The sequence below is a fragment of the Pseudomonas guariconensis genome (assembly GCF_040822035.1).
In the GTDB taxonomy this organism is placed as follows: Bacteria; Pseudomonadota; Gammaproteobacteria; order Pseudomonadales; family Pseudomonadaceae; genus Aquipseudomonas; species Aquipseudomonas guariconensis.
Genome location: NZ_CP162012.1, coordinates 2,591,617 through 2,647,921, shown reverse-complemented (window position 1 = coordinate 2,647,921; position 56,305 = coordinate 2,591,617). Strand labels below are relative to the sequence as shown.

Sequence of the window (56,305 nt, the reverse complement as noted above, 5' to 3'; positions counted from 1 at the left end):
TGCAAGGGGCTGTTTTAGAGGGCGATACGAGGGCACAGCATTTGCATTACCGAATCTACGAATTCGGACTGGAATAGACCATGAGTTCTCCACTGCACTGCTGCACCGTTTCGCCAGTCGCGGGCAACCTCGGCGTCCTGTCGGCCGCTGCCAGTGGGCTGGAGGGGTTCGTGACGGAAGTTGGGGGTGACATCGACCTGGTGCTGGGACGTGCCGGCGTCAATCCTGAAAGCCTGCGCCAACCCACACTCAGCCTGCCGCTCACCAATTACTGCCAGGTGCTCGAGGAGGCAGCCCGCCAATCGCACTGCGACAATTTCGGTTTGCATTACGGTCTGCAGTTTCAGCCTCAAGCCTTGGGGCTGCTGGGCTATGTCGGGTTGTTTTCCAGTACGTTGGAGGAGGCCTTGCGCAATTTCGCGGCAGCGTTTCCTTATCATCAGCACGATACCTTGATACGGCTGGCCGACTGCGGCGAGTGCTATCGCTTCGATTATCAGGTACGGCACAGCGCCATCCTGGAGCGCCGGCAGGATGCCGAATTGACCATGGGCATGGTGCTGAACCTGATGCGCCACGTATTGGGCAAGGACTGGGCGCCATTTGCAGTCAGCTTCGAGCACGCGCGCCCACTAGACGGGCAAGCCCATCAGCGGGCGTTCGGCGCGCCTGTCTATTTCGATCGCAATTGTAATTCGATGCTGGTACCCAAGACCGACCTGAAGGACCAGATCATGCCGGAGCGCGATGCCAATCTGCTGTTTCTGGTCCAGGACGTGCTCCGGCGCTTGGGCGCACGCGATCAACGGCGCAACCTGCTGGACGAGGTGGACGCTCAGGTACGCCTTGCCCTGAGCGGCGGAGAGCCGTGCCTGGAAACGATCGCGCAGTCGCTGCAGCTCAGCGGCGCCGGATTGCAGCGCCATCTGCGCGAAGCAGGCGTGAGCTTCAGCCAACTGGTGGAGAAGGTGCGCCGCGAAGTGGCGGTGCATTACCTGCGACAGCCCAAGCGGCCAGTGTCTGACCTGGCAGCGTTGCTTGGGTACTCCGAAACCAGTGCGTTCTCCCGGGCTTTTCGCCGTTGGTTTGGCGTTAGCCCGCGACAATGGCGTAGCCAAAAGCCTTGACGATTTGTCCGCAGGCTCATGCCTTGAATCCAGTCACGCTAAGCCCCGAATTGACTTTGTACGTAGAAACTCACTCGCAGGGTCAATTCTTGGTCTAGACCAGTTGTTAACATCAAGGTCGCAAGCTCCGGATACCTCCCGGCCGGCGCCTTGATAGAGCAGTGCAGGGTGGCAGGCCTACGTTGCGGTAATCACCAGAGGACAACAACATGTACAAAAGTCCTGAGAACGCCCGCTATTACTGGAAATCCCTTCAACGCTGGCGCGTCCAGATATTCATCATCACGTGGCTGGCCTATGCCGCGTTCTATTTCACCCGCAAGGCATTTTCAGTTGCCAAACTGGGCATCGCCGAAGACCCCACTTTCACGCTCGACAAAGCGGCTATGGCCAACCTCGACGCGCTGTACCTGGCTGCCTACGCCGTCGGCCAGTTCGCATGGGGTGTGTTCGCCGACCGCTACGGTACCCGCGTCGTCGTGCTCGGCGGGCTCGTGGTGTCGGCCCTGGCCGCGCTGGCCATGGGCACCTTCGCGACGTTGCCGATCTTCGCCAGCTGCATGGTGATCCAGGGGCTGGCGCAATCCACCGGCTGGTCAGGGTTGTGCAAGAACATCGGCAGCTTCTTCGCCACACGCGAGCGAGGACGTGTGCTGGGCTACTGGAGCACCTGTTATGCCTTTGGCGGCCTGGTCGCCACGCCGTTCGCCGGGTGGTGGGCCTATCAGATCTCCCATGACTGGCGCATGGCGTTCGTATCTTCGGCCGGTGTCGTTATCGTTGTTGCCGTGCTGTTCTTCCTGCTGCAGCGCAATCGCCCGCAGGATGTGGGGTTGCCTGCGGTCGAGGCGCAGGTCCAGCCGACCGGTCGAGACGACGTCCTCCGGGAGAACTACTGGACTGCGCTGCGCAAAGTGCTCGCCAATCGTACGGTCCTGGTACTGGGGATGGCGTACTTCCTGCTCAAGCCTGCTCGTTATGCAATCCTGATGTGGGGGCCGGTGATCGTCTACGAGCGCATGCCAAGCATCGGCAAAGTGGCTTCGGCCATCGTACCGTCCGCATTCGAAGTCGCCGGGTTGGTCGGGCCAATCCTGATCGGCATCGTCTCTGACAAGTTGTTCGGCGCTCGGCGCATGCCGGCTTGCGTCCTCAGCCTGATGGCGCTGACCTTGTGGCTAATACTGTTCGTGCCGACGATGCAAAGCGGCAACATCTATCTGGTCGTTGGCTTGCTGTTCATGATGGGTGTGACCCTGTACGGCCCTGACTCGATGATCAGCGGCGCCGCAGCCATCGATTTTGGCACTAGCGAGTCCGCGGGTACCGCCACAGGCTTCGTCAACGGGTGTGGCTCGGTTGGCGCCATCCTTGGCGGGCTGCTGCCTGGCTATTTCGACACCATTACCGTGTTCTTCGTCTTCACGGGCGCGGCGCTGCTTGCAAGCTTGCTGCTGGTCCCGTTCTGGAACAGTCGCCCGGCAAACCAGGCGGCCGACGCCCAACCCCTGGCAGCGCCTGCCACCGTCGCGTCTCGCTGATGCCGCTGACATTTCACCGGGCGAAGGCTGGAAGAGCCTTCGCACCACGAACCTGTATCTTGGAGGTGGCCAATGGCCCTCGCACTTTTTGACCTGGACGACACCCTTATCGATGGCGACTGCGCCAGTTTGTGGAGCAGCCATATGGCAGCGCTCGGCTGGGTTGACGGGCCCAGCTTCATCGAACGCGATCGCGAACTCATGGCGCTCTATGCGCAGGGCAAGTTGGCGATGGAAGCGTATATGACGTTCAGCCTGTCCCCGCTGGTCGGCCGAACGATAAAGGAGGTGGCCGAAGCGGTGGACCCCTTCGTGGAGGACATCATCACCCCGCGTATCCACGACGACGCCATGGCGTGCCTGGCGAGACATCGAGAGGAGGGTGACCGGGTGTTGATCATTTCAGCATCGGCACACTTCTTGGTGAGTCGTATTGCCAAGCAATTGGGGGTCGAAGAAGTCCTGGCGATTGATCTTGAACAGCAGCAGGGCAGTTATACCGGCAATACCTGCGGGATCTTGACCTATCGAGAAGGCAAAGTGGCGCGGCTGCACAGCTGGCTGCAGGAGCATGGCGAAGGGCTAGAAGGGGCTTATTTTTATTCGGATTCTCGCAATGACCTGCCGTTGCTTTCGCTGGTCGCCAAACCGCATACCGTCAATCCGGATCCAGTGCTGCGAGCGCACGCTGACGCGACGGGATGGCCGGTTTTGCGGTGGCGGTAGTGCAAAGTATGATGGGCGATTTATATAACTCAACAAAATGAATATTTAGTGTAGTTATTCCTTGAGGTTATATTATTAGGGCAGGGTAGCTCATCTGGTGAGCTAGGGGTAGCTCATCGGTGATCGCTAACGCTCAAATCTGCACGCTAGCGTTCAAGAATGAGCTAGGGGTAGTTCACCTGGTGAGCTACCTTCGGCGTCATCGACCATCGAGGATCACCACTCAATGACTCATTTTCCAGGCTGGATGCTTGAAAGCGCCCATAACTACCTCAAGGCCGCTGAGCTTCTACACGCCCAAACCTCCCACATGTCGCCATGGTCAATGCAGCGATCGGTATGGAAATGCTGCTGAAAAGCTTTATTTTCTTGCCAGATCAGCACCAAGGTACGTCTGGCGAAACCTACAAGCTCGACGTCGAAGCTCTCAAAACGGCTCACCAGCACTTGCAGTCAATCGGCAAGATTCCATCCAAACAAAAGCGTGATGCTCACGATCTGCTGACGCTGTTTCACGCGATGCCTGCGGCGATTCGCGAGAGCCTGGCCCTTAACAGGCAGGAACATTCATTCGAGCGGTATCGCGATGTGTTCACCAACAGCCGATATCAGTATGAGTCGGCCAGCTGGAAATTTTCCGATCCAGTGCTGATGAGGTTGCTGCGGTGGAAGTTGGCCAACGTGGTTGGCTACTACAAGGAGCGAGGCTCGCAGGATCCGTTCGTGCTGGGTTACATCGCTGAGGTCCAAGCTCGATCTGCAGCGCAGTGATTTAGGCCAGGGGCCTGGCTTCAAATCTGCCCACTCACGGCCCCGGTAGCTTCATACGAAGGTGCGCATAATGTGTATTATGTTAAATTGTATTTATTCCAGATGGATGCTGCCTCCAATTCATCCCAGCTCTCAGGTAATCGTGAATTTTGCGATAGCCATATATGCCTGCGTTTTCTAATCTTCGGCAGATTGAGGCTCCACCGGCCATGCAAGCTTTTGCAGGCTGCTGGTATTTACTCTTTCTGCCCTACCCTGATTCTTTTTTAAGTTGTGTGTGGCAGCGTGTAAGCAAAGAAGCTCAGTCCATCAAGATATCTATGAGCACATGGGTAGGACTGCTCAGTTCCACGTCGCGTCGTGTGACTACTTCGTAAGGTTCACTTCGCGACATCAGTTGCAATGGCAGCCGTACCAACATGCCATGCTCCACGGCCACTTTCGCCACATCCCACGGCATGACGGCGAGCAGTCCGGCATCCTGCTGCAGCATCGACAATGTGGTGAAGGTCGATGAGGTTTCGATGGGATACTGCGGAAAGCTCAACCCGGCCTCACGAAACTCACGCTCGAGCGTAAGGCGCAGGGGCATGTTCACCGGAAACACCACCCAGCGCGAGTCAGTCAGCTGGGACAAGTTCAGGGACTGGCTGCCAGCCAAGGGGTGTGCCGGGTTGGCCACCAACACGAGTTGTTCCTGGTGCTTGACCCGGCTTTCGTAAGCTGCCGGACGATGGCTGACGCTGGTTCGACAAATCACCACGTCCAGTCGTCCCTGATCGAGCAAGCTGAGCAAGCGGTCGCTGGTGTCCTCTACCACCGTGACCGACAGATCCGGCTGGGCCTCGCGCAAGCGCGCTAAACCCTCCACCATCATCGGCACCGCCCCCATGATAGTACCCACCGAGAGACGCCCCCCGTGCCCCTGGAGGATCCCCAACATCTCTTCGCGCAGGTGGGCGAGATCTGTGTTGATCAAACGTGCGTAGCGCACCACGCAACGACCCAAGTCATTGGCCTCCAACCCTTTGTTGGTCCGCTCGAACAGCACTGCACCCAAGGTCGACTCGATCTCGTTCAGGGCCTTGGTGGCCCCAGGCTGGGTTATGGACATTGCCTCGGCTGCTTTGTGGATCGAGCCAAGTTCATCGAGGCTGATCAGGAGGCGCAACTGACGAAGGCGTAGTCGCGAAGCCATGGAAGTCAAAGATGGGAGCATAGGGGATCACTAAAAGTTATCGCGGTGTCAGCAGCTCTCATTAGGCAGCATCGACAGGGAGAAATAAAGTGGCCAGCAATTGATCCCACAAGAACAACAGGAGTCAGCATGCGTCTGATCCAATTTGAAACTGGCCATGCCCAGCGCCGTGTCGGGGTTGTCGAAGGCGACGTAATTCAGGTCGTACGCAATACCACACACATGCGCGAACTGGCCCTGGCGGCCATCCGCAACCGGCGCAGCCTGGGCGACGAAGTTATTGCGCGAGGCCTTGAGCACAGCGATGAGTGCTACGCCCAGATGCTGGCGGAGTGTCGCGTACTGCCACCGCTGGACCACGAAGATCCCGCCCATTGCCTGGTCAGCGGAACAGGCCTGACCCACCTGGGCAGCGCCTCGACGCGTGACAAGATGCATCAGCAGAAAATCGACGATGCCGCTGCTCTGACCGACACGGCGCGCATTTTCCAGTGGGGCATCGAAGGGGGGCGCCCTACCCCTGGGACTGCTGGCGTGCAGCCGGAATGGTTTTACAAGGGCGACGGTTCGATAGTGGTCCGTCCAGGCCAAGCGTTCCAGAGCCCGGCCTTTGCCGAGGATGCAGGTGAGGAGCCGGAGCTCGCCGGGCTTTATATCATCGGCGACGATGGCCGCCCCTATCGACTGGGCTTCGCCATCGGCAACGAGTTTTCCGATCATGTGATGGAGCGGCGCAACTACCTGTACCTGGCTCACTCCAAACTGCGCAACTGCTCGTTCGGCCCGGAACTGCGGATAGGCGAGTTGCCGCGCCACTTGGACGGTGTCAGCCGAATCCTTCGGGGCAACAGCGTGATCTGGGAAAAGGCGTTCCTCAGTGGCGAGGACAACATGTGTCACTCCCTGGAAAACCTGGAGTACCACCACTTCAAGTATGCGCAGTTCCTGCGCCCTGGCGATGTGCACATTCACTTCTTCGGCACCGCGACCTTGTCGTTCGCCGACCACGTCAGGACAGCTGTCGGTGACGTATTCGAAATCAGCCTGCCGGAATTCGGTGCCCCGCTGCGCAACGGCATTGCCCTGTCGCCAGCGACCTTCGCACCTGGACAGGTGACGGCGCTCTGATTCAGCGGCGCTTAGCTGCGCCGGCATTTCATAAGAACCATAAGAGAGAGATGAGCATGAAGAATAGCCCTTACACGGCGTCACCCTCGTCGTCCCTGGCGAGCGCCGACACTGCCCGCCCGACCAACGTACGTTGGCGGATCTTCCTGATTCTCCTGTTGCTCGCTGCCATCAACTACATCGACCGCGCCTCGCTGTCGGTAGCGTTGCCGTTGATTTCGGCCGAATTCGAACTTACCCCGGCGCTGGAGGGCCTGATACTCAGCGCTTTCTTCTGGTCCTACGCTCTGATGCAGATTCCAGGAGGCATGCTGCTGGACCGCTTCCAGGTGCGCAACATCATCGGCGTGGCCACGGTCGGCTGGGGGGCCTTCCAGGCGCTAGGCGGCTTTGCCCACCACTGGATCACCCTGCTGATCACCCGTGTCGGCCTGGGCGTTGCCGAGTCGCCGATCATGCCGGCAGGCGCCAAGCTCAATGGTGCTTGGTTGACCCCGAACGAACGCGGCCGTGGTGCGACCTTGGTTGATGGCGGCGCACCGTTGGGCACCGCGTTGGGGGCGATCATCATCGCAGGCCTGATCACCTGGTTCGACTCGTGGCGCATCGCATTCATCATCGCGGGTGTCGGCACCATCGTCGTGGGTGTCTGGGCCTGGTGGTACATCCGCAACCATCCAAGCGAACACCCGCAGGTCAACACCGCCGAGTTGTCTTACATCACCCAGGCCAATGAAGCTGCAAGCAAGCACAACGGCAACCGCAAGGCCGTGCTCAAGGAACTGCTCAAGAGCCGGTCGGTGCTGTGCATGTTTGCCGGCTATGCCTGCTACAACAGCGTGTTCTACGGTTTGCTGACCTGGATGCCGAGCTACCTGCACAAGGCTCACAACCTCGACATCAAGGCCATGGGCGGCGCGACTTTCCTGATTTTCATGTGCGGCTTCGTCGGCGAGTTGGTCGGCGGCTGGATCGCCGACAAATGGAAAACCAACGGTGGCCAGCCGAACACCGTGATGCGCAGCATGTTCGCAGGTTCTGCTGCCGTGGCTGCCTTGTGCATCCTGCTGGTCGCCTATACCCCGGATGCCGTGAAGGTCATCGCCCTGCTCTGCGTCGCGCTGTTCTTCATTCGCTGGTGCGGCATGTACTGGTGCCTGCCGGCGATCCTTGGCGGCAAGTCCAAGGCGGGCGTGCTGGGCGGCAGCATGAACTTCTGCGGCAACATGGTCGGTGTTCTGGTGCCGATCCTGATCGGCCTGATCGTGCAGTTCACCGGTTCTTACTTCCTGGCCCTGATCTTCTTCGTGGTCATGGCGTTCGGCCTGATGCTGTTCTCGGGGCTGATCGACTATCGCGAACGCGGCCTGGCCTGAGTGCCGCGTCCCCTTGAGGTAAATGTCATGCAATTGATTACAAAGACGGGCAGTGAAAGTGCTGCCAATGCCGTGATTCGACTCAACCCGCTGGACGACGTGCTGATCGCCCGCCAGGCGCTGCCCAAAGACTTGCAACTGGAAGAAGGCGTGCGGGTGCGCGAACCGATCCCCGCCGGCCACAAGGTGGCCGCTCGCGATCTCGAAGCCGGCCAGCCCCTGCGCCGTTACGGGCAGATCATCGGCTTCGCCAGCCAGGCCATCGAATCTGGAGAACATGTGCATGTGCACAACCTGGCGATGGGCGACTTCGCCCGTGACTATGCCTTCGGTATCGATGCTCGGGGCGTGCAAGCCCCCGTAGAAGACACTTTCATGGGAATCGTGCGCCCGGATGGCCGGGTTGCTACGCGCAATTACATCGGCATCCTGACCTCGGTTAACTGCTCGGCCACGGTAGCCCGAGCGATCGCTGATCATTTCCGCCGTGACATCCATCCCGAAGCTCTGGCGCCCTACCCCAATGTCGATGGCGTGGTCGCCCTGACCCATGGTGTCGGCTGTGCCGTCGACCCCGGTGGTGAAGCGTTGGCGATGCTGCGTCGGACCCTGGGCGGATACGCCGTACATGCCAACTTCTCTGCAGTGCTGCTGATCGGTCTTGGCTGCGAGACCAACCAGATTCCTGACTTGCTCGCTGCCCAAGGCCTCAACAGTTGCAATGCGCTGCGCACCTTCACCATCCAGGGTACCGGAGGCACATCCAAGACCATCGCCAGCGGTATCGCCCAGGTGAAGTCGCTGCTCGAGGAAGCCAACCGCGTCGAGCGTCAACCTGTCAGCGTTCGCCATCTCACTGTAGGGCTGCAATGCGGTGGCTCGGATGGCTATTCGGGCATCACCGCCAACCCGGCACTGGGCAATGCCGTGGATCGCCTGGTGGCCGCTGGCGGCACTGCGATCCTCTCGGAAACTCCGGAAATCTATGGCGCCGAGCATTTGCTAACGCGCCGCGCGGTGAGCCAGCAGGTCGGCGAAAAACTGATCGCCCGCATCCGGTGGTGGGAAGCCTATTGCCAGCGCATGGGCGCCGAGTTGAACAACAACCCTTCGGCCGGCAACAAGGCCGGCGGCCTGACCACCATCTTGGAAAAGTCCCTCGGTGCTGTGGCCAAGGCCGGTTCCAGTGATCTGGTGGATGTCTATGAATATGCCGAGCCGGTACGCGCCCATGGCCTGGTGTTCATGGACACCCCCGGCTACGACCCGATCTCCGCCACCGGCCAGGTCGCAGGTGGTGCCAACCTGATCGCCTTCACCACCGGGCGCGGCTCGGCCTACGGCTGCGCGCCCTCCCCCTCGATCAAGTTGGCCACCAACACACGTCTGTGGGAAACCCAGGAAGAAGACATGGATGTGAACTGCGGCGGCATCGCTGACGGCAGCATGACCATCGAGGGGCGTGGCGAACACATCTATCGTCTGATGCTGCGCATTGCCTCAGGCGAGCGCAGCAAAAGCGAGCAGCACGGCTATGGCCAGAACGAGTTCGTGCCGTGGCAGATCGGCGCTATCACCTGATTTCCTTGTTTACGCTTACAGGAGCCTTTCATGACCCGGATCCTCGGTCACAACTACATCGGCGGCCAACGCTCGGCCCAAGGCAACATCCAGCTCGAGAGCCTGGACGCCACTACTGGCGAACCCTTGCCAGGCCTGTTCAGCCAGGCCACCGAAATGGAGGTGGACGCCGCTGCCAAGGCCGCTGCGGCCGCCTTCCCGGCCTATCGCAGCCTGCCCGCTTGGAAACGTGCGGACTTCCTGGAGACCATTGCCGATGAACTCGACGCCCTGGGGGAAGACTTCATCGCCACGGTGTGCCGCGAAACAGCGCTGCCCAACGGTCGCATCTTGGGTGAGCGTGGTCGTACCAGCATGCAAATGCGCCTGTTCGCCAAGGTCTTGCGCCGTGGCGACTTTTATGGCGCCCGCATCGACCGTGCGCTACCCCAACGCCAGCCTGCAGCTCGCCCGGACCTGCGCCAATACCGCATCGGCATTGGCCCGGTCGCGGTGTTCGGCGCCAGCAACTTCCCATTGGCGTTCTCCACCGCCGGCGGCGACACTGCCTCGGCGCTGGCCGCTGGTTGTCCGGTGGTGTTCAAGGCCCACAGCGGCCACATGGCCACCGCCGAGTGGGTGGCCGATGCCATTCTGCGTGCTGCTGAGCGCACCTCGATGCCAGCGGGCGTGTTCAATATGGTCTATGGAGGCGGCGTCGGTGAATGGCTGGTGAAACATCCGGCGATTCAGGCGGTCGGCTTCACTGGCTCGCTCAAGGGCGGCAACGCCTTGTGCCGGATGGCCGCCGAGCGGCCGCAGCCAATCCCGGTTTTCGCCGAAATGTCCAGCATCAACCCGGTGATCGTTCTGCCCGAGGCGTTGCGCGTACGCGGCGAGGCGATCGCACGCGAGCTGAGCGCCTCGGTCACTCTGGGATGTGGGCAGTTTTGCACCAATCCAGGCCTGATCCTCGGCCTGCGCTCCCCTGCATTCAGCGCTTTCGTCGAGCAGCTCAAAGCCCAGATGGCCGACCAACCAGCGCAGACCATGCTCAATGTCGGTACCCTGGCCAGCTACCGTCAAGGCTTGGAGCACCTACACGCCCACCCAGGCATCCAGCACTTGGCCGGCGCGTCGCAAGGGATGCAACAAGCCTCGCCACAGCTGTTCACAGCTGACGTCAGCCTGCTGCTTGAAGGTGATGAGCTGTTGCAGGAGGAGGTTTTCGGCCCCGCGACTTTGCTGATCGAAATCGAAGACCAGGCTCAGCTGGCCGATGCTATCAAGGCCCTGCATGGCCAACTGACCGCGACCCTCCTCGGCGAGCCGTCCGAGCTGCTGGCCTATGGCTGGTTGAGCGATCTGTTGCAGGAAAAAGTCGGCCGACTGCTGCTCAATGGCTATCCAACCGGTGTGGAAGTCTGCGACGCCATGGTACACGGCGGCCCCTACCCCGCCACTTCTGATGCCCGCGGTACCTCTGTAGGGACCTTGGCCATCGATCGCTTCCTGCGGCCAGTGTGCTTCCAAAACTACCCCGATGACCTCCTGCCCCCTGCGCTGCAAAATGCCAACCCATTGGGCCTTTTGCGACTGATCGATGGGGAATATAGTCGGGAAGCGGTGGCAGTTTAGCCTGCGCTTTCAGGAGCCATCATGAAAAAACCCCGCCAGTTGGCGGGGTTTCGATCCGACGGCGCGATTATGCAGCGCGCGTCCCAGGTTGCCCTGCGTGCAACTGGCGCTTGCGCACCAACAGATGTGCCGCCGAAACCACCGCCAGGCTGATCAGGCTAGCTAGCAGTTGCGTGCGCAGCCCTTCCTGGAACGCCATAGCCACCAGCACCCCGACGATGGCTGCGATAACCGCGTAGGACAAACCGGGGAACAGCCACATGCGTAGCGTCAGGCGCTGTGGCGCTTCGCGCTCCAGTTGACGGCGCAGCCGCACTTGAGCGATCGCGATGGCCAGGTAGACAAACAACATGATGGCGCCCGAGGCGTTCACCAAGAAAAGGAAAACACCTTGTGGTGATGCGATCGCTGCGGCGATGGCAATGTAGCCAATCATACTGCTCAGCAGTACCGCCATGCGTGGTACCCGGTGCCCGGTCAGTTGCGACAGTGCAGCCGGCGCATCGCCACGCTCGCTGAGGCCGAACAGAATGCGCGAGGACACATACAACCCGGAATTCAGCGCCGACAGCACGGCGACCAGAACCACGGCTTCCATGATCGCCGTCGCACCCGGTACGTGCATGACCTCCATGGCGGCGACGAAGGGTGAATGCCCAGCCTCGATACTGCCCCAAGGCACGATACAGACGATCAACAGAATAGAGATGACGTAGAACGCGATCACCCTGAAGATCACCGAGCGGGTCATAGCAGCGACACTCTTGGAAGGGTCATCCGCACATCGGATGATGAAATGTGATGCAGCGCCGGATATTCTGGGCGTCTGCCGCAGTCCCCTGGAACTGGAAGCAATGCAAGCGGGCTGCGCGCCAGGCTTTGGAACGGCTGATCTGTCATGGCGAATTCGGCGTTTCGATTCCGCTGGAGCAGGTGGGGCGCTTCCAGCCGGTGATGGAGGAACCGATCCTTAAACGCCGCGACCGCGACCTGACCTTTGAGGTACGAGCCGACATCCTCAAAGGCACGCAGCCGCCGGACGTAGGAAAGGCCGTGTACGCTGATCTGCAGCCGCTAATCGCCCAACTGCCGGCTGGCTATCGGGTGACTATCGGCGGTCCGGTGGAAGAAAGCGCCAAGGCCAACAAGGCTCTGGCAGTCCTGTTCCCGGTGATGATCATGCTGACGCTGGTCGTGATCATGTTCCAGGTGCGCTCCTTCGCCCTGATGTTCATGGTGTTCGCCACCGCACCGCTGGGCTTGATCGGGGCGGTTCCTGTGCTCCTTCTGTTCGATCAGCCCTTCGGTTTCAATGCCATCCTGGCGCTGATCGGCATCGGCGGCATCCTGATGCGCAACACCCTGATCTTCACCGACCAGATCGAGCAGGAGCAGGCCCACGGCCGCCCCCTGCACGAGGCGATCATCGAAGCCACGGTGCGCCGCGCCCGGCCGGTGCTGCTCACTGCACTGGCCGCCGCGCTGGCCTTCATCCCACTGACCTTCTCGGTGTTCTGGTCGTCCCTGGCGTTTGTACTGATCGGTGGAATTCAGGTGGGCACGGTGCTGACGCTGCTTTATCTACCGGCACTCTGCGCTCTGGTGTTGCGTGCCAATCGCGGGGCCAACGCCAGCAACGAGCCTGAGTGGGAAAAGCTGAGCGTGCAACAGGCGCCTCTGGATACACACCAAGGTGTGTGAGCGCCGGCGAGATCCTGCACGTCGACGGTAGTCAGAGCGCAGGCCATTGATTGACAGAATGCTCATCACCGGCACATTCCGGTGATGAGCAGATTCCCTGTGGAGTCTGGTTTTTTAGAAGTCGAATGCGCTGCGATAGGCATAAACACCTGGTCCGCCGCCTGTGTACAGGAACAGTAGGTTAGCCCCCTCGATGAAATCTCCCGCCGCTATGTCATGAAGCATGCCGGCAAAGGCTTTTGCAGAGTAAACCGGATCAAGCAAGATACCTTCGGCCTGAGCCAGGGATGCAATTGCCTCAAGAGCCTCAGCCGTCGGAATCCCATAGCCTTCTCCCCGGTGATTCCCATCTACATCGATTTGATTGGGCGCGATCTCTGAGGACCCGACCAATGCCAGCGCGTCGTTAGCGAGCTTCAAGGTTTGCTGCACCGCCTGTTCTTGGTCTCCCAACACTGTATAGGATCGAATGATCGTCGGGGAGCGTCCACGCGTGACGAAACCTGCGGCTAGACCCGCATGAGTTCCCGAGCTGCCGTTAGGCAGAAGAACCTTCTCGAAGCGGATGTCGTTATCCCGTTCATACTGCATTATCTCGTCACTGCATTTGGCGTAACCCAGCGCGCCAAGAGGTGACGATCCCCCCATAGGGATCAGGTAGGGTTTCTTGCCCTCTTCTTTGAGCAGCTGGATTCTTTTATCTGCGAATTCGGCTGCCTTCTCCCCTAGCGGAAGTACATGGAGCTTGGCGCCATAGATCTGATCAAGCAGCACGTTGCCGTTGCTTTCGTATTCTGCATCATGCCGCGGCACCACCCTGCCGAGGACCAGTTCGCAGTCCAAGCCGAATCGCGCAGCAGCAGCGGCAGTAAGTCGTGCGTGGTTGGATTGGAGTCCGCCAGTCGTGACGATTGTGTCGCATCCTTGTGCAATCGCCTCACCTAACAGGAACTCAAGCTTGCGAAGCTTGTTGCCACCCCCGGCGAATGCCATGTGATCGTCACGTTTGATGTAAAGATTGACTCGCTTGATACCCAGTCGCAGTTCAAGCTTTTGTAGCCGCTGAATCGGAGTGGCCGCCTCGATGAGCGCCACTTTCTCGAAAGCGTCCAGTACATCCTTTTGAGCATCCCTCATTGATATGTGCTCCGGTTGGTATTTCACTTTGATAGCGATCCAGCCCCCACAAAATCAATCCCCGGAAACCTGGGAAAGTGCCGGGCGATCGGACTGCGGCTTGAGATGCAAAGCGCATCTTTGTAATTCAACGTACTGTGAGACACCGCAACGGTGACACTGCCGACTGGCAATTGTCATCGGATAGCTCTCGGTCCCTCGCCGATCGTAGCGCTCGACTCACGGGGTGCAAGCGCATTGATCACTGCGGCCGCAGTGGACAGCAGGATGCCAACAGCGGCAAGGCCGATCCAGCCGGCCCGGTGCACGCCATAATTCCCCAATGCGGCGCCGATCGCTCCCCCCAGAAAATACGACCCCATGAATAGGGTATTGAGTCGGCTTCTGGCCTCGCTCCTCAGAGTGAATACGCGTGCCTGGTTGGCAACCAGCCCTGCACGATTGCCCATGTCGAGCAGCACCATGCCGAGGATCAGCCAGCCAAGATCTCGCCCGCTCGCTGCAATGCAGGCGAAACCCAGGACGAGGGTCATTGCGCCGGCGAGGACCATGGTGCGTGCGCCCACGCGATCGGTCAGCGCGCCAATATGAGGTGACGCGACGATGCCCAGCAGCGCGACCAGCCCAAACAGACCAATGGTGGCGGAGTCGAGTCCGTATGGAGGTTGTGCCAATAGCGCGGCAAGCGAAGCCCACAGTGCACTGAATGCGGCGAACATCAGCAGGCCGCTCGCCGCGCAGTAACGCAGCACGCCTTCCTGTTTGACCAGGCTGCCTAACGAACCCAGGAGCTGCCCGTAGCTTATCGTCTGCAGGCTGCTGGTGGCGGGCAGGCGCTTGGCAACGATGACCAGCAACAGGACATCGCTGAGCGAGGCCAGAACGAACACGGCTTTCCACCCGGCATGTGCGCCGGCGAAGCCTCCGAGCATGCGCGCCAGTAAAAGACCTGCCGAGAGGCCGCTGAGCAGGCTCCCGACGATGCGACCTCGCTCAGCTGGAGTGGCCAACCCCGACAGACAGGGGATGATGAGCTGCGCAGTGATCGCTGTCACGCCGACAAGAAAGCTGCTCACGCACAGCATTGTGAAAGTCGGCGCTACAGCGCAAAGAAGTAAGGCAACGGCATTCCCCGCGATGGCCAGCAGCGCGAGTTGGCGTGGTTGTCGACAATCGGCGAGCGGCACGATGAACAGCAGGCCTAGCGCATAGCCAAGCTGCGTCAGCGTGGCGATCAGGCCGGCCTGTGTCGGCGCCAGGCCAAAGGACGCGGCCATCTGGGGCAGAAGCGGCTGGTGGTAGTAGATAGTCGAGACCGCCAGCGCGCAGCACAGGGCCATAAGCGTGACAAGGCGGCTGGAAACTCCCATTGGCGATGCGCAAGAGGCAGACATGACGCAGCCCCTTCACTGCTGCTGCAAAGTCTGCACGAGCCCACGGGTGTCGACGATGCTGTGCGCAAACGTCGGCCCGTTCAGCTCGTGCGCCGCGTGCATCATTTCCTTGCTGAAGGCGGCTGTCGCATCGCGCACCAGCGTGACGTGATAACCCAACTCCATGGCGAAGCGTGCGGTCGATTCGATGCAGGTGTTCGCCAGCAGGCCGACGACGATCACGTGTGTGATGCCTCGCTGCTTAAGCTGGAAGTCGAGGTCGGTATTGGCGAACCCGCTTTGTCCCCAGTGTTCCTGGATGATGATATCGCCCTCCTGTGGCACGAAGTCAGGATGCCATTCGCCGCCCCAGGACCCCTTGGCAAAGGTGTGACGTTCCTGGATCAGGCGTTGGGTGGGATTGGGGTGATCCCAGCGGGTGTAGTCGCCGGGCTGCCAGCGCCGATGAGGTACGTAGTACACCTGAATTGCTTGTGCTCGCGCGGCGGCAACGGTCGTGCGCAGGTTGTCGAGCAGTCTAACTTCATCCGCGACGCTTCTGAGCATGGAATAAAGCTTGCCGCCATCGGACAGGAAGTCGTTGTAGGGATCGACCAGCAGCAGAGCGGTCCGCTCCGAGGCATACACAGGATGGGTCATGATGGTGCTCCAGATGAAAGGAGAGGCGATCTAGGACGTTTGCTATACCGACAAATGCCGCGCTGCGACAGCGCAAGCCGCATAGGCTTCATATTAACTATGATAATCATAGTGTCAACGGGGATGAGGCTTTGAGCGCTAATCCATGCGACATGGTTAACCTGGATGCGTTACTATGAAAACAATAGTTTCTACGGAGAAAACAGCGTGATGCCGAGGCTGGACGTGACAAGCGATACGGTGTGCCCGGTGGCACGCTCGATGGATTTGGTGGGCGACAAATGGACCATTTTGGTCCTGCGTGAGCTTTACATGGGCGCGACACGCTTCGAGGAAATGCAGATCCAGACCACCGCTACGCCCCAGATGTTGACTTCGCGCCTCAAAGCGCTGGAGGCGAATGGCCTGGTCGAACGCCGGCCCTACAGCGAGAAGCCGCTGCGCTACGAATATCATCTGACCGACAAGGGCTGGGACTTCTATCCTGTGATTTACGCGCTGCGCGCCTGGGGTGAGAAGTGGTGCAAGAACCCGGATGAGGGGTTGGCCGTGCATTTCGTGCACCGCGCCTGCGGCCATGATGTGGGTGTGGCCAGCGTTTGTCCTCACTGCGGCGACGCTGTGGAACGCAAGGACCTGGAAGCGCTGGTCAGCGATCGTCTCATTGCCGAACGCGAGTCTCGCCGAGAAGCCTTCAAGCGGAAGTAGCTGAGGCTAAGACGACGTTCCTGGAGCGGCGGTGCAAGCTGCAAACGTCTACTGGGTATAGATCACTACCCCGATCCAGTCGGCGACGCTGTAGTGGCCGGGCTCGCGCTATATTCGCGTGCGAACTCGATGAAGGCTTTCAATGCCGCTGGCACCTGCCGCCGGCTTGGGTAATACAAATGCAGCCCCGGATAGTAGGGGCACCAGTCGCCCAGAACCTGCTGCAGATCGCCTCGCTCCAGATGTTCCTTGACCATGTCCTCGAACACATAGGCCAGGCCGATACCTTGCAAGGCAGGCGCCAGCATCAGGCTGACATCACCCAGTATCAACGGGCCTTGGACGTCGACCTCCAGTTGGACACCTCCCCGCTCGAACTCCCAACGGTAAAGTGCGCCACTGGGAAAACGGTGTCCGATACAAGGTAGTTTTTTCAGGTCTTGTGGATGTTGCGGAATGAAATGGCGTTCGAAGAACTCGGGCGAACCGACCACCACCGAGCGCAGATAAGGACCAATGGGCAATGAGACCATATCGGCCTGTAACCGCTCTCCCAGGCGTACACCGGCATCGAAACCGGTACCCACCATATCCACCAAGGCATCATCGCTGAGAATTTCGAGGTGTACGTCCGGGTACGCGACCAGGAAACGCTGGGCCAGTGGCAGCAGCGCAAGTTCCGCTGCGGCGCGTCCGGCGGTGATGCGCAGGTTGCCAGACGGTTTGTCGCGGAAATTATTGAGATCTTCCAAGGCGTCGGCGATGTCACGGAAGGCCGGTTGCAGCCGCTGGTAAAGGCGCTCCCCGGCCTCGGTAAGGGCGACGCTGCGGGTGGTGCGGTTGAACAACCGCACATCCAGGCGGGTTTCCAGGGCCCGCAGCGCATGGCTTAGGGCCGAAGGTGTAAGCCCCAATTCGACTGCCGCACGACTGAAATTCAGATGGCGGGCAATGCACAGGAAGAGCGACAGATCGCCGGTACTGGCTGGCTTCATTGATGAAGATTACTCAAAGGCCCATGCGATATTCATGGGATTATCACAGTAAATCAAAAATCTTAAAGTTCGCTCAACTCATCGAGAAGGCCCCGCACGGTGCAGGGTCGGATACAGGAGGAGTTGACATGCGTACTTGGCTCATTACCGGCGCTTCCCGTGGTTTCGGCACCCTGATCGTCCAGCAGGCCCTCGCGGCAGGCGATGCAGTCATCGCAACGGCGCGTAAACCGGAGGACATCGAGGCCCGTCTTGGTCAGCACCCGAACCTGCTGGCCGTGCGCCTGGACGTGACCGGCGAAGAAGAGGCTTACGCAGCGGTCGCTGCTGGCATCGAGCGCTTTGGGCAAATCGACGTGCTGGTCAACAATGCCGGGTTCGGCGTGCTCGGCGCGGTCGAAGAAACCAGCGCCAGCGAAACCGAGCGGTTGTTCGCCACCAACGTCTTCGGTGTGCTGAATGTCACTCGTGCGGTATTGCCCCATATGCGCCGGCAGCGCAGTGGTCATGTGATCAACATCTCGTCGCTTGGCGGCTACCAGGCTTATATGGGCTGGGGCGTGTATGGCTCGACCAAGTTCGCCGTCGAAGGCATCAGCGAAGCGATGCATCAGGAACTGGCCCCCTTGGGTATCAAGGTGACTGTGGTCGAACCAGGCTTTTTCCGCACCGACTTCCTGGATGAGCAGTCCCTGGTGAAAACGGCTCTGGAACTGCCGGATTACGCCTCCACTGTCGGTGTCATGCGCAATTATGCCGAAGCGGCCAACCATGCCCAGCCGGGCAACCCTGCAAAGCTGGCCGAAGCCCTGATGACCTTGGCCAACGCGGCCAACCCACCGTTGCGCCTGGCCTTGGGCAGTGATGCCGTCGCGCGTATCGAGGCCAAGCACAGCGCAGTCGAGCAGGAGCTGGCACGGTGGCGAGCGCTGTCCCTGTCCACTGACTTTGCCTCGTAACCTTCGTTGGGGCACTAAACCTGAACCGGGCGCGCCGGCTCAGGTTTTTTGTGGCGGATAGTGGGCTCATCCAAGCATGAAACCCAAGGTCAACGTCATGAAAAAAGCCAGCTTTCAACCCATGCCCTGCCCTGTAGCCCGAGCGCTGGAACACATCGGTGATGGCTAGAGCCTGTTGGTCCTGCGCGACGCGCTCTATGGCTTGCGTCGGTTCGATGAGTTCCAGCGCAGCCTGGGCATCGCCACCAACACGCTTACTCGTCGGCTGACCGACCTGGTCACCGCCAGCTTGCTCGAGCACCGACCCTACCAGAGCAACCCGCCACGCTTCGAGTACCTGCTCACCGAGGCCGGGCGTGACTTGCGGCCTGTGATCCTGACGCTGATGGCCTGAGGCGCAAAGCTATCGCCGCCTGCGCCACCGTGCTCAACGACCGCACCAACCTGCATTTCCTGCGCCTTGCCGAGCACCTTAACGTTCAAAACGAGACAATGAATGCCTGGCTCGAGCAATGAGCAGCAACGCCCAGGCTCTCGGCCAGGACAGCCTGGACGCCAGCCACACCGCACTGCGCCAGCTCTGGGCACTGACGTGGCGTGAAGCGCAAACGTTGACCTATGCCGACGCCTTCCTGGTGATCATGGCGTGTTTCGCGTTGGCCACGCTGCTCGTGCCGTTGATGCGCAAGGTACAACCCCCAGCACAACCGTCGGCTGACGCCCATTGACCCCTCTCGAAGCGCCCTCTTCGTCTTTTGTGGGTACAGGCTTTCAGTTTTTGCGCTATGCGCAGCAGCGCAGCCCATACAACAAGAAGCCCGCGTACCTAATCAGTTACGCGGGCTGGGGTGTATCTGAACGCCATCACAGCATCACGAAACCCACTTCGATATTGCCGCGGGTCGCTTTCGAGTACGGGCATATCTGATGCGCCTCAGCTACCAGCTTCTCCTTTTCCTCGGCGGCCAGGCCAGGCAAGCGCACCGTGAGTTGGGCAGCCAGCGCGAAACCGCCGTCTGCGGTATTGCCCAGGGAAACATCGGCATCCACTGCTACATCGTCAGGCAGGCGAATGTTGTACTTCTGCCCCGCGCGGCGCAGGGCACCAATGAAGCAGGCAGACCACCCGATGGCGAACAGCTGCTCGGGGTTGGTGCCCGGGCGACCGGAGCCTGGCGGGCTCAGCGGCAGGTCGAGCTCGCCATCGACAGATTGGCCGCGCCCATCGCGGCCACCGGTCGTATGGGTATGGGCGGTGTAGAGGATCGTTGTCAGGTTATTGGGCATGGTAGTTCTCCAAAGGGCATGCTGCCCTCCCCGACCAGGCACACAGGGAGGGCGTTGGCTGCGATCAGTGCTTGGCCTGGCTCAGTTTGCTGCACAGGTGTGCGGAAAATGGGTTGTCGTTGTCCGCGATGGGGGCTTGCGGAACTGCAGGCCTCGTCCAGGTGGGGCCATTTCACGTCCCGCCTGTATCGCCGATGTATCCGAAGGTGGCGGCATTTGTATGCCAGAGCGTCGGACATCGGCGCTGTACACACAGTGATACGGTTCTGTGACTGGACGTTTCCGAAAATGAGGCAGCCCTCGCGAGGGCCGCTTCACCTCGTACGGCATGACGAACGTCAGCTGCGGTAGCGTGTCGCGGGAGTCCTCAACGAAAGATTCGGCATCAACGCTTGCCGCGCCGCCTCGTAACGTTCCAGGTCACCCAGGTCGGGCAAGGACGGGATCGTGATGAACTCGCCCAGGTCCAGCCCGGCAAGCGCCGCGTCCACCATATCGTCAGCCTTCATGACGATCTCGCCCGGCAGGTAATCCAGGGGTGTGCCTGCCGCCGCCCAAAAGTCGGTCGCCGTCGCACCAGGCAGTACCACCTGAACCCTAACGTGCTTGTCCGCAAGCTCGTGGTGCAGGGATTGGCTGAATGCCAGCACGAACGCCTTGGTGCCTCCATACACGCCGTTGAGCCGTTCAGGCGCAAGGGCCACGACGGAGGCGATATTGATGAGCGTGCCCTGGCGCGCGACCAAGCCTGGAACCGCGGCATAGGTCAAACGCGTCAACACGTTCACGTTGAGCGTGATCATGTCTTGCATTTTGTCGACGTCCGACTCCAGAAGCGGCTGCGTGGCCCCCACTCCGGCATTGTTCACCAGCAAGGTAATGCTGGCGTCAGTGCGCAGCAGCAGTTCCACTCGGCGCAGGTCATCTGGGTTGCCAAGGTCGGCTGCCACCACTTCGACGGAACGGCCAGTCTCGTCAGTCAGGCGCTTGGCCAAGGCATTCAGACGTTCGCGGTTTCGCGCGACCAGGATCAGGTCATAGCCACGATGGGCCAGACGCTCGGCGTAGAGGGCACCGATACCGGATGAGGCGCCGGTGATGAGGGCGGTACCAGGATGGGACTGAGTCATGATGCATCTCCAGGGTTGGGGTGGGTCTGGAGAACAGGATGCAGGGGGATGACGGTATCTCAAATGACGTATAAGGTACTGTTTCCGGACACTGGGGAGTAGGCAATGCATCGCATCAGCTATTTGCTGGCAGACGGGTTCCAAGTGCTTTCGCTGGCCACCCAGGCCGCGTTCGAACTGGCCAACATCGCCGCGCAAGACACCTTCTACACCGTCGAGAACTTCTCGCTCGAAGGCGGCAAGGTGCGTTCGTCCCTGGGCTTGGCCCTCGATACCCAACCACTCGAAACGCCCCGCCTGACCGACACCTGGATCATCGTCGGAGTCACCAACCCCTTGGAGGTGCCCACCTCGGCGGCGACCCTGGAGTTCCTTCGCCAGGCGAGCACCCATGCCAGGCGCACCGTCGGCCTGTGCACTGGCGCTTTCATCCTCGCCGAGGCGGGGCTGCTGTCAGGGCGTAGAGCCACGACACACTGGGCATTCGCCCGCGAGATGCAACGGCGCTATCCGGATATCAGCGTCGAGGAAGACCGCATCTATATCGCCGACGGTACCCTCTGGACGTCGGCGGGCATGACCGCAGGGCTCGACCTTGCGCTTGGGCTGGTGGAAAAGGACCTAGGCGCGGACATCGCGCGTTCGGTGGCACGCAAGCTGGTGATGCAGCAGTACCGCTCCGGCGGACAGTCCCAGCACTCCGAACTGCTGCACCTCGCCCCCAAGTCCGACCGGATCCAGCGTGCGCTGGACTATGCACGCCAGCATCTGAACCGCCCACTGGGCGTCGAGGAGCTGGCAGAGGTGGTGAACCTGAGCCCACGTCAGTTCTCCAGGGTCTTCAGCGCCGAAACCGGGCACTCCCCAGCCAAGGCGATCGAGGGACTAAGGCTGGAGGCGGCACGCCTGATGATCGAGCAAAGCCGGCATCCCTTGGACGTGGTCGCCCAGGAAACCGGCTTTCGCGACCGTCGTCATATGCGCGAGGTGTTCCTGCGGGGCTTCGGCATACCACCGCAAGCGATACGCCGGGATGCCCGTCGCCCGATGCCCTCTTGAGGTCTCGGTTGTTGGCATTCACAAGCAAGCTTTCAGTTAGAAACGCTCCGCAGGACAAGGCAACTCCCAAGACCGGATTACAGATCCAGCTCACCTCTGATCAACGCCTCGAGCGTCTGGGCAACATCGGGTCGTTGCGCATTCAGCAAGCCCACCGGAGTGCCCTGCAGAAGCGCCTTGGAAGCGTCCAGTTCCTCTCCCATGAGCGCCAGTGGACAGGCAATCTCCATATGCAACCAACGCAGTCGCTTGGCCAGCTGTGGGCTTATCATCCCCTGCACCACAACCACCAAGGCAGCCGGCTGCAGCGTTGCGCACAACAAAGGCAGCTCTTCAAACGGTTGGCCGCAGCCGAGCACCTCGACGCGCTGTTGATCGCTGCTCAACAACCGGCCAGCGCACAGTAGCTCGAACTCGGCTTGCTCCTGCAGACCTGCCAGTAATACGGGCGGCACCTCAGGCTGGTTCATTTGAAGGCGCATCAACAAGCGGGCGCGCAGGAAATTATCCAGATACAGCCATTGGCTGCGTTCGCCGAAGCCGTCACCTGAAGCCAGTTCATGCCAGACCGGCAACAACACCTCCCGCAACACAGTCACCTTAGGCAGAACAGTCCACAATTGACCGTGCACGGCTTCCAGCGCCCGTCCATCGAATGCCCGTGCAGCCCGCGCCACGGCATCGCGCCACTGCTGGAAGACGCTGTTCGGCTCCGGGGCTGGCTGATGGTCACCGATGAGCCTTTCGCCGACTTTGCTGATCGGCAGCCCATTGGCTGTCCAGCGCTGGATGTCGCGAATTCGCTGAACGTCCTTGGCCGTGTACAGGCGATGGCCGCCCTCGGTGCGTTGCGGACGGATCAGTCCATGGCGACGTTCCCAGGCACGCAAGGTCACCGGATTGATGCCAGTCAGGCTGACCACATCGCGCATGGGCAGTAGGTCGGTTGGTACGGACTCAGTCATTGCGAGCAGTCATCTGAACGGTGGATTACTCTAAACCTATACAGACCTTCTGCGCCGTGCAACCTTAGGTCATCATGCAGCGAATCGTGCCGTAGCTCTACGCTCGGAAGCTACGCTGCGCTTACCGCACATGAAGATTCGGGTGGGCTGGCTAATGATCAATGCAAAACTGCTGCAACTGATGGTCGAAAACTCCAACGATGGCATCGTCGTCGCCGAGCAAGAGGGCAACGACAGCATCCTCATCTATACCAACCCCGCTTTCGAGCGCCTGACCGGCTATCGAGCGGACGACATTCTTTATCAGGACTGTCGATTCCTCCAGGGCCAGGACCATGACCAGCCCGGCGTCGCCTCGATCCGTGAGGCGATTCGTGCAGGCCAGCCTTGCCGCCAGGTCCTTCGCAACTACCGCAAGGACGGCAGCCTGTTCTGGAATGAACTGTCCATCACGCCTGTGCGCAACGAAGCGGACCAGTTGACCTATTACATTGGCATCCAGCGTGACGTCTCGGCCCAGGTCTTCGCCGAGGAACGGGTCCGGGAGCTGGAAGCGGAAGTCGCCGAACTGCGCCGGCAACTGAGCGAGGCCAAGTCCTGATCGAAAAAGCTGTACAGCTATCATTTTGTGTATAGCTTTTATGGCAGGCTTCAGCTATACCTGTACAACAAATCGCGGTTGTACAGGTTTTTCTGGAGCCAAGCATGTCAGCCTATCTGCAACAGTTCGCCGAGCGCTTCGCCCAACTCGATGGCAGTCGTCTCCATGGGCTGGAAAAACTGTACGCCGACGACATCACCTTTCGTGATCCCTTGCATGAAATTCAGGGGCTTGAGGCCCTGAGGGCCTACTTCGCCCAGCTGTATGCCAACACCCGCGACATCCGCTATGTCTTCTGCGGCGCTAATGAAGTGTCACCCGGCGAAGGCTACCTACGCTGGAGCTTGCAGTTTCGCCACCCCCGACTTGCCCGCAACCGGCCGGTCAGCTTGCAAGGATGCAGCTACCTGCGATGGCGTGAACGTGTCCATTTTCACCAGGACTACTTCGATGCCGGTGCCCTGCTCTATGAGCATCTTCCGGTCATGGGCTGCGCGATCCGCTGGCTCAAAGGCAGGTTGGTATGAGCCGCTGCTGGTTGACCGGAGCAAGCAGCGGGCTGGGCGCTGCGCTTGCGCAATGCCTGTTGGAGCAGGGTCATCACGTTGCCCTAGGCGGTCGTCACGAGCAACGCCTTGCCCCTTTGGTGGAGCAGTTTCCCGGGCAGGTTCTGCTGGCTGTCGGCGACGTCGATGACCCTATCCAGATCGCTCGGATCGCAGCGCAGATCAAGGCTGCCTGGGGAGCGCTGGATTTGGTGATCCTCAATGCGGGCACGTGCGAGTACCTGGAACCTGGTCATTTCGACCCGGCCATGGTCGAGCGGGTGATGCGCACCAACTTTCTGGGCGTCAGCCAGTGCCTGGCCGCTGCCCTGCCCTTGCTTCGCGCTGGCAAACGTCCTCATTTGGTGGTGGTGGGCAGCTCGGTTACCTGGCTGGCTTTGCCCCGGGCAGGCGCCTATGGCGCCTCCAAGGCCGCCGTGCGTTATTTGGTGGAGTCTCAACGCATCGACCTGGCCCACGAAGGCATCGATGTCACGTTGGTCAGCCCAGGCTTCATCGACACGCCTCTGACCCGTCGTAACGACTTCCCCATGCCACAGCTGTGGTCAGCCGAACGCGCCGCACGGCACATCGTCAGGCACCTGCACCGACGTCCGCTGGAGATCAACTTCCCAGGCCTTTTCACCTGGGTGTTGCGTGTGCTGGGTCGACTCCCGCCACGCGCCCGTCTGGCGCTGGGCCGGCGTCTGGCACGTCATGAACAGGAATGAAACTCCATGCGTATAGCGATTATTGGCAGCGGTATCGCGGGCCTGACCTGTGCCCACCTACTGTCTCGCAGACACGAAATCACGGTGTTCGAGGCCAGCGACTGGGTCGGCGGCCACACCCATACCGTCGATGTGGACTGGTGCGGCGAACGCCATGCGATAGACACCGGCTTCATCGTCTTCAACGACTGGACCTACCCGAACTTCATTCGCTTGCTCGATCAGCTCCAGGTGGCTTCACAGCCAACCGAGATGAGCTTTTCTGTCCATGATCCGCTCACCGGGCTGGAGTACAACGGTCACAACCTGAACACGTTGTTCGCTCAACGCCGTAATCTGATCAGCCCACCGTTCTGGGCGATGCTGCGCGATATCCTGCGTTTCAACCGGCAGGCACTGGACGATCTGGACGCACGGCGGATCGATACCTCCACCACCCTGGGCGCCTACCTCCAGGCTCAAGGCTATGGCCAGCGCTTCATCGAGCACTACATCGTGCCCATGGGGTCGGCGATCTGGTCGATGTCCCGGACGCAGATGCTAGGTTTCCCCCTGCAGTTCTTCGTGCGCTTCTGTCGTAACCACGGCTTGCTCTCGGTCAATCGACGTCCGCAGTGGCGGGTCGTCCAGGGTGGCTCGAGAAGTTACATCGCCCCTCTTTGCCGACCGTTCGCCGAGCGTATTCGCCTGAACTGCAAGGTGCATCGTGTCGGACGCGACGAGGGAGGCGTCACGCTGCTCAGTGCCGCTGGCACCGAACGGTTCGACAGTGTGGTCTTCGCCTGCCACAGCGATCAGGCACTGGCGCTGCTGGAGACCCCCAGCGTTGAAGAGCGCGCCGTGCTGGGCGCCATCGGCTATGCGCAGAACGACGTGGTACTGCACACCGATCAGCGTCTACTGCCACAGCGAAAGAAGGCCTGGGCCAGTTGGAACTATCGACTGGGTGGCCCCGCGCATGCCCCAGCTGCGGTGACCTACAACATGAACATCCTGCAAGGTATCCAGGCACCGGTGACGTTCTGTGTAAGCCTCAACCAGACCGCGCTCATCGACCCTGCACAGATCATCGCCCGCTTCTGCTACGCCCACCCGCAGTACAGCCTCGCAGCGTCAGAAGCCCAGACGCGCCAGGCACGACTTCAAGGCTACAAGCACAGCTATTTCTGCGGCGCTTACTGGGGCAACGGCTTTCACGAAGACGGTGTGGTCAGCGCGCTGCAGGTGGCCCGGCACTTTGGAGAAACACTGTGAACAGTGGTCTTTGCCTGGGTTGGCTCAGTCATCGCCGACTGTCCCCGCGGTACCACGCGTTCCGCTACCGCATCGGCATGTTCTATCTGGACCTGGATGAACAAGCCTGGCTGATGAGCCTATCCCGTTGGCTGGGTAGCAGACGACTGTCGCCGCTGAACTGGCGCCAGACCGACTACCTGCCAGCGCTGACCCGCCAGGGGGAGCCGTTGGCCGAGGCTGCCCGCTTGCTCGTTGAACAGGCAACGGGGCACAGGCCCGAAGGCCCGGTCCACTTGCTGACCCAATTGCGCTGCTGGGGGCTGTCGTTCAATCCGGTGAGTTTCTATTTCTGCCACGACCGCCATGGACACCTGACGGCGATCCTACTGGAGGTGCGCAACACCCCATGGCATGAGCGGTTTCACTATGTCCTGCCGGTGCAAGGCCGCCTGGACAGGCCTTTCTCCATGGCCAAGGCCTTTCATGTATCGCCGTTCATGCCCTTGGACATGGACTACCGACTGCAGTTGTCCCTGAACCTCAAGTCGGTGCGCATCCATATGGAGAACTGGCAAGGCTGCCAAAAGGTGTTCGAAGCCGATTTGGCCTTGCAGCGCCAACCGCTGGATCGCAAAGCGTTGCATCGATACCTGCTGAGCTTTCCCTGGATGAGCCTGCGCACCGTCTCGGCCATCTATTGGCAGGCCCTGCGCCTTTTGTTCAAGCGCACTCCCATCCATGACCACACCGCCAGCCGGGGCAGCCTGGCACTCGGCCAACCTTGCGAGGACCCTGATCATGTCGAATCCCACCCTGAGCGTTAGCAAGACCACGGTCCTGGCACCCTTGCTTGGCGCATTGGCCCGAACAGTCGTGCTCGCACAACTGGGCAAGCTCCGTCACGGCCATCTCCGGCTGCTCTGCCATGGACAGCAATGGAGCTTCGGAGAGGCCAGCAGCCCCTTGCAGGCTGAAGTGGAAGTGCTCGATGACGCAACCTGGAGCCTGATCGCCGCTAACGGCTCGATCGGCGCGGGCGAAGCTTATATCCATGGGTATTGGCGCAGCCCGGATCTTGCACGGGTGACCCGCCTGTTCGTGGCCAACCTGGACGTGCTGGACGCACTCGAAGGCGGGCTTGCGCGGTTAGGGCGACCTGCCCTGCGGCTACTGCACCGATTGAACCGTAACAGCAGGCGAGGAGCCCGGCGCAACATCCTCGCCCACTACGATCTGGGCAACGCCCTGTTCGAACAATTGCTGGACCCGACCATGATGTATTCGGCCGCCCAGTTCGAATACCCCGAGCAGTCCCTGGAGCAGGCCCAGTTGCACAAGCTCGAGCGCATCTGCCAGAAACTGGAGCTGCGTGCACAGGATCATCTGCTGGAGATCGGCTGTGGCTGGGGCAGCCTGGCCATCCACGCCGCCACTCATTTCGGCTGCCGTGTCACCACCACAACCTTGTCGCAAGCGCAGTATGCCTATACGCAAGCACGCGTGCGGGCCCTCGGACTGGAACAACAGATCACGGTCCTGTGCGATGACTATCGCGACCTCAAAGGTACCTTCGACAAGCTGGTGTCCATCGAAATGATCGAAGCGGTCGGTCACCGCTACCTACCGGTTTATTTCCGCCAGTGCGCCGCGTTGCTCAAGCCCGACGGGTTGATGCTGTTGCAGGCGATCACCATCCGTGACCAGCGCTACGCCCAGGCTCGGCGCTCGGTGGACTTCATCCAGCGTTACATCTTTCCCGGCGGCGCCCTTCCCTCGCTGAGCGTGCTGCTGGACACCGCCAGCCGCCAGACTGCGCTCAACCTCATACACCTGGAAGACTTTGGCCTGGATTACGCCCGAACCCTTGAGCACTGGCGCGACAACCTGCGCAAAAGTCGAACGCTAATGGCCGACCAAGGCTATGACGATACGTTCCAGCGCCTGTGGGAGTTCTATCTGTGTTATTGCCAGGGCGGCTTCGAGGAACGGGCCATCGGCGTAGCGCAGTTGTTGTGGGCGGCGCCTCAGGCCCGACGTGCGCCCTTGCCCGCACTTCGATGATCAAGCGCTACGGGGTGATTGCCAATGCCCTATGGTTGCAGGCCGGCTGGTGGGCCTGCGTGCTGGGCGCCAAGGCCCCTGGGTGGTTGCTGGTGGTGCCCATCGGCCTGGCCATTCACCTGTGCCTGTGCCCGGACTTCAGGGCAGAGGTCAGAGCCGTAGCACGCACAGCGCTGGCTGGCAGTGTGCTCGATAGCGTACTGGGCGCAATGGGTGTGTTCAGGTTCGACGCATGGCCGCTCCCGCTGTGGCTGGTGTTGCTATGGCTGGTGTTGGCCAGCGGCTTGCGACACAGCCTGGCGTGGGCGGGCTGGCCTTTCTGGCGCGGTGCGCTGGCCGGTGCGCTGACAGGTCCTTTGGCCTATCTGGGCGGAGCCCGTCTGGCCGAGGTCAGCTTGCCGCTGGGCCCGTTGGCAACAGGCCTTCTACTGATACCGGTGTGGGCGCTGGCCCTACCGCTGCTGGTACGCATCGCGGCGTGGCGCTGACCGACGGCATCGCTGGGAGCAGTATCGCACCTGCTCCCAGCATCGGGCCCAACGCTTGCGCCAGTTGAAAGGCCGGCCACAGACCACGCAGACCTTGCTTGGCAACAAACGCTTGTTCACAGGCAGTCCCCCGCATCGAGACGCGCCAGTAACGCCTGACCACGGCGCCATACAGCCTCGCGCCGCGCCGGTGCCATGCCATCGAGGTTCCGATAGACCAGCGCCAGGCGAGGGTTATGCGCGAGCTGCGCGCGGTGACGGATGAGAAAGTGCCAGTACAACGCATTGAATGGGCAGGCATCGGCTTCTGTCGCCTGTTCGACCTTGTAGCTGCAGGCCTTGCAATGATCGGACATCCGCTGGATGTAGCGACCACTGGCACAGTACGGCTTGGACCCCAGGTAACCACCATCGGCATGCATCACCATGCCCAGTGTGTTGGGCAGCTCGACCCAGTCGAACGCGTCCATGTACACCGATAGGTACCACTGGCAAATGGCTGTCGGCGCGATGCCCGCGAGCAAGGCGAAGTTGCCGGTCACCATCAGGCGCTGGATGTGGTGCGCATAGCCCAACTTCAGGGTCTGTTCGATGACCTGCGCCATGCACCGCATGCGGGTGCGTCCGGTCCAGTAGAAGTCCGGCAACGGCCGGGTGTTGTGCAAATGGTTGAGCTCAGCGTACGCCGGCATGCGTAACCAATAGATGCCTCGCACATATTCGCGCCAGCCGATCAACTGCCTGATGAAACCTTCGGCGGCGTTCAACGGCACCCGCCCCTCCCGCCACGCGGTGTCCACGTCTTCGCACACACGCCGCACATCCAGCAATCCGATATTCAGGGCTGCGCTGATGCGGGCATGGAACAGGTAGGGTTCGCCCTCGGCCATGGCGTCTTGATAGTCCCCAAAGGCCGCCAGGCCGTAGTCCAGAAAATGGCGCCACAGCTGCTGCGCCTGGTCATGGGTCACGGGGTAGTCGAAGCCGTCCACGGCGCCGTAATGGTCGCTGAAGTGTTGGCGAACCAAGGCCACGACCGCCGAAGTGATGGCGTCCTGCTCGAAGTGGGCTGGAAACGGCCCGCGCAATCCTCGTGGCAATGGCTTGCGATTGTCACCATCGAAATTCCAAGCGCCTCCAGCGGGGCTGCCGTCTGGCTCCAAGAGCAAGCCGCAGCGTTTGCGCATTCCCCGGTAGAAATGCTCCATGCGCAGTCCAGAGCGCCCTTGGGCCCAGCGCGCGAACGCTTCGCGCGAGCAGAGAAAGCGGGTATCGCGGTGCCACACCAGCGGCAGCTGAGCATCCCGTAGCGCCTGTTCCAGGCGCCATTCTCCGCACTCGGTCACATGTATTTGCGTAGCGCCCAGTGATTGTCGCCAACGTTGCAGCTCACCGACGATGGTCCCGCTGTTGTCAGCCGCGTCGAAGGCCACGTAATGCACTTGCCAGCCGCGCGCTCGCAAAGCGAGCGCAAAATGGCGCATGGCACTGAAGATGAGCACGATTTTTTGCGGGTGATGCGGCACGTAGCGAGCCTCCTGCGCCACTTCCGCCATCAGGATCGCATCGTGGGCAGGGTCCAGCGCGGCGAGGCTGGCCAGGTCGAATGACAGCTGATCACCCAGAACCAGCCCCAGGCGCACCTTCCTGGCTACCACTGGCTGGCCAAGGTCAGCGGCATCCGCAACGGCGCGACGGGGCCGTCCCTTTGTCCGCACATTTCATCATGTACCACCTGCTGCACCAGCATGCACGGCACCGGCGGCAGGTTGGCCAGAAGCTCGCGCAGCTCAGTGGTAGAACGCAATCGAATGGCCTGCCCGCGCTCATCGCTCAGGGTGACCGGGCTGGTCCCGGTCATCGCGCGCAAGACATAGAACCCGCCTTCGAGCGACAGCAGCTCAAGTGACTCGACCTCGCCGGCCGATACCCGCTGGGAGAGTGTGTTCAGGTTCATGGTGTGCCCTCCGGCAGACGGCGGAAGAACAGCGTGATCTGGCCGATCTCCACGCCCAGTTTGCTCATGCTCGAGCGGTTGATGAGGGTGTCGTCATCTATCAGGTACATCCAGTCGTCCAGGTCAACCTTCCAGTGCCTTCCATCGACCGGCAGATCGAGCTGGTAACGCCATCTAAGGGCGTTGCCCGCTACTTCTCCACGGGCTTGCCCAATTACATCCCCGGCTGTTCCGCGCCAACGACCAGGGCCGTCCGGCACCAATGTCCAGGTTCGTTGCTGACGTGTGCCGTCGCTGTAGAGAAAGTGCTCGTCTAGGATCAAGCGCTCGCCTTCCCGACGGCTGTCGATACGCACTACAAAGCGCTTGACCACTTCTCCGGAGCGCTTTTGGAACATTCCCCAAGCCTGTACCGGCCGCGAGAAGAAGGCCGCCAGGTCAAGGCGGGGCTGCTCAGCGGCATACCGCTCGACCCCGACGTTGCCACAACTGCCCAGCAGCAGGCAGGCGGTCAGCAATAGCGCTTTGTACATGTTCAGTTTCCTCGGTCGTCATCGGCCAGGCCGAGCAGGCGCTGGCGCAATTGAGGATCCCGGGCTCGCGGATCCAGCCAGATAGCGAAGAACGCCCGGGCGAACGCCGGATCGGCGACCTCACGAGCGAGCCGTCCGTCGACATAGAAGCGGCAGCCCTCCTGTGGCAAGTACACCCCCGTGATGCGCATGCCCGGACGTACATCCACGAAGGCCGCTGCCATGGTGTCGGACCAGGCGCTGATCTGCCGGTCCGTCACACTGCCGCCTCCCAGGCGCCGCATTTCCTGAAGGCTGGCCTGCACCAGCGTGTCCCGGGATAGAGAGCGGTGGTAGGTCAATTCAAGGGCGAAGGGCTGGCTCCAGTCCTGAACCGGTCCGGCGGCCCACAACCGAGCGCTGTACAGGCGCAGACCGAACCAGGTGAACTCCCCCTCGCCGAGCCGCTGCGCGGCCGGCAGCGCAGCCCGCCAGTCCGCAGAGACCGACGACATCGTGCCGAACAGCAAACAGAGACAGACCATCCGAACCAGGTATGCCATGACGAGCCTGTATGCACCAGAATCTATACAAAGGCTAGCCACTTGTACAACTTAAATCAAACTGTGTATAGATTTTAAAAATCTCGCGGTAGATCCATATGTCCGCTCTGTCCCTTTGCAACAGGTGTCCTTGACCTTCAGAATGCGGCCCTTAGCGCACCGAGAAGGAAGCCTTCATGTTGTACATAGTCATGCTCGGAGGTCGCCACCCACGCGCCAGCATCGAGGTGCACGATGTGGTGTTCGCCCAGGCGCAGACCCTGGAGCAGACCTACCCGCAATTGCGCCAAGGCTGGTTCGGTAGCCGTGAGGGCCTGCATATCGACGGCTGGCTGGAAGTCGATGGCATCGATGCCTACCGCGTCGAGTTCAGCCACTTGGCGCCTGGGCCAGACGATCCAAGGCTGTTTTTCATTAACCTCGGCGGCTATGAGCCAGCGGTCTTCGGTGAAGCACACCGCTACCTTTTGGTCGTCGCTCGGAACAAGCAACAGGCAAGGCAACTGGGCAAGCAGCGCTTGCACGCCCACTGGCTCAAGCCTCACACCGACGCAGTACTCGAGGTGGATGACTGCCTGCCGATCGACTGTGTGGATGGCCGTTACGTGCACCTGGTCGAAGGTGCGCACAGCGGGATCGGTCAATACAGCGACTATCTGCTGCTCTGACGCCGCCTGCCTGGCTCTGCCTCTCTACAAAGCGATACATAAAGACCGATCCCAGACACATCTGAGATAAACACCTCGGACACCATGGCTCCGGACCGCGGTGGCACCCTGCACGCCGCCCCAACGACGGAGTTTGCCATGCACCTTCATGCTCAACCTGCCAGCCTGCATGGCTGGCGTCTGTTCAGTGTGCTGTCTGTTTCGGTTCTGATCATCACGGCATTGGCGCTGATGGCTCAATCGCCTCTGGTGGAGGCGTTGCGCAGTGCGATCCGGGTGACTGCGCGCACATCGTTCCTGTTGTTTCTGGCGACGTTCCTGGCCTCCTCGCTAGCGACCCTGGTGCCCAGTGCCTTCACGCGCGGGCTACTGCGCGAGCGACGGTTTCTCGGATTGGCTTTCGCCTTTTCCCACGCGGTGCATGCGGTGCTGATCATCGTGTACGCCAACTCGTTCCCCGACACCTTCTGGCAGGGTCGCACGGCCGTGACCAACATCCCCGGCTCGGTCGGCTACTTCTTCATCATTTTGCTGACCCTCACCTCGTTTCCTGCGGCCGTCCGGCTGCTCGGCGCGCGCACCTGGAAGGCGCTGCACAGCACCGGTACGTGGGTGATCGCGGGGGTTTTCGTGCTGTCGTTCTACAAACGCATTCCCATGGGGTCCTGGTATCCGCTGGCATTCGCGCTGATTTTCAGTGCCATCGTCTTCAAGCTCACGGCCAAGTTGGCCACGCATCTGCGTCGCAGTGCGCGCACCGAGGTCAGGGCCTGATCGTGTCGGCCAAGCCCTGGCCATCGCCGATGGCATGGACCAGCCGCTTGGCCGACAGCCCCTCACATGGAAACATTCGGTAATATTTATCCAGCCAATCGGATAGCCTGCCAGGAGCGATCCTTAGAGCCTTTGATAAACTCGCCGCTTTTGCTCGCGAGCCCTGCCGCGTCAAAGAAGTCTCAACGCGATAGGATGTTGTGCCGTGTCAACCGATCAGAACCTGGTATTCAAAGCTCCTGCAACCACCGGCGCCCAGGCTGCCGCCGACCGCAGCAAGGCACACGGGGCTCCTACCGGTGTGCAACCGGCCTCGTACCGCGCCGATATCGACGGGCTGCGCGCCGTTGCTGTCCTGCTGGTGCTGATTTTCCATGGTGGGCTGGCGCTGTTCCCTTCCGGGTTCATTGGCGTCGATATTTTCTTCGTGATCTCCGGCTACCTCACCACCTCGATCATCCTGGGCGCGCTAAGCCGGGGTGATTTCAACCTTGGACAGTTTTATGTCAAGCGCCTATGGCGCTTGCAGCCAGCGATACTGGCGCTGTTGATCGTCACGCTCGGCGCGGCCAGCGTGCTGTATCTGCCCAAGGACTTCATCGATTTTCTCAAAAGCGAGAAGTACACCAGCCTGCTGCTGTCAAACCAGTACTTCTCCAAAGCCACCGACGGCTATGCGACCGCCGAGGCGGCGACCCTGCCCTTGCTGCACACCTGGTCGCTGGCCATCGAATGGCAGTGGTACATCTTCTTGCCGCTCGGGTTGATGGCGCTGACGCGCTACCTGGCGCCCCATCGATTAAAAGCCGCTGTCGTGATGCTGACCGTCGTCTTCATGGCTGTCGCGCTGTTCATCGCAAAAACCTCCCCGGATAAAAGCTACTACGCGTTCTTGGCGCGCAGCTTCGAGCTGCTGATCGGCTCGTGCGCAGCCGTGTTCGGCAACGACCGCCAACGACTCGGCCGTATCAGTGCCTGCGCACTGGGCCTGGGCGCCCTTGGCGTGCTCCTGTATGGCGCAACGCAATCCATACCGACCACTGCCTATCCAGGCTACCCTGCCATCGCAATCTGCCTGGCAACGGCGGTACTGATCTCGGGCCAGGTTGGCCGGGTGGGCATCACGTCCAGGCTGCTGTCATGGTCACCGCTGGTATTCATCGGGACGATTTCCTATTCGCTGTACCTGTGGCATTGGCCTGTCATCGCCATCGTGGAGTACCTGGGCGTTGAAAAGACGCCAGCCATCCTTGCCGGCTACTTCATCGCCTCGTTTGCCCTGGGCATCGCCTCGTACTACCTCATCGAAAAGCCCCTGCGCCGTACCCGGCTGGGTTTTGGCAAATCGCTGTTCATGCTGCTGGTCGTACCTGCCATCGCGTTTTCGGCGCTGCACTCGGCAGGCAAGTCCGCCGGCGGCTGGATGGAGCGCTTCGGCAATGGCCCGACGCACATCCTGCCGCGTCTGAAGGCAAGCGAAATACCCCAGCGTGGGCCGTGCCTGGGCGGTGCCAGCGACGGCTCCGACAGCAGTTGTGTGCTGGGGCAAGCCAACGCCAGCACCACCGCATTGCTGATGGGCGATTCCTACTCCAACCACTTCTGGGGCTTCATTGACATTTTGGCCAAGGACGCCAACCTTTCCGTCATGGCCCAGGGCAGCCCAGGGTGCCTGGCTCTGCCGGATGTCTATCTCTACGACTGGTGGAAGTACAAGAACACCCTCTACAAGAAGTGCCATGACGCCGCCGCCGAGTACCACAAGCTGATCGCTCGCAGCCACTATGACTACGTGATCATCGGCCTGACTTGGGAAACCTACGCCAACAGCAGCGCCGTGGTGCTGTCGATCGATGACCAACGCTCCCAGGCCCTGTCGCGCGAACGCATGAAGGCCGCCCTGCTCAAGAGCCTCGACATCATCGAGCGCTCCGGCGCCAGGCCCGTGCTGATCAAGAGCAACATCGTCATGCCCGAAGGCGCCAATGACTGCCTGTACCGCAGCATCAAGCTCAGGGGCACGATCGAGGAGCATCATTGCGCGACGAGCGTCGCGCAACCGGAAGAAAACCCCTGGCTTGCGCAGCTGTTCCGGGACGCCAAGCAGGCACACCCGGACTTGCTGGTCATCGACCCCAAGGACGTGCAGTGCGTCGATGGCCAGTGCAAGCTGTCGATCGACGGCCTGCCGATCTATCGGGACATCGGCCACATCACCGATTTCGCATCCACGGCGATGGGCAAGATGTATTTGCAGGCCAAGGGCAATCCCTTTAACGAATCCAACCCTTGATGCCGGGCTGCCCCGCCATGAACAGCCAAGCGCTAGAGGCCCAGTTCACTCAAGCCTGGATGGTCGTCCGGGCGTCTCCCCAACGGCCAGTGGTACTTGCGCTCCTGCTCGGTGATGGGCAGGTCATTGATACTTGCATAGCGCCGCTGCATCAGGCCGTTCGGGCCGAACTCCCAGTTTTCGTTGCCATAGGAGCGGAACCAATTGCCTGAATCATCGTGCCATTCGTAGGCGAAACGCACGGCGATCCGGTTATCGGCGAATGTCCAGAGTTCCTTGATCAGGCGGTAATCCAACTCCCTGCGCCATTTGCGCTCCAGAAACGCCTGAGCCTGGTCGCGCCCTTCGATGAACTCGCTGCGGTTGCGCCAGTAGGTGTCCTCCGTATAGGCCAGCACCACTTTCGCAGGATCGCGCGTATTCCAACCGTCCTCGGCGCGTCGGACTTTATCGATGGCGGTTTCCAGAGTGAAAGGCGGCAAGGGTGGGCGTGATGACTCGCTCATTTCGATGACCTCCAGAGGCGTTCAGAGGCCTTAAGCTATAGCTCAAATGGGCGACGCGTGGAGCGCCGCCTCTCACCTGCCCCTCGCCTACTGCCCACAGCGCAATGGCACGCGCTCATAGTTCAGCGCCTTATCGCGCGCGGGCAACGCATAGGATGCCTGACATTGCTGGTCGCCCCAGCGAATCGTCAGCTTGCCCTGCTCTTGCTCGACCAAGGCCAACGCCTTGCCGCTCGGGTCGGAGATCGCCAGTTGCTTGCCCTCGGCATCTTCCAGCGCGGCACCGAACGGGATCTTGCCACCTTGGCTGTCGGACAGCTCGAACTGCACGCGGCGCCCGGTCTTGCCGGCGTAACGCGCCAGCACCACGGCGCCGCGCCGGGGTACCATTTGCTGGGTGGCATTGTCGATCTCGATATCGGCGCCCAACTCTCGGGTATCCAAGCTGATCCAGTTGACTCGATAGGGCTGTGCGCTCGGGATCACCGCATAGCCATTGCGCCCGGTCTCGACGCCGCTGTAGCTGCTGATCTTGGCACCACGCACACCCGAAACCTCCACCAACGCGAAGGTTTCGCCCACGGTCTGGCCGAGGTTGATGCCACCTTGATGGGCCACCACTGAACCTGAGACGTTCAGGCTCTGCGAGTCGTACCCCCTGCCCTGGCTGTAGCCGACGCTGACATCGGCCACCGATGTCCGCGTGCTGACGTTGGCCGAGGCCGAACGCCCGCCCCCATCGCTGCTGCCGGCCTGCAGCGAATAGAACGTGTCGGCGCTTTCGTTGAAGTAGCCATTGATACCGGCCTGGGTGTTGTTGCCGCTTTTCTGCGAACTGGTGGTGACGAACGCCCGCGGTGCACGTGGGCGAGTACCGAGCGGGAACGACACCGACAGGCTGACCTGGGTGTCGGTGCCGCCAGCGCCGCTGCTCAGGTCCTGTGTCTGGCTCCAGGTGAGGTTGTAGCTGGCATCGCCCCAGTTGTTGCCATAGCCGGCCGAGAAGCTGCGCGATCCGCCGCGGTTCCAGTAGCGCTGGTCGCTGGCGTTCAGGTAGAGGCTGCCCAGTTGTCGATCCGCGCCCAGGCTCTGGTTGATGGTCAAGTCGGTGCGGGTCTTGGAGTGCCCCGAGCGCAGCAGCGGGCCGCTACTGAGGTCCTCGATATGGTTGCTCAGCGTTCGGTAGCCTTCGGTGGAATAGCGGTAAGCCGCCAGGGTGAAACTGGTGGCCGTGCCGGTGAAGGTCTTGGCATACAGGGCACGCAGGCTGTTGCCCGTCTTGCGCTCGCCCTGGGCCTGGCTGCTGGAATGGGTGATGTCCAGCGACACTGCGCCCAGCGAGGTATTTCGTCCTACGCCTAAGGCCAGCGCCTTGTACTGATCGGTGGCCTGGACGCCGACGATGCCGGTCAGGTTGCTGTCGATGCCATAGGCCAGGTTGGCGCTGAGCATCTGCGGTGTGGCCAGCCCTTCGCTGTTGCTGTTGTAGCGACCGGCCGAGACGCTGTAGCGCACCTGCCCTTCACGGACCATGATCGGCAAGCTAGAGAACGCCTGCTGGGTCACCCGCCGGCTGCCATCGGCCTCGATGACGGTGATCTGCAGGTCGCCGTTTGAGCCGCTGGGATAGATGTCGCTGATTTCAAACGGGCCAGGAGGCACGTTGGTGGTGTAGAGCAGGTAATTGTCCTGGCGGATCTCCACCGTTGCGTTGGTCTGCGCCACACCACGAATAATCGGCGCATAGCCACGCTCGCTGTCTGCGCGCATGCCGTCGTCGGATTCAAGCTTCAGGCCCCGGTAGCGCACGCTGTCGAACAGCTGCGCATCGGAGAAGATGTCCCCTGCGCTGAACTGTCCTTTCAGGGCCGTGACATCATGCTGCAAGTAGCTGCGGTTGCTTTTGAAGGTGTCCGGGCGGCCAGTGCCGCTGCTGAAGTTGGACTCGTTGCGCAACCGCCATCCGCCCAGGTTGATGCCATTGCGCAGGCCCAGGTTGGTGTTGTAGCGGGTGTCGGTGCTGCCAGCGTTGCGGCTGGTACTCATCTGGTAGTTGACGAAGGCCGCCGGCACCCCGTTATCCCACAGCTGCGGATCGACGTAGCCGCGTAGACCGCGCTGCATGGCCACCTGCGGCACGCTGATTTCCAGGCGCAAGCGACTGGCATCGAAACTCACGGCGGCCTGGTCGATGAGCGCTGAGAGGTCCTGGCAGGCCTGAACATTTTCAAGATCAAGCTTGCCCTGGGCCTGGAGCTTGTCCAGGTCGATCCCCAACTGCTTGAGTAGCTCGACGGTCAGGCACGGTTCGACGCGGCCACTGGTGGGGTTGCGTTGAAAGTCGACGTCCCGTCGCCCGACCAATACTTGGTTGCTGTACAGGTCGACACGGTAGCTACCGGGCAGCACACGAGTGCCGGCCAACAGAAGTTGTAGATCGACCGATGAGGCCGCGCCCTGCAGGAAAGAGGTATTGAAGGCCAGCAACTGCGGGTCGGCAACCTGCTGGGAAGCTGCATCGGCGTGTACACAGGCGCTGTGAATGGCCAGAGACAAGGCGGCGAGCTTGAGCGGCGCGGGTGCACGGAAGCATCCCCGGTTGTCGAACGGCAGAAACATGCGTGGAAACCTTTCATCCGTGGCAAATACCGGGCACGGCGATGCCGCGCGTGCGCCGGCATGCGCCCAAGATATTTGAGGGTATTAAGAAGAAGCGGCGGGCTCGACAGCCTTGGCCTTGACCACAGTGCTCGGCATCAGCGCCGCGTGGTACTCGCTCTGCGCCCCATAATCGTTGATGCTGCGAAAGGACAGGTTCGCCGGTGCATCGGCCAAAACCTTGGCCAAGGCAAAGGTCCGGGTCTGTCCGGGCGCGATCATCGCCGAATCGGCCGCCAGCGTTCGCTGACCATTGGCCGTAACCGTGAGGTCGGCCATCGACACGTGGTACAGGCTCGGATTAGTCACCGACAGGACTGTGGAGGCGCCCTCGCGGGTCAAGCGCCAGCCCAGCTCCGTCGGCGCCTGCAACGCATCGCCAGGCAGCCCGGCCGGTCGGAAGAACACCTTGATGCGCTGGCGCACGGCCAGTTGCAGTGTGTTGGCCTTTTCGCTGGCCTGAGGGATTTCCTGGACATTGAGCCACACGACCGACTCGCGATCCTGAGGTAAGCCTGTCCCTTCATAGAGGATTCGCAGCAATTGCTGCTGCTTGGCCATGACCCTGGCCAAGGGCGGTGTCACCGCGAACGGGACCGTATGGTGCTGGTCGTCGTCACTGTCGATCCACGACTGGATCAAGACGTCCTGGCCGCCATTGCGCACGGTCACGTTGGCTTCCTTGTGGGCGCCGTCGAACACCACACGTGTGGCGCTCAACGAAATGCCGGCCATCGCCGGAGGCGCTAGGAGCATGCCCAGCAGGCCCAGGCAGGCAATGAGTCTGGGAGTCAACATGTGCAATCACCCCGTTTATCTAAGCGGACGGCGAGGCCCTGAGGCCTCGCGCGTACAGAACCCTGGGTGACGACTTATTCGTACTGCAGGATGAATGGCAGGGTGGCATCACCGCGACCGGCGGTGGCAGTGCCCTCGGCGCCGGTGGTCACGTAGGCGGCCGAGAAACTCAAGGTGGCATCGCCGCCCGCTGCGCCGACACCATGCATGCCGCTCTGGATAGTGGCAGTGGTCTTGCTGCTGAGGTCGATCTTCGCCCCAGTGCTGTCGAGCAGTGCGATACCGACGTTCTTGGCTGCGCCACTGCCTGGAGTCAGTGCCAGCACGCCCTTGCCGGTGACGATACCGGAGCCGCCGAGGATGGTCGGGTCGAAGACCATGGAAACCTTGGTGCCCAGGTTGCAGTTGACGTTGAGGTTGAAGTCCTTGCTGGTGACACGACCCGAGGCTGGAGCTTCGGCGCTACCCATGTCTTTGATCGAAACGTTGCCCATATCCACAGAGATCACGCGATCGGCATTGGCGCCGTCGACCGAGCACGCGTCATTGTTGATGACGCCGCTGAAGCTGATCTTGCCGCTGCCACCTTGTACAGGAACCGGTGGTTCTCCTGCGGCCAAAGTGCCCATGGAAGTAACGAGTGTCGACAGTGCCAAAGCGGCGAGTGAATAGTTTTTCATGATGATGTCCTAGTTGAAATGTGCTGCAGTGAACTGCCAGAACACATTAATAAACCCGGACACCTATCCCCATAAGACGATCCTGATAAGCTCCGCCGAGCGTCAATTAAACAGACGCCGCTCCAGGCAATAAGCCAATAGTGCCTGGTCATTATCGACTTCAAGTTTGCGCATGGCCGAGACTTTTTGCGCACTGATTGTCTTGGGGCTGCGGCTGAGGCTAAGGGCAATATCACCCACGGTCTTGCCGGCCACGAACAAGCGCAACACTTCACGTTCTTTGAGCGACAGCGTTTCCAGGCGCTGGTCAGTGTCCAACCCCGAATCAACCACTGAGGCTCTGGGCGCCTGAGGGCTCAAGTACGGGCGTTTGCCGCGAATCGCCTTGAGCGCGCGCTCGATCTCGGTGTGCAGATGATTCTTCTGAATGACGCCCACCACACCCAACTCGTGCAGGCGCTCAAGAATCATCGAGCTGGATATCATCGTCAATATCAACACTTGAACTGCGGGGTAGTGCCGTTTGAGATAGTCGATCAACTTCAAGCCGTCGCCATAGGGCGAGTCATCCGGCATGTTGTAGTCGGTAATCACCAGATCGACTGGTTGTTCCTGCAGTAAAGCGATCAATGCGCTGGAACTTACCGCCTCCCCGACCACGCAAAAATGCGGGTCCCGTTCGACCAGTTCGCGAACGCCAAACAACACGATGGGATGATCGTCGGCAATGATGACCTTGAGTTTTTCCATAAAGCCTCAGGCGAGTGGATGAACAGTCTGGTTAATGTTACTTGAGCGCGTCGATCATTGCCGCCAAGCGTTGAATGACCTTTCGGACCTGTAGGTGTGCGGCCTCATCGTACGCCTGGTCGGCGAGCAACACCTCAAGCGCGATGCAATGTTGCGCCAGGCTGGTCGCCTGTACCGCGCCCAGCGCGCCGGCGATGCTGTGCAGTTGTCTACCGAGCGCCTGCAGGTCGCCCTGCTCCAAGGCGGTCTCCAGTGCCTGGATGTCCTGGGTCATGGTCTCGATGAACAGGGCGCGCATGGCCGGCGATAGCTTCGCCAGCACATCCTCGTGCTGCTCATCCGTGGTGTGGGCTTGCGGCACCACGGGTTCCTGCTTGTCGCCCTGCCAGTGTGGCCGGCACAGTTTGAGCAGTTGGCTGCGCAACGTCTGCAAGCTCAGCGGCTTGACGATCCAGGCATTCATGCCCACCTCCAGGCAACGTGCGCCCTCCTCGCGCATCGCGTTGGCGGTGACACCGATGATCGGCAGCTCAGGGTCCTGTTCACGCAGTGCGGTGGCCAGCTCATAGCCATTGACGACTGGCATGTTCACATCGGTCAGCACGAGGTCGAACACTTCCGGCTGCCATAGCTGCAGGGCGTGTTCGCCATTGCGTGCAACCACGACACTGCAACCCAGCGCCTCGAGCTGCTCCTTGAGGATCGCCTGGTTGATCGGGTTATCCTCGGCCACCAGGATGTGCAAGCCTAGCTCGTTATCGGTGCCGGCCTGCCGCTGCACAGCAGGTTCCATCTGCCCCTGGTTGATCCGACAAACCGCCCGGGCTATGGCCTGGACATCGTGCAGGCTCATGTCCCAGTCGCCGCGCCCGGCTTGCGCCGAGTCGGTAGCATGGCAACGAATGCGCGGGCCAGGCCAAGCTGGCGCCGTTTCATCGGGCAGCACATCGACCAGCACCGCCCGCGCAGGAATTGCAGCGGACGTAGAGGGCGCCAGATGGGCACGCAGTCCCAGGCGATTGAGCCAGTCGCAATGGTGCTGCGCCAGCTCCGGAATCGGCGCGCGGACGAACACCGGCATCGCCGACGGCACGCCTTCGGTAAGCGAGGGCAACGCGTCCGTCACCACCGGCAAGGCAAGCCGCAGCGTGAAGCTGCTGCCCAGGCCCGGCTCGCTGACCACTTTCATCTGCCCGCCCATCATTTCGCTCAGCCATCCGCAGATCGGCAGGCCCAGGCCGGCGCCGCCCTCATTGGAGCCTCCATGCACCTGATAGAACAGCTCGAACAGCCTGGCCTGCTGCGAGTCGGACAACCCGATGCCGGTATCGGCGACCTGCCATTCCAGGTGCACCTGGCCCTCGGCGCAGTCGAACACCCGGGTACGCAGCACAACGCGGCCACTGTCGGTGAACTTGATAGCGTTGCTGAGCAGGTTGTTGAGGATCTGCCGAATCCGGATCGGGTCGCCAAATACCCGCTGTGGCAGCCGGGCATCGGTGCAGCCGTACAGCAGCAACCCTTTACGCTGGGCAAAGGCTGAATAGGTGCGCAGGGTGTCTTCGATCATCTCCAGTGGACAGAACTCCACGGGCTCCAGGGCCATCTGCCCCGACTCGATCTTCGAAACATCCAGCACGTCGCTGATCAGCTGGAACAGCGTGGCCGAAGAGCGCTGGATGGTCTGTAGGTAGGCTTGCTGGCGAGGCGCCAACGGCGTCAGGCCGAGCAGCTCCAAGGTGCCCAGCACCCCATACAGCGGTGTGCGAATCTCATGACTCATGGTGGCCAGGAACAGTGTCTTGGCCTCGTTGGCCGCAGCCGCCGTGCGCCGGGCGTCTTCCAGCGCCCGGGCATCCTCGACATGACGCGTCACGTCATTGAAGGCATAAAGCCGTACATCCTGGCCCTGGTAGCGAGTGGCGACGAAACCAACCTGCAGATGCCGTCCCTCGATCTCGAGCGCATGCTCGGCCCCCTCGCCGCTGTCCTGCCAATGGTCCAAAGCTGCCACCAACGCCGCGGTCCCTTGCCACTGCCTTGCGCGCTGGTTTTCCAGCAGTACCTTGCGATCTGCCCGGCGCACCACACACAGCCCTGTGGGGGCAGTATCGATGACCACACGGCTGAAGGCCTCGCTCTCGGCAATGGCGGCGTGGGCCTGGTTGGCCGGCAGGATCACCTGGCGCCGATACCAGCGGCTCGCCGCCCAACCCAGGCCGCCCAGGCCGGCCAGCCCCGCGCCTAGACTGAGCAACGAACCCAGCGCATAGCGGAAAAAGCTCTTGAAGCCGATGGTGTAGATCGCCGTCCAGGCTGGCCCGTCGTGGTTGACCAGCTTGAACACCAGCCCGTCGGACTTGAGGTTGAACCCCTCATGCAACGTCATCTCGGGACGCAGGATGCCCGAGAGCACTTGCCCCGACGGGGTGACCAAGGTGAAACGGTCATACACCGACCAGTCCATGGTGCGCTGAAAATCATTGGCATGGGTCAGGTCGAGCATTACCGCAGCCGTGGCGTGCGGACCGGAATCCTTGATGCGCAGCTGTTCAGGCAGCAAATCGAGGTTGGCATAGGCCAGCACGCGCGCGGCAACCACCCCGTTTCCGGGGCTGCCATAGGCGCGCCACTTGACCTCGGGGCCATCGCCCTGTGGTGCCTGGGCGCGAACCATGTCGAACATCTGGCCGATTGGCTCCCGTGTGCCCGTACCTGTACTGTGCTCACCTCTCGCGGGCACGGCCACGTCGAAATCGCCCTGTCGATTGAACAGGAAGGCTTGGGGTGACTGGAAATGCGAAGTGGCCCAGAAGGCGCTGTAATAAGCGCTCAGGTGCGCTGCGAGGACGGCAACCTGGGCGGCCTTGTCAGTGTCCTCGGCATGAGTGGCGAGCCTGACACTGAACGGCATCGAGAAGGGATTCTCCTGACCACGGTACATGCCATCGCCTTCCCATTGACGCGGCTCGACCCCGGGCATCTGGGCTGCATCGCGGGGCATCAACTCGCCGCGCAGGCTACGCTGGCGCAGCGAGGTCAGGAACAGCTCCTGCTCCTGAATGTTCTGCATCAGCCGGGTGAAGTGGAAACGCACCGTGTCGTGGTGCTCCTCGATCAGCCGCTGGAACGACCAATAGGTGGTGCTCACCAGCAGCACCGCCACCCCGAGCAGCACCATGATGCCTTTGCTCAGGCGCGACGAGCTGCGGGTGAGATTGTCCAGAAGCGCGTTGGAGTGTTTCATCAAAGGGTCCGTGGGCCAGCAATACGCGTAAGGGTGGGAGTCTACCTCCTAAGCTAGGCGCGAGCGTTGCGCCAGGTCCGATTAATGGCTCATTGCCGGTCCATCGACCTTCAGCAAATGCAGGAACTGGTCCAGGGACACCGCATGGGAAATCAGGAAGCCCTGCACATGGCTGCACTCCAGCCGGCGCAGCAAAGCCAGTTCCTCAGGTTTCTCCACACCCTCGGCGACCACGTTAAGGCCCAGCCGGCGGCCAAGGGCGACAATGCTGGCCAGGGCGCAGGCCAGGTTGTCGTTCTCGTGGCAGCCCTGCACCAACGCGCGATCGATCTTGAGCTCGGTGAACGGCGTAGACACCAGATTCATGTAAGAGCTGTAGCCCTTGCCGAAATCATCCTGTGAAAGGCCGAAGCCCTTGATGCGCAGACGGCAGGCGCCCGCGTAGTAGTTGCTCACCTCGTCAGGAACGGAGCATTCCATCAGCTCGAAGCAGATCCGGGCTGGGTTGCCCCCATGGTGCAATACGAATTCCAGCAGACGGTCAGCCAGGTCATGACTGTTGAGCAGGTGGGTCGGCAGGTTGATCGACACGGGCAAGTCATAACCCCGGGCGCGCCATTGGGCCTGGGCGTCCAGGCTCTGCTTGAGCATCGACCACAACAGGCGCTCCTCCAGATCGAAGGCCCTGAGCGCTGGCAGAAATGCCCCTGGCAACAGCACACCGTGCTCGGGATGTATCCAGCGCACCAGAGCCTCGGCGGCGACGATACGGCCGGTGCTCAAAGACTTCTTGGGTTGGAACCAGGCCTGGAACGCCCGGTTGTTCAGGGCTTCGAGCAAAGTCTGGCGGTCATAATCGACTGCCTGCGGTGTGGCATGGGCGGGTGTTCGCCGCTGCTCGCGCAGTTGCTCGACGACAGCCCTTAGCGCCTCGGGCGTGACAGGCTTGGACAACAACCCCACCACGTCCACGCCAAGATGTTTGGCCGCCAAGCTTGCGGCCATCAGCATCCGCCGTGATGCCGCGCTCATGATCGCCAGGCCTGTCCTGCCTGGCAGTGCTGCCAGGTGCTGGATGAACTGCACACCGTCCATGCCTGGCATCAACAGGTCCGTAAGGATCAGGTCATAGTCGCGCTGCTGCAGGCGCAACAGCGCCTCGGTGCCGTCCCGGGCGGTGTCCACACGCAGCTCGCCCAGTTCATTGAACAGGTGCTGCAGGTACATGCACTGGAACGGGTGGTCCTCGACGATGAGGATTTCAAAGGCTCTCATGGGCGTTTCCTTGATAGGCGGCCAGGCAGTGGTACAGCGTCTGCAACGTGAAGGGCTTGACCAGGCAGTGATTCATGCCGGCGGCCAGGCACAGCTCCTCCTCGCCGCGCAGGGCATTTGCCGTGGCACCGACGATGGGTACGGTGCAGCCTCGCCGGCGCAGGGTTCTGGCCAGTTCGTAGCCGTTGACCCGGGGCATGTTGACGTCGCTCAGCACCACATCGAACGCCCCCTGATCCCAGCAGCGCAGGGCCTGCTCGCCGTCGCCAGCGAGCACTACGGTGCAGCCGAGTTCTTCGAGCTGATCACGCAGAATCAACTGGTTGATGATGTTGTCCTCGGCCACCAGAATGCTCAGGCCAAGGTGGCGGATCTGGGGGCCAGCGCTGCGCGTCTGATCACCTGCCACCCAAAGCCCTTGGGCCTGGCAGATGGCCTGGTGTAATGCGACCAGGTGGCTGAGGTTGACGTGCCAGCTTTCGCCGTCCTGGCGCGGTTCGCTGCAGCCATCGGCGCTGGCTAATACCCGGCGTCCATTCCATTGCGGCACCAGCTGAGTGTCCAACCTGCCGGGATGCGCCTCGAGCAGGACCCCGCCTGCACTCATCGATACCGGCTGCCCGACCTGGGCCCGCGCGCCCCAGCGCCGCAACCACCCTGCCAGGCTCTCGGCCAGCTCGCGCAGCGGCGACACCACATGGATGCGCTCGGCCAACAGGTTGCAGGGCAAAGCCGCCTCGTGGGTGCGCAAGGACTCCTCCAGCGGCAACAGCAAGGTGAAGCTGGTGCCCAAGCCGAGTTCGCTGACCATACGCATCTGGCCGTTCATCAATTGCGTCAGGCGCTGGCAGATCGGCAGGCCCAGGCCAGTACCCGCCACCCCTTGGATGTTGCCTGCGGTCTGATAGAACGGGTCGAAGATCAATGGGTGTTCTTCCTCGGCGATGCCACGCCCGGTGTCGGCGACCTGCCACAGCAGACAGGAACGCTCTCCCTCCCGGTGCGACAGGCGCACACGCAGCACAACGCGGCCATAGTCGGTGAACTTGACGGCGTTGCTCAGCAGGTTATTCAGGATTTGCCGGATGCGCGCACGATCCCCCAACAGCCGCAGCGGCAGTTGCGGATCGAGGCAGGCATAGAGCTCCAGGCCCTTGCCCAGGGCCGCGGCGCTGTAGCCCTGGATCACCTCGTGCACCAGCTCCAGCGGGGAAAACTCACTGACCTCCAGGGCCAACTGGCCGGCTTCGATTTTCGAGACATCCAGCACATCGCAGATCAACTGCAACAAGGTGGCCGAAGAGCCTTCGAGCGCTTGCAGGTAGTCGCGCTGTTGGGCATCCAAATGTGTACGCGACAACAGCTCCAGCGTCCCCAGCACGCCATACAGCGGTGTCCGGATCTCATGGCTCATGGTGGCCAGAAACAGTGTCTTGGCTTCGTTGGCCGCATCCGCCGATTGGCGCGCCGCTTTGAGCGCCGCCTCCACCTGCTTGCTGGCGGTGACGTCATTGAAAGCACACAGCAGCACATCCTCTCCTTTGTAGCGGGTGGGCACACTGCTAAGGTGCAGGTGACGACCGCTTGAGGTCTCGAAGGTCTCGCCATGGGGAGCTTCGGGCGCGTCGAATGCCTGGCGGATCCAGCCTGGGCAGAGGATCTCCCGGTCCAATCCCTTGCCCAGCCACTGCTGGGCCAACGAATTTTCCAGCACCATCTGACCGTCACTGCGGCGCAGTACGCACAGCGCCACCGGCGCGGCCTGGATCACGTCACGGCTGAACGCCTCACTTTCGATCAGCGCCTGGATCCGATGGATGGTCGGGGTGATCAGGCGCTGCTCGAAGCGGCGCAGCAACAGCACGATCAATAAAATATTGAGCAGACAGAACAGCAAAGTGCCGAGCAACTGCTTCCACAGCCCCTGCAATACGTCGACAAGATCGATCGAATAGACCAGCTGCCAGTCCGAGGACATCAGGTTCTTGCGGATGACCAGATGATCCGGAAACAGGCCGTCGCCGACGAAACCGAAAAAGTTGTCGCCCCGGCGCTCCAGCAGCGATCGGCTCAAGCGCGCGCCCGGCATGTTGCTGAACACCAGCATTTCATCGGCGTTGAGCATCATGAATTCGCCGGCGCTCTGGTCGCTCAGCGCTGCCGACACGGCCCGGCTGTCCATCTCCAGGCCCAGCCAGCCGGAATCGGCATCCTCTTCGTCCAGGCGCTTGAAGATATACAGGTGCGTGGCCTGTTGATCCTGATCGGTCAGCCACAGTTCTTGTAGCGGTGAGCCATCGTCGTCGCGCAACGCCTGCAATTGCTCGAGAATGCGGCGAGGCAACGCCGGCTCTGCGCCGGACGGGCTGAACAGGCGCACGCCGTGGTCATGCGCCCCATTACCCACATACAAAAGACTGACCTGCTGTGCCCTGAGGTAGTCGCACATGCGTCGGGTCAACCAGATGCTCCACTGCTTGCCGGCCGCATCGCCTAGTTGCAGGTGAACCTCCTCGAAGGACGGCAGGTAGACCAGCGGCTCGGCCTGCCAGCCCTTGCGCACGGCCGACAGGCTCAGGCTTTCGAGCAATGCTTCGCGGGTGGTGAAGAAGGTGTGCGCCTCGGCGATGGCACTGCTCATGTAGCCGCGGCGTTGGGAAATGTCGTTATTGAAGGTGAACAGCAGGAAGTTGTAGGCACCGCTGAGGATGCCGACCGACAGCACGATCGCGAACACCCGAAGCAGTCGGCGGACGGCTTCGGGACTGGAAAGCAAAGGGCTGATCTGCAACAGGTAGCTTTTTAATCTCATCCGCCGAATCTAAGATTCGAGCTGGCCAATGGACATCAGACGATCCTTAGTTCCGACGCATACTGCCTGCCATCTCCCATGGCTCTGGCTCCTCTTCTTGCCAGTCCACGGCTCGAGCAAGCGTCGATCAAAGCCTCAAGGTTAAGGCCAGGCCATCCGGCGCCCCATGAGACGAATCCTAATGTGCTGACTTCGCCTGAGGACAATGCCAGTCTCCCCTACCCCAGGGGTTAACCCTTCGACGGGATAGGAAAGCATTCGGTACGCGCCTACATTCGCCCTACCCCTTTTGCAGCGCGATAACAAGGATTACAAATGCAGCTCGTACGTCCCCCAGCCCTCGGCCGTCGCCTGGCCACGCTCGGCCTTGCCGGGCTCCTCAGCCTCGATGCCGTCGCCGCCGGTGCACCCACCGTGCATTTCTACAACTGGTCCGACTTCCTGGCACCGGAAACGCCCAAGGCCTTCGAGCAGGCCACCGGCACGACCTTGGTGCTGGATGCCTTCGACAACGCCGAAGTCATGGAAAGTAAGCTGATGGCCGGCCATAGCGGGTATGACGTGGTGATGGTGCCCGACGACCTGCTGCCCAACTTCATCAAGGCCGGCGTGCTCGCGCCGCTGGACCTCGCCCAGTTGGGCAACCGCTCGCACCTGGACGAGCAGCTGATGCGCAAGCTCGCCACCAACGACCCGGGCAATCGCTACGCGGTGCCTTACATGTGGGGCACCACCGGTATCGGCTACGACAAGGCTAAGGTGACCCGACTGCTGGGCAAGGACGCGCCGGTGGATTCCTGGGACCTGGTGCTGCGCAAGGAGAACATCGAAAAGCTAAGCGCCTGTGGCGTGGCCATGCTCGATGCGCCGGTAGAGATCCTGCCGATCGCCCTGCACTACCTTGGCCTGCCCGCCAACAGCCGCAACCCGGACGACTACCGCAAGGCCGAGGAACTGCTGCAGGGCATCCGTCCCTATGTGCGCTATTTCGATTCGTCGAAGTTCACCACGGACCTGGCCAATGGCGACATCTGCGTGGTGGTAGGCTGGGGCGGCTCGGTGTACAGCGCCAAGCAGGCGGCCGAGCGGGCCAACAATGGCGTGCAGGTGACCTACAGCATCCCCCGCGAAGGCGCGCCCATGTGGATCAACAACATGGTGGTGCTCAAGGACGCCCCGCACCCCGAACAGGGGCACGCCTTCATCAACTACATGATGCGTCCGGAGGTGGTGGCCAAGTCATCCGACTATGTGGGCTACCCCAACGGCAACAAGGACGCACTGCCCCTGGTCGATCCACGGCTGTTGAAAGACCCGGCGGTCTATCCACCGGCTGAGGTGATGGGCACGTTGTTCACCCTGGAGACGTTGCCGCTCAAATACGAGCGGATGCGCACACGGACCTGGAGCAAGATCAAGAACGGGACCTGATGCGAATCCGCAGGGCAACGCCGTTCCTGCAGAGCGGCTTGAGCCGCGAACCTGTGAAAGGGCCGCAGCGCGGCCCCGAGGGCTTAGATACCGTCGCGCGCCAGGTCCATCGCGAAGTAGGTCAGGATCAGGTCCGCACCAGCACGCTTGATCGAGCCGATGCTCTCACGCACCACGCGGGCTTCGTCGATGGCACCGGCCAAAGCACCGAACTTGATCATCGCGTACTCGCCGCTGACCTGATACGCCGCCAACGGCAAGCGCGAGGCGGCGCGGATGTCGGCAATGACATCCAGGTAGGCACCGGCCGGCTTGACCATCAGCACATCCGCCCCTTCCTGCTCGTCGAGCAACGACTCGCGTACGGCCTCGCGGCGGTTCATCGGGTTCATCTGGTAGCTCTTGCGGTCACCCTTGAGTGCGGTGCCGCCGGCCTCGCGGAACGGGCCGTAGAGCGAGGAAGCGAACTTGGTCGAGTAGGCCATGATCGCGGTGTCATGGAAGCCTGCGCCGTCCAGGGCGCTGCGGATCGCCTGGACCTGGCCGTCCATCGCCGCCGACGGGGCGATGAAGTCGGCACCGGCCGCCGCGGCCACCACCGCCTGCTTGCCCAGGTTGGCCAGGGTGGCATCGTTGTCCACGCCGTGATCGTGCAGCACGCCGCAATGGCCGTGGCTGGTGTATTCACAGAAGCAGGTGTCGGACATCACCACCATTTCCGGCACCGTGTCCTTGCAGATGCGCGCCATGCGCGCCACCAGGCCGTTTTCGTTCCAGGTGTCGCTGCCCGTGGCATCCAGGTGATGCGAAACGCCGAAGGTCATCACCGACTTAATACCGGCACGGGCATAACGCTCGATTTCACGGGCGAGCATCTTCTCAGGAATGCGGTTGACCCCCGGCATGCTGGTGATCGGGACGAAATCATCAATACCCTCTTCGACGAAGATCGGCAGGATCAAATCGTCAAGGCGAAATTCGGTCTCCTGGAACAGCGTACGCAGGGATTCGTTCTGCCGCAGGCGACGAGGGCGGACAGTGGGGAAGTTCGACATTGGAGCTCCAGACAGTTTTGCTTGCTGCCACCTTAAGTCGTAGGGCCGCCACTGAAAAGTCTTGACGCAAAGAATATCTGTTGCGCGCCGGGCAACAAACCGGGGCAGACGGCCTGCGCCGCCCTCCCCGGCGTCCGCTCAGCGACAATCGGTCGCAATCATTTGGCCAGCGGGTACAGCGCCTCGTCGAATTGCGAAAGCTTGGGGAACTCAAGCGGCAGGTCGTCCGACAGGTGCTCCAGGCGCTGCTGGTAGTCGCGCAAAAAGCCCTTGCGTGCTTCATCGCTGATGTAAGGCACGTGCCAGGCCACGAACGGCGGCAGCACCTCCAGCCCCACGTACGCCAAGGTGCCGCGCAGGATCGGCCGGAGCATGTCTTCCAGCGGCCCATGAATCGCCCCTTCGCCGAACATGTGCTCGCGCCCGCCGAGGGTCACGGTGACCAGCGCTTTCTTGCCCACCAGCCCGCCTTGGTCATAGAAACGCTTGCCGCCGTAGCACACGCCGGACACCAGCACCCGGTCGATCCAGCCCTTGAGCATGGCCGGCGCCGAGAACCAGAAGATCGGGAAGTTGAGCACCAGCAGGTCCGCCCACAGCAACTTGTCCAGCTCGGCCTGGATGTCCGGGGCGATCGAACCGCTCTTGACGCCCAGGCGCTGCTCCAAGGCATAGACCAGGTAGTCGGGGTTTTCGCGTTTGCCGAAGTCCTCGGCGCTGGCCACCGGGTTCCAGTCCATCGCGTACAGGTCGCTGACCTGCACCTGATGCCCCTGGGCCTTGAAGGTTTCCACCGCCTGGTCACGCAGGGCGGCGGTGAAGGATTGCGGCTCGGGATGAGCGTGGACGATCAGTACATTCATGAAGGTTGTCCTTGCACAGGTTGCAGGTTGGAGTCTCCGGCGCGGCGGGCCAGCAGGCGGTCGAGCCAGTCAGGGTCCATTTCCGGTTCGGAGGAGAACAGCAGCCCGGTGTAGTCGCGATACGGCGGCGAGAAGATGGCCTCGCGGCTGCCGTGATCGACCACTCGGCCGCGTTGCATCACCATCACTTCGTCGGCAATGGCGCGTACCGTGGCCACGTCGTGGGTGATGAACAAGTAGGAAACGCCCAGTTGCCGCTGGATGCGATCAAGCAGCTTGAGCACGCCCTCGGCCACCAGTTGATCGAGGGCCGAGGTGACTTCGTCGCAGATGATCAGCTCAGGCTCAGCCGCCAGGGCCCGGGCGATGCAGATGCGCTGCTTCTGCCCGCCGGATAGCTCGCGGGGCTGGCGGTCCATGTACTTGGCCGGGTCCAGTTCGATCATCTCCAACAGCTCAGCCACGCGCTGGCGCAAGGCCTTGCCCTTGAGGCCCAGGTAGAAGGTCAGCGGACGGCCGATGATGTCGACGATGCGCTGGCGGGGGTTCAAGGCGGTGTCGGGGATCTGGTAGATCATCTGGATCCGCCGCAACTGCTCCTTGCTGCGCTGGCGATAGTCCGCTGGCAGCGCCTGGCCGTCGTACAGCACTTGCCCACTACTGGCCGGCAACAGGCCGGTGATCAGCCGCGCGGTGGTGCTCTTGCCGCTGCCCGACTCGCCGATCACCGCCAGGGTCTGGCCCCGATGCAGCGTGAGCGACACCTCATGCAGCACCGGCTGGGCGCCGTAGCTGGCATTGGCCTTGCGCACCTCAAGCAAGGGCTGGGCCTGGGGTGGGCGCGCTTTGGGCTGGGTGTGGAAACTGCGCACCGCCCATAGCGAGCGGGTGTAGTCCTGGGTGGGGGTTTGCAGCATGGCGCGGGTCTGGGCCTCTTCCACCAGGCTGCCGTGACGCAACACCATGATGCGATCGGCGATCTGGGCTACCAGCGCCAGGTCATGACTGATGTACAGCGCGGCGCTCCCATAGGTGCGCACGGCATCGCGAATGGCCGTCAGCACTTCGATCTGGGTGGTGACGTCCAGGGCCGTGGTGGGCTCGTCGAAGACGATCAGGTCCGGATGACAGGCCATGGCCATGGCGGTCATCACCCGCTGCAGTTGACCACCGGAGACCTGGTGCGGGTAGCGTTGACCGATGCGCTCAGGGTCCGGCAGGCGCAGCACCCGGTAAAGCTCCACCGCTTCGGCCTCGGCTTTGGCCCGGTCGATTCCGCCGTTCTTCACCGCCGTCTCGATGTGCTGGTCGATCAAACGATGGGCCGGGTTGAACGATGCCGCTGCGCTCTGCGCCACATAGGCGATGCGCAAGCCGCGCAGACGACGCAGGGTCTCGGGCGCGGCGCCCACCAGTTCCTGGCCATCGAAACGCACCGAGCCGCCGCTGATGCGACAGCCGTCGCGCACATAGCCCATGGCCGCCAGGCCCAGGGTCGACTTGCCCGCCCCCGACTCACCGATCAGCCCCAGCACCTCGCCTCGCGCCAGGGTCAGGTCGATGCCCTTGATCAGCGGGTGCCAGGCATCGTCGTGGTGGCCGTCGATGCGCAGATTACGAATTTCCAGCAATGGTTGGCTCATGTTCAGCACTCCTTGAGGCCACTGGCCGTGTGCAGCACCCAGTCCACGACGAAGTTCACGCTGACGGTGATCAGCGCCACGGCCAGCGCCGGCAATAGTGGGCTGACGTCACCGAAGGTGATCAGCACGGCGTTGTCACGCACCATGCTGCCCCAGTCGGCGGTCGGTGGCTGGATACCCAGGCCCAGGAACGACAAGGCACTGATGAACAGAAAGACAAAACAGAAGCGCAGGCCGAACTCGGCGATCAACGGCGCTGCGGCATTGGGCAGCACCTCGCGGCTGACCAGCCACCACAGTCCCTCCCCGCGCAGGCGCGCGGCCTCGACGAAGTCCTGTACCACCACTGTCATTGCCACCGCCCGTGCCAGGCGGAACACCCGGGTGGCATCGAGCAGTGCGATCACCAGCACCAACGAGGTGGCCGTGGTGCCGACTACGCTCAGGATCAGCAAGGCGAAGATCAGCTGCGGGATGGCCATCAACACATCTACCAGGCGCGACAGGCCCTGGTCGATCCAGCCGCCCTTGATCGCCGCCACCAGGCCGCAAAAGCCGCCCACGGCAAAGGCCAGGGCAGTGGTCAGAAAAGCGATCCCCAAGGTATTGCGCGCGCCATAGACCAGACGGCTGAACATGTCGCGACCCAGGTTGTCGGTGCCCAGCAGGAACTGCCCGCCCCAGGGCGCGAAGCCCTCGCCCACCACCTCGGTCTCGCCGAATGGCGCCAGTACCGGAGCAAACAACGCCACCAGCACATACAGGACGATCACCAGCAAACCGAACTTGGCGCTCAGCGGCGCACGCTGCAATTGCTTGAACAGGCTCATCGGCTACCCCTTCGGATGCATCAGGCGCGGATTGCTGGCGATCGACAGCACATCGGCACTGGTGTTGAGCAGAATGTAGGTGGCGGCGAAGATCAGGCTGCAGGCCTGCACCACCGGGATGTCGCGCTTGGCGACAGAATCCACCAGCAGTTGGCCCAGGCCTGGGTAGACGAACACCACCTCGACCACCACCACCCCCACCACCAGATACGCCAGGTTCAACGCCACCACGTTGATGATTGGCGCCAAGGCGTTGGGCAAGGCATGGCGGAAGATGATTCGCGCCGGCGAGATGCCCTTGAGCCGGGCCATCTCGATGTAGGGGCTGGCCAGCAGGTTGATCAGCGACGCACGGGTCATGCGCATCATCTGCGCGACCACCACCAGGGCCAGGGTCAGCACCGGCAGCAACGAGCGCTCCAGCACTTCGCCCAGGGAGGCATCAGGCGACAGGTTGGAAATGCTCGGCAGCCAGGCCAGCTTCACCGCGAACACCAGGATCAGGATGTAGGCGACGAAGAACTCCGGAAACGACACCGCCGTCAGCGCACTGGTGTTGAGCAACCGGTCGAACCAACTGTTGCGGTACAGCGCCGCCAGCATGCCCAATAGCAAGGCCAGCGGCACCGAGACCAGCGCCGCCAGCAGCGCCAGGCCGAAGGTGTTGCCCAGTCGCGCGCCGATCAGCTCTGCGATCGGCCGCTGGTTGGCCAGCGATACACCCAGATCACCGTGCAACAGCTGCCAGGCCCAGTGCCCGAAGCGGCTCCAGGCCGGCATGTCCAGCCCCAGTTGTGCCCGCAGCGCCGCGACGGTTTCAGGGGTGGCCGCCTGGCCCAGCATGGCCTGGGCGACATCGCCAGGCAGCATGCCCACGGCCAGGAAGATGATCACCGAGACGGCCAACAGCGACAGCAGGCCCAAGGCCAGGCGTCGCGCGAGTAATGAACCAAGACTATTCACCATGGGCTCCTCGTGCAGTAACGAAAGGGATCAGGCCTGCCACCAGCGCTCGATCAGCCGCAGGCCATCGAGTTCGCCATAGGGCGCGGTGACCCCGCCGTGGGTGACCCGACGCGAACGCGCCGCCACCGAGCTTGCGAACAGCGGCACGATGGCGCCGCCGTCGTCGCGGCACAGGGCCTGCATTTCGTTGTACATCTCCTGCCGCAGCGGCGCGTTCATCTCGCCACGGGCGGCATTGAGCAGCTGGTTGAAGCGGGCGTTGTCCCAGTGCGTCTCGTTCCAGGCTGCGCCTTTTGCATAGCCGATGCTGAACATGCGGTCGGCGGTCAGGCTGCTGTACCAGAACGAAGTGGTGAACGGCTGCTTCATCCATACGTTGGTGAAGAAGCCATCGGCCGGTTCGCGCACCACATCGATGTGGATACCCGCCTTGCGCGCCTGCTCCTTGAACAGCACCGAAGCGTCCACCGCGCCGGTATAGGCGGCGTCCGAAGCCTGCAAACGCACCTTGAGCGCGTCCAGCCCAGCCTGGCGCAGATGGAAACGGGCTTTGTCCGGGTCGTAGGCGCGCTGTTCGAGCGCCGGGTTGATGAAGCGGCTGCCCGGCTGGATCGGATGGTCGTTGCCGATCTGGCCGTAGCCATGCAGCACTGAAGTCAACAAGGCCTGGCGGTCGATGGCGTACTTGAGCGCCAAACGCACGTCGTTGTTCTTGAACTGGGTGCTGTCGCAGAGCATGGGGAAGGTGTAGTGCTGGGCGCCCTTGGTCTCTTCGATCACCAACTGCGGGTTGCGCTTGAGCAGCGCCACGGTCTTGAGATCGACCTTGTTGATCACGTCCACCTGGCCGGTGACCAGGGCATTGACCCGCGCAGCGCCATCGGCGATGGCCAGCAGTTCGGCGCTGGCAAAATGCGCACGACCGGGCTTCCAGTAGTTCGGGTTGCGCTCCAGGTCCATGCGCACGCCTGGCTCGAAGCGCTTGAGGCGGTAGCCGCCGGTGCCGTTGCCGGAGCGCCAGTCAGCCACACCGTCCTTGGCCGGCATGATCACCAGATGGTAATCGGCGACTACATAGGCGAAGTCGGCATTGCCCGAATGCAGCTCGAACACCACGGTGTCGTTGCCCTGGGCGCGGACCTGGGCGACATCGCCGAGCACGGTCTTGGCCGCCGAGGTGGATTTTTCGCCCAGGTGGTGCTGGATCGAGGCGACCACATCGTTGGCGTCCAGGGTCTTGCCATCGTGGAAGGTGACGCCCTGGCGCAGGGTGAAGGTCCAGACCTTGGCGTCGGGGCTGGACTCCCAGCGCTCGGCCAACTC

Annotated in this window: 52 protein-coding genes and 2 pseudogenes (1 of these 54 cut by a window edge); 25 read left to right on the top strand and 29 right to left on the bottom strand. The window is 61.7% G+C overall.

Features of this window, described 5'->3' with window-relative positions:
• Nucleotides 1-80: 80 nt before the first annotated feature.
• The 4 genes from AB1N67_RS12090 to AB1N67_RS12075 all read left to right on the top strand — a co-directional run bounded on the left by AB1N67_RS12090 (nt 81) and on the right by AB1N67_RS12075 (nt 4,165).
• A complete protein-coding gene (locus AB1N67_RS12090) occupies nt 81-1,127 on the top strand; it encodes an AraC family transcriptional regulator (protein ID WP_090342868.1) in 1,047 nt (348 codons plus the stop codon).
• A gap of 209 nt (nt 1,128-1,336) precedes the next feature.
• Entirely contained in the window at nt 1,337-2,668 is a 1,332-nt protein-coding gene (locus tag AB1N67_RS12085; RefSeq protein ID WP_367862999.1) for an MFS transporter, read from the top strand.
• Between the two features lie 72 nt (nt 2,669-2,740).
• Nucleotides 2,741-3,394: an HAD family hydrolase gene (locus tag AB1N67_RS12080; protein WP_367863852.1), complete on the top strand. Its 654-nt coding sequence runs from the start codon at nt 2,741-2,743 to the stop codon at nt 3,392-3,394.
• A 339-nt stretch (nt 3,395-3,733) separates the two neighbouring features.
• Nucleotides 3,734-4,165: a hypothetical protein gene (locus AB1N67_RS12075; protein ID WP_367863851.1), complete on the top strand. Its 432-nt coding sequence runs from the start codon at nt 3,734-3,736 to the stop codon at nt 4,163-4,165.
• A 301-nt stretch (nt 4,166-4,466) separates the two neighbouring features.
• Here AB1N67_RS12075 and AB1N67_RS12070 read toward each other — a convergent pair whose 3' ends face one another.
• A complete protein-coding gene (locus tag AB1N67_RS12070; protein WP_182943216.1) occupies nt 4,467-5,384 on the bottom strand; it encodes a LysR family transcriptional regulator in 918 nt (305 codons plus the stop codon).
• Between the two features lie 108 nt (nt 5,385-5,492).
• Here AB1N67_RS12070 and araD1 point away from each other — a divergent pair, with 108 nt between their 5' ends.
• From araD1 to AB1N67_RS12050, 4 genes are read left to right on the top strand one after another with little or no spacing between them, the layout of a single operon-like run.
• Entirely contained in the window at nt 5,493-6,491 is a 999-nt protein-coding gene (araD1, locus tag AB1N67_RS12065) for an AraD1 family protein (protein ID WP_090342859.1), read from the top strand.
• Between the two features lie 56 nt (nt 6,492-6,547).
• The gene (locus tag AB1N67_RS12060) at nt 6,548-7,867 is read left to right on the top strand and encodes an MFS transporter (protein ID WP_367863850.1); all 1,320 of its coding nucleotides are present in this window, start codon (nt 6,548-6,550) and stop codon (nt 7,865-7,867) included.
• A gap of 27 nt (nt 7,868-7,894) precedes the next feature.
• Nucleotides 7,895-9,448: a UxaA family hydrolase gene (locus tag AB1N67_RS12055; RefSeq protein WP_367863849.1), complete on the top strand. Its 1,554-nt coding sequence runs from the start codon at nt 7,895-7,897 to the stop codon at nt 9,446-9,448.
• A 30-nt stretch (nt 9,449-9,478) separates the two neighbouring features.
• Nucleotides 9,479-11,065: an aldehyde dehydrogenase (NADP(+)) gene (locus AB1N67_RS12050; RefSeq protein WP_367863848.1), complete on the top strand. Its 1,587-nt coding sequence runs from the start codon at nt 9,479-9,481 to the stop codon at nt 11,063-11,065.
• A gap of 67 nt (nt 11,066-11,132) precedes the next feature.
• On the opposite strand, the gene AB1N67_RS12045 is transcribed toward AB1N67_RS12050, so the two are convergent.
• Entirely contained in the window at nt 11,133-11,855 is a 723-nt protein-coding gene (locus AB1N67_RS12045; RefSeq protein ID WP_332772301.1) for a hypothetical protein, read from the bottom strand.
• Between the two features lie 11 nt (nt 11,856-11,866).
• Between AB1N67_RS12045 and AB1N67_RS12040 the strand changes: the two genes are divergently transcribed.
• The gene (locus AB1N67_RS12040; RefSeq protein ID WP_269476221.1) at nt 11,867-12,766 is read left to right on the top strand and encodes an efflux RND transporter permease subunit; all 900 of its coding nucleotides are present in this window, start codon (nt 11,867-11,869) and stop codon (nt 12,764-12,766) included.
• Between the two features lie 114 nt (nt 12,767-12,880).
• Here AB1N67_RS12040 and AB1N67_RS12035 read toward each other — a convergent pair whose 3' ends face one another.
• From AB1N67_RS12035 to AB1N67_RS12020, 4 genes and pseudogenes are all read right to left on the bottom strand, one after another.
• Nucleotides 12,881-13,903, bottom strand: coding sequence for a D-cysteine desulfhydrase family protein (locus tag AB1N67_RS12035; RefSeq protein WP_367863847.1), 1,023 nt, complete (start codon nt 13,901-13,903; stop codon nt 12,881-12,883).
• A gap of 32 nt (nt 13,904-13,935) precedes the next feature.
• Nucleotides 13,936-14,079, bottom strand: a pseudogene (locus tag AB1N67_RS12030) (oxidoreductase); the annotation flags it as partial.
• Nucleotides 14,080-15,297, bottom strand: coding sequence for an MFS transporter (locus AB1N67_RS12025; RefSeq protein ID WP_232095244.1), 1,218 nt, complete (start codon nt 15,295-15,297; stop codon nt 14,080-14,082). It lies immediately after the preceding pseudogene.
• A 12-nt stretch (nt 15,298-15,309) separates the two neighbouring features.
• Nucleotides 15,310-15,936 carry an isochorismatase family cysteine hydrolase gene (locus tag AB1N67_RS12020; RefSeq protein ID WP_182819055.1) on the bottom strand — a complete coding sequence of 209 codons (627 nt, stop codon included), beginning with the start codon at nt 15,934-15,936 and terminating at the stop codon, nt 15,310-15,312.
• Between the two features lie 210 nt (nt 15,937-16,146).
• Between AB1N67_RS12020 and AB1N67_RS12015 the strand changes: the two genes are divergently transcribed.
• A complete protein-coding gene (locus AB1N67_RS12015; protein ID WP_367863862.1) occupies nt 16,147-16,644 on the top strand; it encodes a winged helix-turn-helix transcriptional regulator in 498 nt (165 codons plus the stop codon).
• A 65-nt stretch (nt 16,645-16,709) separates the two neighbouring features.
• Here AB1N67_RS12015 and AB1N67_RS12010 read toward each other — a convergent pair whose 3' ends face one another.
• Nucleotides 16,710-17,639 carry a LysR family transcriptional regulator gene (locus tag AB1N67_RS12010; RefSeq protein ID WP_367863846.1) on the bottom strand — a complete coding sequence of 310 codons (930 nt, stop codon included), beginning with the start codon at nt 17,637-17,639 and terminating at the stop codon, nt 16,710-16,712.
• Nucleotides 17,640-17,767: 128 nt separating this feature from the next.
• Between AB1N67_RS12010 and AB1N67_RS12005 the strand changes: the two genes are divergently transcribed.
• The 3 genes and pseudogenes from AB1N67_RS12005 to AB1N67_RS11995 form a co-directional block, all read left to right on the top strand.
• Nucleotides 17,768-18,598, top strand: coding sequence for an oxidoreductase (locus AB1N67_RS12005; protein WP_043210490.1), 831 nt, complete (start codon nt 17,768-17,770; stop codon nt 18,596-18,598).
• A gap of 175 nt (nt 18,599-18,773) precedes the next feature.
• Nucleotides 18,774-18,992: a helix-turn-helix domain-containing protein gene (locus tag AB1N67_RS12000; RefSeq protein WP_232095243.1), complete on the top strand. Its 219-nt coding sequence runs from the start codon at nt 18,774-18,776 to the stop codon at nt 18,990-18,992.
• 11 nt (nt 18,993-19,003) lie between these two features.
• Nucleotides 19,004-19,326 (top strand): annotated as a pseudogene (locus tag AB1N67_RS11995) (EmrB/QacA family drug resistance transporter); the annotation flags it as partial.
• A 136-nt stretch (nt 19,327-19,462) separates the two neighbouring features.
• On the opposite strand, the gene AB1N67_RS11990 reads toward AB1N67_RS11995, so the two are convergent.
• Nucleotides 19,463-19,885, bottom strand: coding sequence for an organic hydroperoxide resistance protein (locus AB1N67_RS11990; protein WP_182819054.1), 423 nt, complete (start codon nt 19,883-19,885; stop codon nt 19,463-19,465).
• A 338-nt stretch (nt 19,886-20,223) separates the two neighbouring features.
• Nucleotides 20,224-21,015 (bottom strand): SDR family oxidoreductase, encoded by a 792-nt coding sequence (locus AB1N67_RS11985; protein ID WP_070573652.1) that lies wholly within the window; start codon nt 21,013-21,015, stop codon nt 20,224-20,226.
• A gap of 105 nt (nt 21,016-21,120) precedes the next feature.
• Here AB1N67_RS11985 and AB1N67_RS11980 point away from each other — a divergent pair, with 105 nt between their 5' ends.
• Nucleotides 21,121-22,074 carry a GlxA family transcriptional regulator gene (locus AB1N67_RS11980; RefSeq protein ID WP_102081659.1) on the top strand — a complete coding sequence of 318 codons (954 nt, stop codon included), beginning with the start codon at nt 21,121-21,123 and terminating at the stop codon, nt 22,072-22,074.
• Between the two features lie 77 nt (nt 22,075-22,151).
• Here AB1N67_RS11980 and AB1N67_RS11975 read toward each other — a convergent pair whose 3' ends face one another.
• Complete coding sequence (locus tag AB1N67_RS11975) at nt 22,152-23,039, bottom strand: MerR family transcriptional regulator (protein WP_367863845.1); 888 nt, start codon at nt 23,037-23,039, stop codon at nt 22,152-22,154.
• 154 nt (nt 23,040-23,193) lie between these two features.
• Between AB1N67_RS11975 and AB1N67_RS11970 the strand changes: the two genes are divergently transcribed.
• From AB1N67_RS11970 to AB1N67_RS11940, 7 genes are all read left to right on the top strand, one after another.
• On the top strand, nt 23,194-23,640 hold the full coding sequence (locus tag AB1N67_RS11970) for a PAS domain-containing protein (RefSeq protein WP_090342813.1): 447 nt from the start codon (nt 23,194-23,196) through the stop codon (nt 23,638-23,640).
• 104 nt (nt 23,641-23,744) lie between these two features.
• The gene (locus tag AB1N67_RS11965; protein WP_102081661.1) at nt 23,745-24,167 is read left to right on the top strand and encodes a nuclear transport factor 2 family protein; all 423 of its coding nucleotides are present in this window, start codon (nt 23,745-23,747) and stop codon (nt 24,165-24,167) included.
• Nucleotides 24,164-24,916, top strand: coding sequence for an SDR family oxidoreductase (locus AB1N67_RS11960; protein ID WP_102081662.1), 753 nt, complete (start codon nt 24,164-24,166; stop codon nt 24,914-24,916). The genes AB1N67_RS11965 and AB1N67_RS11960 overlap by 4 nt, the downstream gene beginning before the upstream one ends.
• Before the next feature lie 6 nt (nt 24,917-24,922).
• Nucleotides 24,923-26,170 (top strand): NAD(P)/FAD-dependent oxidoreductase, encoded by a 1,248-nt coding sequence (locus AB1N67_RS11955; RefSeq protein WP_102081663.1) that lies wholly within the window; start codon nt 24,923-24,925, stop codon nt 26,168-26,170.
• Nucleotides 26,167-26,976, top strand: a complete 810-nt coding sequence (locus AB1N67_RS11950; protein ID WP_090342804.1) for a DUF1365 domain-containing protein — start codon at nt 26,167-26,169, stop codon at nt 26,974-26,976. The genes AB1N67_RS11955 and AB1N67_RS11950 overlap by 4 nt, the downstream gene beginning before the upstream one ends.
• Entirely contained in the window at nt 26,951-28,213 is a 1,263-nt protein-coding gene (locus tag AB1N67_RS11945; RefSeq protein ID WP_367863844.1) for a class I SAM-dependent methyltransferase, read from the top strand. Before AB1N67_RS11950 ends, AB1N67_RS11945 begins: the two co-directional genes overlap by 26 nt.
• Nucleotides 28,210-28,701 (top strand): DUF2878 domain-containing protein, encoded by a 492-nt coding sequence (locus AB1N67_RS11940; protein WP_367863843.1) that lies wholly within the window; start codon nt 28,210-28,212, stop codon nt 28,699-28,701. The genes AB1N67_RS11945 and AB1N67_RS11940 overlap by 4 nt, the downstream gene beginning before the upstream one ends.
• Here the strand turns inward: AB1N67_RS11940 and AB1N67_RS11935 are convergent.
• The 5 genes from AB1N67_RS11935 to AB1N67_RS11915 are packed head-to-tail and all read right to left on the bottom strand — an operon-like array spanning nt 28,666 to nt 31,733.
• On the bottom strand, nt 28,666-28,821 hold the full coding sequence (locus AB1N67_RS11935) for a DUF2256 domain-containing protein (RefSeq protein ID WP_080642134.1): 156 nt from the start codon (nt 28,819-28,821) through the stop codon (nt 28,666-28,668). The two genes, AB1N67_RS11940 and AB1N67_RS11935, sit on opposite strands and share 36 nt — an antisense overlap.
• The gene (locus AB1N67_RS11930) at nt 28,818-30,344 is read right to left on the bottom strand and encodes a cryptochrome/photolyase family protein (RefSeq protein WP_324724238.1); all 1,527 of its coding nucleotides are present in this window, start codon (nt 30,342-30,344) and stop codon (nt 28,818-28,820) included. The genes AB1N67_RS11935 and AB1N67_RS11930 overlap by 4 nt, the downstream gene beginning before the upstream one ends.
• A gap of 8 nt (nt 30,345-30,352) precedes the next feature.
• A complete protein-coding gene (locus tag AB1N67_RS11925) occupies nt 30,353-30,658 on the bottom strand; it encodes a DUF6482 family protein (protein WP_043213933.1) in 306 nt (101 codons plus the stop codon).
• Nucleotides 30,655-31,191 carry a DUF3833 domain-containing protein gene (locus AB1N67_RS11920; protein WP_090342788.1) on the bottom strand — a complete coding sequence of 179 codons (537 nt, stop codon included), beginning with the start codon at nt 31,189-31,191 and terminating at the stop codon, nt 30,655-30,657. The genes AB1N67_RS11925 and AB1N67_RS11920 overlap by 4 nt, the downstream gene beginning before the upstream one ends.
• Before the next feature lie 2 nt (nt 31,192-31,193).
• Nucleotides 31,194-31,733: a chalcone isomerase family protein gene (locus AB1N67_RS11915; protein ID WP_090342785.1), complete on the bottom strand. Its 540-nt coding sequence runs from the start codon at nt 31,731-31,733 to the stop codon at nt 31,194-31,196.
• A 176-nt stretch (nt 31,734-31,909) separates the two neighbouring features.
• Between AB1N67_RS11915 and AB1N67_RS11910 the strand changes: the two genes are divergently transcribed.
• The 3 genes from AB1N67_RS11910 (at nt 31,910) to AB1N67_RS11900 (ending at nt 35,468) form a co-directional block, all read left to right on the top strand.
• Nucleotides 31,910-32,401 (top strand): DUF1543 domain-containing protein, encoded by a 492-nt coding sequence (locus AB1N67_RS11910; protein WP_043213941.1) that lies wholly within the window; start codon nt 31,910-31,912, stop codon nt 32,399-32,401.
• 138 nt (nt 32,402-32,539) lie between these two features.
• The gene (locus AB1N67_RS11905) at nt 32,540-33,175 is read left to right on the top strand and encodes a ferric reductase-like transmembrane domain-containing protein (protein WP_070573681.1); all 636 of its coding nucleotides are present in this window, start codon (nt 32,540-32,542) and stop codon (nt 33,173-33,175) included.
• A 205-nt stretch (nt 33,176-33,380) separates the two neighbouring features.
• Nucleotides 33,381-35,468 (top strand): acyltransferase family protein, encoded by a 2,088-nt coding sequence (locus tag AB1N67_RS11900; RefSeq protein ID WP_367863842.1) that lies wholly within the window; start codon nt 33,381-33,383, stop codon nt 35,466-35,468.
• Between the two features lie 32 nt (nt 35,469-35,500).
• On the opposite strand, the gene AB1N67_RS11895 is transcribed toward AB1N67_RS11900, so the two are convergent.
• From AB1N67_RS11895 to AB1N67_RS11860, 8 genes are all read right to left on the bottom strand, one after another.
• Nucleotides 35,501-35,974 carry a nuclear transport factor 2 family protein gene (locus tag AB1N67_RS11895; RefSeq protein WP_102081668.1) on the bottom strand — a complete coding sequence of 158 codons (474 nt, stop codon included), beginning with the start codon at nt 35,972-35,974 and terminating at the stop codon, nt 35,501-35,503.
• 87 nt (nt 35,975-36,061) lie between these two features.
• Nucleotides 36,062-38,593, bottom strand: coding sequence for a fimbria/pilus outer membrane usher protein (locus AB1N67_RS11890; protein ID WP_367863841.1), 2,532 nt, complete (start codon nt 38,591-38,593; stop codon nt 36,062-36,064).
• A gap of 84 nt (nt 38,594-38,677) precedes the next feature.
• A complete protein-coding gene (locus AB1N67_RS11885; RefSeq protein WP_167358055.1) occupies nt 38,678-39,430 on the bottom strand; it encodes a molecular chaperone in 753 nt (250 codons plus the stop codon).
• Between the two features lie 74 nt (nt 39,431-39,504).
• Nucleotides 39,505-40,110: a fimbrial protein gene (locus tag AB1N67_RS11880; protein ID WP_043213948.1), complete on the bottom strand. Its 606-nt coding sequence runs from the start codon at nt 40,108-40,110 to the stop codon at nt 39,505-39,507.
• 102 nt (nt 40,111-40,212) lie between these two features.
• Nucleotides 40,213-40,860 carry a response regulator gene (locus AB1N67_RS11875; protein WP_043213950.1) on the bottom strand — a complete coding sequence of 216 codons (648 nt, stop codon included), beginning with the start codon at nt 40,858-40,860 and terminating at the stop codon, nt 40,213-40,215.
• 37 nt (nt 40,861-40,897) lie between these two features.
• Nucleotides 40,898-44,107 carry a response regulator gene (locus tag AB1N67_RS11870; RefSeq protein WP_367863840.1) on the bottom strand — a complete coding sequence of 1,070 codons (3,210 nt, stop codon included), beginning with the start codon at nt 44,105-44,107 and terminating at the stop codon, nt 40,898-40,900.
• Between the two features lie 81 nt (nt 44,108-44,188).
• Nucleotides 44,189-45,382 carry an EAL domain-containing protein gene (locus AB1N67_RS11865; protein WP_043213953.1) on the bottom strand — a complete coding sequence of 398 codons (1,194 nt, stop codon included), beginning with the start codon at nt 45,380-45,382 and terminating at the stop codon, nt 44,189-44,191.
• A complete protein-coding gene (locus AB1N67_RS11860; RefSeq protein WP_182943248.1) occupies nt 45,369-48,194 on the bottom strand; it encodes an ATP-binding protein in 2,826 nt (941 codons plus the stop codon). Before AB1N67_RS11860 ends, AB1N67_RS11865 begins: the two co-directional genes overlap by 14 nt.
• Nucleotides 48,195-48,509: 315 nt before the next feature.
• Here AB1N67_RS11860 and AB1N67_RS11855 point away from each other — a divergent pair, with 315 nt between their 5' ends.
• Nucleotides 48,510-49,625, top strand: coding sequence for a polyamine ABC transporter substrate-binding protein (locus tag AB1N67_RS11855; protein WP_090342771.1), 1,116 nt, complete (start codon nt 48,510-48,512; stop codon nt 49,623-49,625).
• An 83-nt stretch (nt 49,626-49,708) separates the two neighbouring features.
• Here the strand turns inward: AB1N67_RS11855 and hemB are convergent, their stop codons facing one another.
• The 6 genes from hemB to AB1N67_RS11825 form a co-directional block, all read right to left on the bottom strand.
• Nucleotides 49,709-50,680, bottom strand: coding sequence for a porphobilinogen synthase (hemB, locus tag AB1N67_RS11850; protein WP_043213955.1), 972 nt, complete (start codon nt 50,678-50,680; stop codon nt 49,709-49,711).
• A gap of 158 nt (nt 50,681-50,838) precedes the next feature.
• Nucleotides 50,839-51,543 (bottom strand): NAD(P)H-dependent oxidoreductase, encoded by a 705-nt coding sequence (locus tag AB1N67_RS11845; RefSeq protein ID WP_102081671.1) that lies wholly within the window; start codon nt 51,541-51,543, stop codon nt 50,839-50,841.
• A complete protein-coding gene (locus tag AB1N67_RS11840; protein WP_197852859.1) occupies nt 51,540-53,186 on the bottom strand; it encodes an ABC transporter ATP-binding protein in 1,647 nt (548 codons plus the stop codon). Before AB1N67_RS11840 ends, AB1N67_RS11845 begins: the two co-directional genes overlap by 4 nt.
• A gap of 2 nt (nt 53,187-53,188) precedes the next feature.
• A complete protein-coding gene (locus AB1N67_RS11835) occupies nt 53,189-54,016 on the bottom strand; it encodes an ABC transporter permease (RefSeq protein WP_043210859.1) in 828 nt (275 codons plus the stop codon).
• A 3-nt stretch (nt 54,017-54,019) separates the two neighbouring features.
• The gene (locus AB1N67_RS11830) at nt 54,020-54,979 is read right to left on the bottom strand and encodes an ABC transporter permease (protein ID WP_180962698.1); all 960 of its coding nucleotides are present in this window, start codon (nt 54,977-54,979) and stop codon (nt 54,020-54,022) included.
• 30 nt (nt 54,980-55,009) lie between these two features.
• Nucleotides 55,010-56,305, bottom strand: the 3' portion of a protein-coding gene (locus AB1N67_RS11825) for an ABC transporter substrate-binding protein (protein WP_367863839.1). It continues 306 nt past the right edge of the window; the window shows 1,296 of its 1,602 coding nt (coding positions 307-1,602); its start codon lies beyond the right edge, outside the window; the stop codon is at nt 55,010-55,012.

Coding starts and splice junctions, on each gene's coding strand:
- AB1N67_RS11975 (WP_367863845.1), bottom strand. CDS start 23,039: ATGACTGAGTCCGTACCAACCGACCTACTGCCCATGCGCGATGTGGTC.
- AB1N67_RS12050 (WP_367863848.1), top strand. CDS start 9,479: ATGACCCGGATCCTCGGTCACAACTACATCGGCGGCCAACGCTCGGCC.
- AB1N67_RS11860 (WP_182943248.1), bottom strand. CDS start 48,194: ATGAGATTAAAAAGCTACCTGTTGCAGATCAGCCCTTTGCTTTCCAGT.
- AB1N67_RS11960 (WP_102081662.1), top strand. CDS start 24,164: ATGAGCCGCTGCTGGTTGACCGGAGCAAGCAGCGGGCTGGGCGCTGCG.
- AB1N67_RS11985 (WP_070573652.1), bottom strand. CDS start 21,015: ATGACTCAGTCCCATCCTGGTACCGCCCTCATCACCGGCGCCTCATCC.
- AB1N67_RS11865 (WP_043213953.1), bottom strand. CDS start 45,382: ATGAGAGCCTTTGAAATCCTCATCGTCGAGGACCACCCGTTCCAGTGC.
- AB1N67_RS12005 (WP_043210490.1), top strand. CDS start 17,768: ATGCGTACTTGGCTCATTACCGGCGCTTCCCGTGGTTTCGGCACCCTG.
- AB1N67_RS12070 (WP_182943216.1), bottom strand. CDS start 5,384: ATGCTCCCATCTTTGACTTCCATGGCTTCGCGACTACGCCTTCGTCAG.
- AB1N67_RS11845 (WP_102081671.1), bottom strand. CDS start 51,543: ATGAATGTACTGATCGTCCACGCTCATCCCGAGCCGCAATCCTTCACC.
- AB1N67_RS11915 (WP_090342785.1), bottom strand. CDS start 31,733: ATGGCATACCTGGTTCGGATGGTCTGTCTCTGTTTGCTGTTCGGCACG.
- araD1 (WP_090342859.1), top strand. CDS start 5,493: ATGCGTCTGATCCAATTTGAAACTGGCCATGCCCAGCGCCGTGTCGGG.
- AB1N67_RS12020 (WP_182819055.1), bottom strand. CDS start 15,936: ATGACCCATCCTGTGTATGCCTCGGAGCGGACCGCTCTGCTGCTGGTC.
- AB1N67_RS11885 (WP_167358055.1), bottom strand. CDS start 39,430: ATGTTGACTCCCAGACTCATTGCCTGCCTGGGCCTGCTGGGCATGCTC.
- AB1N67_RS11840 (WP_197852859.1), bottom strand. CDS start 53,186: ATGAGCCAACCATTGCTGGAAATTCGTAATCTGCGCATCGACGGCCAC.
- AB1N67_RS12060 (WP_367863850.1), top strand. CDS start 6,548: ATGAAGAATAGCCCTTACACGGCGTCACCCTCGTCGTCCCTGGCGAGC.
- AB1N67_RS11910 (WP_043213941.1), top strand. CDS start 31,910: ATGTTGTACATAGTCATGCTCGGAGGTCGCCACCCACGCGCCAGCATC.
- AB1N67_RS11965 (WP_102081661.1), top strand. CDS start 23,745: ATGTCAGCCTATCTGCAACAGTTCGCCGAGCGCTTCGCCCAACTCGAT.
- AB1N67_RS11875 (WP_043213950.1), bottom strand. CDS start 40,860: ATGGAAAAACTCAAGGTCATCATTGCCGACGATCATCCCATCGTGTTG.
- AB1N67_RS12085 (WP_367862999.1), top strand. CDS start 1,337: ATGTACAAAAGTCCTGAGAACGCCCGCTATTACTGGAAATCCCTTCAA.
- AB1N67_RS12025 (WP_232095244.1), bottom strand. CDS start 15,297: ATGTCTGCCTCTTGCGCATCGCCAATGGGAGTTTCCAGCCGCCTTGTC.
- AB1N67_RS11890 (WP_367863841.1), bottom strand. CDS start 38,593: ATGTTTCTGCCGTTCGACAACCGGGGATGCTTCCGTGCACCCGCGCCG.
- AB1N67_RS11970 (WP_090342813.1), top strand. CDS start 23,194: ATGATCAATGCAAAACTGCTGCAACTGATGGTCGAAAACTCCAACGAT.
- AB1N67_RS12055 (WP_367863849.1), top strand. CDS start 7,895: ATGCAATTGATTACAAAGACGGGCAGTGAAAGTGCTGCCAATGCCGTG.
- AB1N67_RS12040 (WP_269476221.1), top strand. CDS start 11,867: ATGCAGCGCCGGATATTCTGGGCGTCTGCCGCAGTCCCCTGGAACTGG.
- AB1N67_RS12035 (WP_367863847.1), bottom strand. CDS start 13,903: ATGAGGGATGCTCAAAAGGATGTACTGGACGCTTTCGAGAAAGTGGCG.
- AB1N67_RS11870 (WP_367863840.1), bottom strand. CDS start 44,107: ATGAAACACTCCAACGCGCTTCTGGACAATCTCACCCGCAGCTCGTCG.
- AB1N67_RS11945 (WP_367863844.1), top strand. CDS start 26,951: ATGTCGAATCCCACCCTGAGCGTTAGCAAGACCACGGTCCTGGCACCC.
- AB1N67_RS11855 (WP_090342771.1), top strand. CDS start 48,510: ATGCAGCTCGTACGTCCCCCAGCCCTCGGCCGTCGCCTGGCCACGCTC.
- AB1N67_RS11880 (WP_043213948.1), bottom strand. CDS start 40,110: ATGAAAAACTATTCACTCGCCGCTTTGGCACTGTCGACACTCGTTACT.
- AB1N67_RS11980 (WP_102081659.1), top strand. CDS start 21,121: ATGCATCGCATCAGCTATTTGCTGGCAGACGGGTTCCAAGTGCTTTCG.
- AB1N67_RS11905 (WP_070573681.1), top strand. CDS start 32,540: ATGCACCTTCATGCTCAACCTGCCAGCCTGCATGGCTGGCGTCTGTTC.
- hemB (WP_043213955.1), bottom strand. CDS start 50,680: ATGTCGAACTTCCCCACTGTCCGCCCTCGTCGCCTGCGGCAGAACGAA.
- AB1N67_RS11990 (WP_182819054.1), bottom strand. CDS start 19,885: ATGCCCAATAACCTGACAACGATCCTCTACACCGCCCATACCCATACG.
- AB1N67_RS11925 (WP_043213933.1), bottom strand. CDS start 30,658: ATGAACCTGAACACACTCTCCCAGCGGGTATCGGCCGGCGAGGTCGAG.
- AB1N67_RS11955 (WP_102081663.1), top strand. CDS start 24,923: ATGCGTATAGCGATTATTGGCAGCGGTATCGCGGGCCTGACCTGTGCC.
- AB1N67_RS12015 (WP_367863862.1), top strand. CDS start 16,147: ATGCCGAGGCTGGACGTGACAAGCGATACGGTGTGCCCGGTGGCACGC.
- AB1N67_RS12080 (WP_367863852.1), top strand. CDS start 2,741: ATGGCCCTCGCACTTTTTGACCTGGACGACACCCTTATCGATGGCGAC.
- AB1N67_RS11940 (WP_367863843.1), top strand. CDS start 28,210: ATGATCAAGCGCTACGGGGTGATTGCCAATGCCCTATGGTTGCAGGCC.
- AB1N67_RS11920 (WP_090342788.1), bottom strand. CDS start 31,191: ATGTACAAAGCGCTATTGCTGACCGCCTGCCTGCTGCTGGGCAGTTGT.
- AB1N67_RS11835 (WP_043210859.1), bottom strand. CDS start 54,016: ATGAGCCTGTTCAAGCAATTGCAGCGTGCGCCGCTGAGCGCCAAGTTC.
- AB1N67_RS12010 (WP_367863846.1), bottom strand. CDS start 17,639: ATGAAGCCAGCCAGTACCGGCGATCTGTCGCTCTTCCTGTGCATTGCC.
- AB1N67_RS12075 (WP_367863851.1), top strand. CDS start 3,734: ATGGAAATGCTGCTGAAAAGCTTTATTTTCTTGCCAGATCAGCACCAA.
- AB1N67_RS11895 (WP_102081668.1), bottom strand. CDS start 35,974: ATGAGCGAGTCATCACGCCCACCCTTGCCGCCTTTCACTCTGGAAACC.
- AB1N67_RS12090 (WP_090342868.1), top strand. CDS start 81: ATGAGTTCTCCACTGCACTGCTGCACCGTTTCGCCAGTCGCGGGCAAC.